This window comes from Micromonospora sp. NPDC000207 (genome assembly GCF_040300925.1).
In the GTDB taxonomy this organism is placed as follows: domain Bacteria; phylum Actinomycetota; class Actinomycetes; order Mycobacteriales; family Micromonosporaceae; genus Micromonospora.
In genome coordinates, this window is record NZ_JBEPEQ010000037.1 from 1 (window position 1) to 49380 (window position 49380).

The 49380-nt window shown below is 69.7% G+C and carries 91 protein-coding genes and 1 pseudogene; 33 read left to right on the forward strand and 59 right to left on the reverse strand.

Annotated features, from left to right (window positions below; translation table 11 throughout):
- The 6 genes from ABT336_RS11750 to ABT336_RS11775 form a co-directional block, all read left to right on the forward strand.
- On the forward strand, positions 1–729 hold a 729-nt coding region (locus ABT336_RS11750; protein WP_350896498.1), incomplete at its 5' end, for a hypothetical protein.
- 344 nt (positions 730–1073) lie between these two features.
- On the forward strand, positions 1074–1823 hold the full coding sequence (locus tag ABT336_RS11755; RefSeq protein ID WP_350896499.1) for a hypothetical protein: 750 nt from the start codon (positions 1074–1076) through the stop codon (positions 1821–1823).
- 85 nt (positions 1824–1908) lie between these two features.
- Positions 1909–7092 carry a helicase-like domain-containing protein gene (locus ABT336_RS11760; RefSeq protein WP_350896500.1) on the forward strand — a complete coding sequence of 1728 codons (5184 nt, stop codon included), beginning with the start codon at positions 1909–1911 and terminating at the stop codon, positions 7090–7092.
- A gap of 120 nt (positions 7093–7212) precedes the next feature.
- Positions 7213–7989: a helicase associated domain-containing protein gene (locus ABT336_RS11765; protein WP_350896501.1), complete on the forward strand. Its 777-nt coding sequence runs from the start codon at positions 7213–7215 to the stop codon at positions 7987–7989.
- Positions 7990–8019: 30 nt separating this feature from the next.
- Positions 8020–8463, forward strand: a complete 444-nt coding sequence (locus ABT336_RS11770) for a helicase associated domain-containing protein (RefSeq protein ID WP_350896502.1) — start codon at positions 8020–8022, stop codon at positions 8461–8463.
- A 65-nt stretch (positions 8464–8528) separates the two neighbouring features.
- Positions 8529–8834, forward strand: coding sequence for a hypothetical protein (locus tag ABT336_RS11775; RefSeq protein WP_350896503.1), 306 nt, complete (start codon positions 8529–8531; stop codon positions 8832–8834).
- 192 nt (positions 8835–9026) lie between these two features.
- On the opposite strand, the gene ABT336_RS11780 is transcribed toward ABT336_RS11775, so the two are convergent.
- From ABT336_RS11780 to ABT336_RS11820, 9 genes are all read right to left on the reverse strand, one after another.
- Positions 9027–9467 carry a hypothetical protein gene (locus tag ABT336_RS11780; RefSeq protein WP_350896504.1) on the reverse strand — a complete coding sequence of 147 codons (441 nt, stop codon included), beginning with the start codon at positions 9465–9467 and terminating at the stop codon, positions 9027–9029.
- A gap of 86 nt (positions 9468–9553) precedes the next feature.
- On the reverse strand, positions 9554–9700 hold the full coding sequence (locus tag ABT336_RS11785) for a hypothetical protein (protein WP_350896505.1): 147 nt from the start codon (positions 9698–9700) through the stop codon (positions 9554–9556).
- 70 nt (positions 9701–9770) lie between these two features.
- On the reverse strand, positions 9771–9968 hold the full coding sequence (locus ABT336_RS11790) for a hypothetical protein (RefSeq protein ID WP_350896506.1): 198 nt from the start codon (positions 9966–9968) through the stop codon (positions 9771–9773).
- Entirely contained in the window at positions 9965–10510 is a 546-nt protein-coding gene (locus ABT336_RS11795; protein WP_350896507.1) for a hypothetical protein, read from the reverse strand. Before ABT336_RS11795 ends, ABT336_RS11790 begins: the two co-directional genes overlap by 4 nt.
- A 37-nt stretch (positions 10511–10547) precedes the next feature.
- The gene (locus tag ABT336_RS11800; RefSeq protein ID WP_350896508.1) at positions 10548–10796 is read right to left on the reverse strand and encodes a hypothetical protein; all 249 of its coding nucleotides are present in this window, start codon (positions 10794–10796) and stop codon (positions 10548–10550) included.
- Between the two features lie 87 nt (positions 10797–10883).
- On the reverse strand, positions 10884–11108 hold the full coding sequence (locus ABT336_RS11805; RefSeq protein ID WP_350896509.1) for a hypothetical protein: 225 nt from the start codon (positions 11106–11108) through the stop codon (positions 10884–10886).
- Positions 11108–11536, reverse strand: coding sequence for a hypothetical protein (locus ABT336_RS11810; RefSeq protein ID WP_350896510.1), 429 nt, complete (start codon positions 11534–11536; stop codon positions 11108–11110). The genes ABT336_RS11805 and ABT336_RS11810 overlap by 1 nt, the downstream gene beginning before the upstream one ends.
- Positions 11537–11583: 47 nt before the next feature.
- Positions 11584–11925 (reverse strand): hypothetical protein, encoded by a 342-nt coding sequence (locus ABT336_RS11815; RefSeq protein WP_350896511.1) that lies wholly within the window; start codon positions 11923–11925, stop codon positions 11584–11586.
- A gap of 186 nt (positions 11926–12111) precedes the next feature.
- Positions 12112–12351 carry a hypothetical protein gene (locus tag ABT336_RS11820; protein WP_350896512.1) on the reverse strand — a complete coding sequence of 80 codons (240 nt, stop codon included), beginning with the start codon at positions 12349–12351 and terminating at the stop codon, positions 12112–12114.
- Positions 12352–12650: 299 nt separating this feature from the next.
- Between ABT336_RS11820 and ABT336_RS11825 the strand changes: the two are divergent.
- Positions 12651–12827, forward strand: a pseudogene (locus tag ABT336_RS11825) (helix-turn-helix domain-containing protein); the annotation flags it as partial.
- Between the two features lie 63 nt (positions 12828–12890).
- Positions 12891–13877, forward strand: coding sequence for an XRE family transcriptional regulator (locus ABT336_RS11830; RefSeq protein WP_350896589.1), 987 nt, complete (start codon positions 12891–12893; stop codon positions 13875–13877).
- Positions 13878–13934: 57 nt separating this feature from the next.
- Here the strand turns inward: ABT336_RS11830 and ABT336_RS11835 are convergent, their stop codons facing one another.
- The 12 genes from ABT336_RS11835 to ABT336_RS11890 all read right to left on the reverse strand — a co-directional run bounded on the left by ABT336_RS11835 (position 13935) and on the right by ABT336_RS11890 (position 23418).
- Positions 13935–14606, reverse strand: coding sequence for an NUDIX domain-containing protein (locus tag ABT336_RS11835; protein WP_350896513.1), 672 nt, complete (start codon positions 14604–14606; stop codon positions 13935–13937).
- Positions 14607–14667: 61 nt separating this feature from the next.
- Positions 14668–15429: a hypothetical protein gene (locus ABT336_RS11840; RefSeq protein ID WP_350896514.1), complete on the reverse strand. Its 762-nt coding sequence runs from the start codon at positions 15427–15429 to the stop codon at positions 14668–14670.
- A gap of 51 nt (positions 15430–15480) precedes the next feature.
- Entirely contained in the window at positions 15481–17910 is a 2430-nt protein-coding gene (locus tag ABT336_RS11845; RefSeq protein ID WP_350896515.1) for a P-loop NTPase family protein, read from the reverse strand.
- 54 nt (positions 17911–17964) lie between these two features.
- The gene (locus tag ABT336_RS11850) at positions 17965–18387 is read right to left on the reverse strand and encodes a hypothetical protein (RefSeq protein WP_350896516.1); all 423 of its coding nucleotides are present in this window, start codon (positions 18385–18387) and stop codon (positions 17965–17967) included.
- Between the two features lie 14 nt (positions 18388–18401).
- Positions 18402–19439, reverse strand: a complete 1038-nt coding sequence (locus ABT336_RS11855; protein ID WP_350896517.1) for a hypothetical protein — start codon at positions 19437–19439, stop codon at positions 18402–18404.
- 3 nt (positions 19440–19442) lie between these two features.
- The gene (locus ABT336_RS11860; protein WP_350896518.1) at positions 19443–19835 is read right to left on the reverse strand and encodes a hypothetical protein; all 393 of its coding nucleotides are present in this window, start codon (positions 19833–19835) and stop codon (positions 19443–19445) included.
- A gap of 30 nt (positions 19836–19865) precedes the next feature.
- Complete coding sequence (locus ABT336_RS11865) at positions 19866–20099, reverse strand: hypothetical protein (RefSeq protein ID WP_350896519.1); 234 nt, start codon at positions 20097–20099, stop codon at positions 19866–19868.
- Between the two features lie 3 nt (positions 20100–20102).
- A complete protein-coding gene (locus tag ABT336_RS11870) occupies positions 20103–20537 on the reverse strand; it encodes a hypothetical protein (RefSeq protein WP_350896520.1) in 435 nt (144 codons plus the stop codon).
- Positions 20534–20752, reverse strand: coding sequence for a hypothetical protein (locus tag ABT336_RS11875; protein ID WP_350896521.1), 219 nt, complete (start codon positions 20750–20752; stop codon positions 20534–20536). The genes ABT336_RS11870 and ABT336_RS11875 overlap by 4 nt, the downstream gene beginning before the upstream one ends.
- A complete protein-coding gene (locus tag ABT336_RS11880) occupies positions 20752–20964 on the reverse strand; it encodes a hypothetical protein (RefSeq protein ID WP_350896522.1) in 213 nt (70 codons plus the stop codon). The genes ABT336_RS11875 and ABT336_RS11880 overlap by 1 nt, the downstream gene beginning before the upstream one ends.
- Before the next feature lie 88 nt (positions 20965–21052).
- Positions 21053–21385, reverse strand: a complete 333-nt coding sequence (locus ABT336_RS11885) for a hypothetical protein (protein WP_350896523.1) — start codon at positions 21383–21385, stop codon at positions 21053–21055.
- 104 nt (positions 21386–21489) lie between these two features.
- On the reverse strand, positions 21490–23418 hold the full coding sequence (locus ABT336_RS11890; RefSeq protein ID WP_350896524.1) for a DUF2637 domain-containing protein: 1929 nt from the start codon (positions 23416–23418) through the stop codon (positions 21490–21492).
- Between the two features lie 213 nt (positions 23419–23631).
- Here ABT336_RS11890 and ABT336_RS11895 point away from each other — a divergent pair, with 213 nt between their 5' ends.
- Together ABT336_RS11895 and ABT336_RS11900 are read left to right on the forward strand one after the other, a co-directional pair.
- A complete protein-coding gene (locus tag ABT336_RS11895; RefSeq protein WP_350896525.1) occupies positions 23632–23883 on the forward strand; it encodes a helix-turn-helix domain-containing protein in 252 nt (83 codons plus the stop codon).
- A gap of 147 nt (positions 23884–24030) precedes the next feature.
- Entirely contained in the window at positions 24031–25428 is a 1398-nt protein-coding gene (locus tag ABT336_RS11900) for a helix-turn-helix transcriptional regulator (RefSeq protein ID WP_350896526.1), read from the forward strand.
- 58 nt (positions 25429–25486) lie between these two features.
- Here ABT336_RS11900 and ABT336_RS11905 read toward each other — a convergent pair whose 3' ends face one another.
- Positions 25487–25762: a hypothetical protein gene (locus ABT336_RS11905; RefSeq protein WP_350896527.1), complete on the reverse strand. Its 276-nt coding sequence runs from the start codon at positions 25760–25762 to the stop codon at positions 25487–25489.
- A gap of 32 nt (positions 25763–25794) precedes the next feature.
- Entirely contained in the window at positions 25795–26082 is a 288-nt protein-coding gene (locus ABT336_RS11910) for a hypothetical protein (protein WP_350896528.1), read from the reverse strand.
- A gap of 100 nt (positions 26083–26182) precedes the next feature.
- Here ABT336_RS11910 and ABT336_RS11915 point away from each other — a divergent pair, with 100 nt between their 5' ends.
- From ABT336_RS11915 to ABT336_RS11940, 6 genes are all read left to right on the forward strand, one after another.
- Positions 26183–26485 carry a hypothetical protein gene (locus ABT336_RS11915; protein ID WP_350896529.1) on the forward strand — a complete coding sequence of 101 codons (303 nt, stop codon included), beginning with the start codon at positions 26183–26185 and terminating at the stop codon, positions 26483–26485.
- Positions 26485–26931, forward strand: coding sequence for an AAA family ATPase (locus ABT336_RS11920; protein ID WP_350896530.1), 447 nt, complete (start codon positions 26485–26487; stop codon positions 26929–26931). The genes ABT336_RS11915 and ABT336_RS11920 overlap by 1 nt, the downstream gene beginning before the upstream one ends.
- A 92-nt stretch (positions 26932–27023) precedes the next feature.
- A complete protein-coding gene (locus tag ABT336_RS11925) occupies positions 27024–27215 on the forward strand; it encodes a hypothetical protein (RefSeq protein WP_502891159.1) in 192 nt (63 codons plus the stop codon).
- 194 nt (positions 27216–27409) lie between these two features.
- Positions 27410–28228 carry a hypothetical protein gene (locus ABT336_RS11930; RefSeq protein WP_350896532.1) on the forward strand — a complete coding sequence of 273 codons (819 nt, stop codon included), beginning with the start codon at positions 27410–27412 and terminating at the stop codon, positions 28226–28228.
- Between the two features lie 50 nt (positions 28229–28278).
- Positions 28279–28674 (forward strand): hypothetical protein, encoded by a 396-nt coding sequence (locus ABT336_RS11935; protein ID WP_350896533.1) that lies wholly within the window; start codon positions 28279–28281, stop codon positions 28672–28674.
- 8 nt (positions 28675–28682) lie between these two features.
- Positions 28683–28928: a hypothetical protein gene (locus ABT336_RS11940; protein WP_350896534.1), complete on the forward strand. Its 246-nt coding sequence runs from the start codon at positions 28683–28685 to the stop codon at positions 28926–28928.
- A 129-nt stretch (positions 28929–29057) separates the two neighbouring features.
- Here ABT336_RS11940 and ABT336_RS11945 read toward each other — a convergent pair whose 3' ends face one another.
- The 35 genes from ABT336_RS11945 to ABT336_RS12115 form a co-directional block, all read right to left on the reverse strand.
- The gene (locus ABT336_RS11945; protein ID WP_350896535.1) at positions 29058–29387 is read right to left on the reverse strand and encodes a hypothetical protein; all 330 of its coding nucleotides are present in this window, start codon (positions 29385–29387) and stop codon (positions 29058–29060) included.
- A gap of 2 nt (positions 29388–29389) precedes the next feature.
- Positions 29390–29644 (reverse strand): hypothetical protein, encoded by a 255-nt coding sequence (locus ABT336_RS11950; protein WP_350896537.1) that lies wholly within the window; start codon positions 29642–29644, stop codon positions 29390–29392.
- Positions 29641–29847 (reverse strand): hypothetical protein, encoded by a 207-nt coding sequence (locus ABT336_RS11955; protein WP_350896538.1) that lies wholly within the window; start codon positions 29845–29847, stop codon positions 29641–29643. The genes ABT336_RS11950 and ABT336_RS11955 overlap by 4 nt, the downstream gene beginning before the upstream one ends.
- On the reverse strand, positions 29844–30107 hold the full coding sequence (locus tag ABT336_RS11960) for a hypothetical protein (RefSeq protein ID WP_350896539.1): 264 nt from the start codon (positions 30105–30107) through the stop codon (positions 29844–29846). The genes ABT336_RS11955 and ABT336_RS11960 overlap by 4 nt, the downstream gene beginning before the upstream one ends.
- Positions 30104–30406 carry a hypothetical protein gene (locus tag ABT336_RS11965; protein WP_350896540.1) on the reverse strand — a complete coding sequence of 101 codons (303 nt, stop codon included), beginning with the start codon at positions 30404–30406 and terminating at the stop codon, positions 30104–30106. The genes ABT336_RS11960 and ABT336_RS11965 overlap by 4 nt, the downstream gene beginning before the upstream one ends.
- A gap of 172 nt (positions 30407–30578) precedes the next feature.
- Positions 30579–30782 carry a hypothetical protein gene (locus tag ABT336_RS11970; protein WP_350896541.1) on the reverse strand — a complete coding sequence of 68 codons (204 nt, stop codon included), beginning with the start codon at positions 30780–30782 and terminating at the stop codon, positions 30579–30581.
- Positions 30783–30784: 2 nt separating this feature from the next.
- The gene (locus ABT336_RS11975) at positions 30785–31474 is read right to left on the reverse strand and encodes a hypothetical protein (protein WP_350896542.1); all 690 of its coding nucleotides are present in this window, start codon (positions 31472–31474) and stop codon (positions 30785–30787) included.
- Between the two features lies 1 nt (position 31475).
- Complete coding sequence (locus ABT336_RS11980) at positions 31476–31715, reverse strand: hypothetical protein (RefSeq protein ID WP_350896543.1); 240 nt, start codon at positions 31713–31715, stop codon at positions 31476–31478.
- A gap of 2 nt (positions 31716–31717) precedes the next feature.
- Positions 31718–31993, reverse strand: a complete 276-nt coding sequence (locus ABT336_RS11985; RefSeq protein WP_350896544.1) for a hypothetical protein — start codon at positions 31991–31993, stop codon at positions 31718–31720.
- Complete coding sequence (locus ABT336_RS11990; protein ID WP_350896545.1) at positions 31986–32339, reverse strand: hypothetical protein; 354 nt, start codon at positions 32337–32339, stop codon at positions 31986–31988. The genes ABT336_RS11985 and ABT336_RS11990 overlap by 8 nt, the downstream gene beginning before the upstream one ends.
- The gene (locus tag ABT336_RS11995; protein ID WP_350896546.1) at positions 32332–32532 is read right to left on the reverse strand and encodes a hypothetical protein; all 201 of its coding nucleotides are present in this window, start codon (positions 32530–32532) and stop codon (positions 32332–32334) included. Before ABT336_RS11995 ends, ABT336_RS11990 begins: the two co-directional genes overlap by 8 nt.
- The gene (locus ABT336_RS12000) at positions 32525–32806 is read right to left on the reverse strand and encodes a hypothetical protein (RefSeq protein WP_350896547.1); all 282 of its coding nucleotides are present in this window, start codon (positions 32804–32806) and stop codon (positions 32525–32527) included. The genes ABT336_RS11995 and ABT336_RS12000 overlap by 8 nt, the downstream gene beginning before the upstream one ends.
- Position 32807: 1 nt before the next feature.
- Entirely contained in the window at positions 32808–33014 is a 207-nt protein-coding gene (locus tag ABT336_RS12005; RefSeq protein WP_350896548.1) for a hypothetical protein, read from the reverse strand.
- Positions 33015–33016: 2 nt separating this feature from the next.
- Positions 33017–33205, reverse strand: a complete 189-nt coding sequence (locus tag ABT336_RS12010; RefSeq protein WP_350896549.1) for a hypothetical protein — start codon at positions 33203–33205, stop codon at positions 33017–33019.
- Positions 33202–33396, reverse strand: a complete 195-nt coding sequence (locus ABT336_RS12015; protein ID WP_350896550.1) for a hypothetical protein — start codon at positions 33394–33396, stop codon at positions 33202–33204. The genes ABT336_RS12010 and ABT336_RS12015 overlap by 4 nt, the downstream gene beginning before the upstream one ends.
- A 12-nt stretch (positions 33397–33408) precedes the next feature.
- Positions 33409–33651, reverse strand: coding sequence for a hypothetical protein (locus ABT336_RS12020; RefSeq protein WP_350896551.1), 243 nt, complete (start codon positions 33649–33651; stop codon positions 33409–33411).
- A 96-nt stretch (positions 33652–33747) separates the two neighbouring features.
- Complete coding sequence (locus ABT336_RS12025; protein ID WP_350896552.1) at positions 33748–33942, reverse strand: hypothetical protein; 195 nt, start codon at positions 33940–33942, stop codon at positions 33748–33750.
- 21 nt (positions 33943–33963) lie between these two features.
- Positions 33964–34209, reverse strand: coding sequence for a hypothetical protein (locus ABT336_RS12030; RefSeq protein ID WP_350896553.1), 246 nt, complete (start codon positions 34207–34209; stop codon positions 33964–33966).
- Positions 34210–34252: 43 nt separating this feature from the next.
- Positions 34253–34504: a hypothetical protein gene (locus ABT336_RS12035; RefSeq protein WP_350896554.1), complete on the reverse strand. Its 252-nt coding sequence runs from the start codon at positions 34502–34504 to the stop codon at positions 34253–34255.
- A gap of 11 nt (positions 34505–34515) precedes the next feature.
- On the reverse strand, positions 34516–34713 hold the full coding sequence (locus ABT336_RS12040; RefSeq protein WP_350896555.1) for a hypothetical protein: 198 nt from the start codon (positions 34711–34713) through the stop codon (positions 34516–34518).
- A 57-nt stretch (positions 34714–34770) separates the two neighbouring features.
- Complete coding sequence (locus tag ABT336_RS12045; RefSeq protein WP_350896556.1) at positions 34771–35040, reverse strand: hypothetical protein; 270 nt, start codon at positions 35038–35040, stop codon at positions 34771–34773.
- Positions 35041–35049: 9 nt separating this feature from the next.
- The gene (locus ABT336_RS12050) at positions 35050–35421 is read right to left on the reverse strand and encodes a hypothetical protein (RefSeq protein ID WP_350896557.1); all 372 of its coding nucleotides are present in this window, start codon (positions 35419–35421) and stop codon (positions 35050–35052) included.
- A gap of 65 nt (positions 35422–35486) precedes the next feature.
- Positions 35487–35690: a hypothetical protein gene (locus ABT336_RS12055; RefSeq protein WP_350896558.1), complete on the reverse strand. Its 204-nt coding sequence runs from the start codon at positions 35688–35690 to the stop codon at positions 35487–35489.
- Positions 35691–36134: 444 nt separating this feature from the next.
- Positions 36135–36470 carry a hypothetical protein gene (locus ABT336_RS12060; RefSeq protein WP_350896559.1) on the reverse strand — a complete coding sequence of 112 codons (336 nt, stop codon included), beginning with the start codon at positions 36468–36470 and terminating at the stop codon, positions 36135–36137.
- Positions 36471–36516: 46 nt separating this feature from the next.
- On the reverse strand, positions 36517–36780 hold the full coding sequence (locus tag ABT336_RS12065; protein ID WP_350896560.1) for a hypothetical protein: 264 nt from the start codon (positions 36778–36780) through the stop codon (positions 36517–36519).
- A complete protein-coding gene (locus tag ABT336_RS12070) occupies positions 36777–36947 on the reverse strand; it encodes a hypothetical protein (RefSeq protein WP_350896561.1) in 171 nt (56 codons plus the stop codon). Before ABT336_RS12070 ends, ABT336_RS12065 begins: the two co-directional genes overlap by 4 nt.
- Positions 36944–37126, reverse strand: coding sequence for a hypothetical protein (locus tag ABT336_RS12075; RefSeq protein WP_350896562.1), 183 nt, complete (start codon positions 37124–37126; stop codon positions 36944–36946). The genes ABT336_RS12070 and ABT336_RS12075 overlap by 4 nt, the downstream gene beginning before the upstream one ends.
- Before the next feature lie 82 nt (positions 37127–37208).
- Positions 37209–37355 carry a hypothetical protein gene (locus ABT336_RS12080; protein WP_350896563.1) on the reverse strand — a complete coding sequence of 49 codons (147 nt, stop codon included), beginning with the start codon at positions 37353–37355 and terminating at the stop codon, positions 37209–37211.
- Positions 37356–37606: 251 nt separating this feature from the next.
- Complete coding sequence (locus ABT336_RS12085) at positions 37607–37816, reverse strand: hypothetical protein (protein WP_350896564.1); 210 nt, start codon at positions 37814–37816, stop codon at positions 37607–37609.
- Entirely contained in the window at positions 37813–37977 is a 165-nt protein-coding gene (locus ABT336_RS12090; protein ID WP_350896565.1) for a hypothetical protein, read from the reverse strand. The genes ABT336_RS12085 and ABT336_RS12090 overlap by 4 nt, the downstream gene beginning before the upstream one ends.
- 145 nt (positions 37978–38122) lie before the next feature.
- Positions 38123–38266 carry a hypothetical protein gene (locus ABT336_RS12095; protein WP_350896566.1) on the reverse strand — a complete coding sequence of 48 codons (144 nt, stop codon included), beginning with the start codon at positions 38264–38266 and terminating at the stop codon, positions 38123–38125.
- Complete coding sequence (locus ABT336_RS12100; RefSeq protein ID WP_350896567.1) at positions 38263–38424, reverse strand: hypothetical protein; 162 nt, start codon at positions 38422–38424, stop codon at positions 38263–38265. Before ABT336_RS12100 ends, ABT336_RS12095 begins: the two co-directional genes overlap by 4 nt.
- The gene (locus ABT336_RS12105) at positions 38421–38732 is read right to left on the reverse strand and encodes a hypothetical protein (protein WP_350896568.1); all 312 of its coding nucleotides are present in this window, start codon (positions 38730–38732) and stop codon (positions 38421–38423) included. Before ABT336_RS12105 ends, ABT336_RS12100 begins: the two co-directional genes overlap by 4 nt.
- Positions 38729–39067: a hypothetical protein gene (locus ABT336_RS12110; protein ID WP_350896569.1), complete on the reverse strand. Its 339-nt coding sequence runs from the start codon at positions 39065–39067 to the stop codon at positions 38729–38731. The genes ABT336_RS12105 and ABT336_RS12110 overlap by 4 nt, the downstream gene beginning before the upstream one ends.
- Positions 39064–39747, reverse strand: a complete 684-nt coding sequence (locus ABT336_RS12115; protein WP_350896570.1) for a hypothetical protein — start codon at positions 39745–39747, stop codon at positions 39064–39066. The genes ABT336_RS12110 and ABT336_RS12115 overlap by 4 nt, the downstream gene beginning before the upstream one ends.
- 241 nt (positions 39748–39988) lie before the next feature.
- On the opposite strand from ABT336_RS12115, the gene ABT336_RS12120 reads away from it, so the two are divergent.
- The 11 genes from ABT336_RS12120 to ABT336_RS12170 all read left to right on the forward strand — a co-directional run bounded on the left by ABT336_RS12120 (position 39989) and on the right by ABT336_RS12170 (position 46196).
- Positions 39989–40198: a hypothetical protein gene (locus ABT336_RS12120; RefSeq protein WP_350896571.1), complete on the forward strand. Its 210-nt coding sequence runs from the start codon at positions 39989–39991 to the stop codon at positions 40196–40198.
- Between the two features lie 161 nt (positions 40199–40359).
- The gene (locus tag ABT336_RS12125; protein WP_350896572.1) at positions 40360–41544 is read left to right on the forward strand and encodes a helix-turn-helix domain-containing protein; all 1185 of its coding nucleotides are present in this window, start codon (positions 40360–40362) and stop codon (positions 41542–41544) included.
- 8 nt (positions 41545–41552) lie between these two features.
- A complete protein-coding gene (locus tag ABT336_RS12130) occupies positions 41553–42167 on the forward strand; it encodes a PDDEXK family nuclease (RefSeq protein ID WP_350896573.1) in 615 nt (204 codons plus the stop codon).
- Positions 42168–42195: 28 nt separating this feature from the next.
- Positions 42196–42675 carry a hypothetical protein gene (locus ABT336_RS12135; RefSeq protein ID WP_350896574.1) on the forward strand — a complete coding sequence of 160 codons (480 nt, stop codon included), beginning with the start codon at positions 42196–42198 and terminating at the stop codon, positions 42673–42675.
- Complete coding sequence (locus ABT336_RS12140) at positions 42672–42845, forward strand: hypothetical protein (protein WP_350896575.1); 174 nt, start codon at positions 42672–42674, stop codon at positions 42843–42845. Before ABT336_RS12135 ends, ABT336_RS12140 begins: the two co-directional genes overlap by 4 nt.
- Positions 42842–43273, forward strand: a complete 432-nt coding sequence (locus ABT336_RS12145; protein WP_350896576.1) for a hypothetical protein — start codon at positions 42842–42844, stop codon at positions 43271–43273. Before ABT336_RS12140 ends, ABT336_RS12145 begins: the two co-directional genes overlap by 4 nt.
- 561 nt (positions 43274–43834) lie before the next feature.
- Positions 43835–44020: a hypothetical protein gene (locus ABT336_RS12150; protein ID WP_350896577.1), complete on the forward strand. Its 186-nt coding sequence runs from the start codon at positions 43835–43837 to the stop codon at positions 44018–44020.
- A 4-nt stretch (positions 44021–44024) separates the two neighbouring features.
- Positions 44025–44570, forward strand: coding sequence for a hypothetical protein (locus tag ABT336_RS12155; protein ID WP_350896578.1), 546 nt, complete (start codon positions 44025–44027; stop codon positions 44568–44570).
- A gap of 228 nt (positions 44571–44798) precedes the next feature.
- Entirely contained in the window at positions 44799–45527 is a 729-nt protein-coding gene (locus ABT336_RS12160) for a hypothetical protein (RefSeq protein ID WP_350896579.1), read from the forward strand.
- 60 nt (positions 45528–45587) lie between these two features.
- A complete protein-coding gene (locus tag ABT336_RS12165) occupies positions 45588–45725 on the forward strand; it encodes a hypothetical protein (RefSeq protein ID WP_350896580.1) in 138 nt (45 codons plus the stop codon).
- A 147-nt stretch (positions 45726–45872) separates the two neighbouring features.
- Positions 45873–46196: a DUF433 domain-containing protein gene (locus tag ABT336_RS12170; protein WP_350896581.1), complete on the forward strand. Its 324-nt coding sequence runs from the start codon at positions 45873–45875 to the stop codon at positions 46194–46196.
- A gap of 491 nt (positions 46197–46687) precedes the next feature.
- Here the strand turns inward: ABT336_RS12170 and ABT336_RS12175 are convergent, their stop codons facing one another.
- Positions 46688–46939, reverse strand: a complete 252-nt coding sequence (locus tag ABT336_RS12175; protein ID WP_350896582.1) for a hypothetical protein — start codon at positions 46937–46939, stop codon at positions 46688–46690.
- Positions 46940–47028: 89 nt separating this feature from the next.
- Here ABT336_RS12175 and ABT336_RS12180 point away from each other — a divergent pair, with 89 nt between their 5' ends.
- From ABT336_RS12180 to ABT336_RS12205, 6 genes are all read left to right on the forward strand, one after another.
- Positions 47029–47268, forward strand: coding sequence for a hypothetical protein (locus ABT336_RS12180; RefSeq protein WP_350896583.1), 240 nt, complete (start codon positions 47029–47031; stop codon positions 47266–47268).
- Between the two features lie 18 nt (positions 47269–47286).
- A complete protein-coding gene (locus tag ABT336_RS12185; protein WP_350896584.1) occupies positions 47287–47709 on the forward strand; it encodes a hypothetical protein in 423 nt (140 codons plus the stop codon).
- Between the two features lie 152 nt (positions 47710–47861).
- Positions 47862–48155 carry a hypothetical protein gene (locus ABT336_RS12190; protein ID WP_350896585.1) on the forward strand — a complete coding sequence of 98 codons (294 nt, stop codon included), beginning with the start codon at positions 47862–47864 and terminating at the stop codon, positions 48153–48155.
- Entirely contained in the window at positions 48152–48907 is a 756-nt protein-coding gene (locus ABT336_RS12195) for a hypothetical protein (RefSeq protein ID WP_350896586.1), read from the forward strand. Before ABT336_RS12190 ends, ABT336_RS12195 begins: the two co-directional genes overlap by 4 nt.
- Positions 48908–48938: 31 nt before the next feature.
- Entirely contained in the window at positions 48939–49190 is a 252-nt protein-coding gene (locus ABT336_RS12200; RefSeq protein WP_350896587.1) for a hypothetical protein, read from the forward strand.
- The coding region (locus ABT336_RS12205) for a hypothetical protein (RefSeq protein ID WP_350896588.1) at positions 49187–49380 on the forward strand (194 nt) is incomplete at its 3' end. The genes ABT336_RS12200 and ABT336_RS12205, both read left to right, overlap by 4 nt.

Below are 49380 nucleotides of genomic sequence, written 5' to 3' on the forward strand. Positions count from 1 at the left end.
CGGAAACTCCCGGCTGTCCGCGACCGGCGGGAGTTTCCGCACGCGGCGATTCTGCGGGAGCTTGCCGGGCGGGACCTGGCCGGGCGGGTGAAGGTGACCCGGCGGGACGGTGGGTGGTGTTGGCGGGTGCCGTTGGCCGGTGGTGGTGAGGCTGCGGGCCGGGCGGTGTGGGTGGACGGTGTTGCGGCGTGGGTGGTGTCGGAGGTGGTGCTGTCGCAGCCGGTGGTGCCGGACACGCTTGCGCCGGTGGTTGCGGGGTGGGAGGCGGATCGTATGCCGGTGCCGGTGTCTCCGGCCCCTGCTCGTGTGGTGTCGTCGCCGGTGGTGCCTGCGCGGGTGGCGGCTGCGTTGGCGCGGGTGTCGGCCCGTCCGGTGCCGGTGGTGGAGCCGCAGCCGGTGGTGGTGGCACCGGTCGCGCCGGTGGTGGAGGCGGTTGCCCCGGTGGTGGTGTCGGCTGTGGGTGAACATGGCCGGTACGCGTACGCGCCGGGTACGCGGGTGCGGGCGGTGCTGCGGGATGTGCGACGGGACTTGGCGGCGGCTGTGCGGGTTTCCGGCCCGCTGGCGGGTGTTTCCGTGGTGGTGGAGGCGGACCGGCCGACGGTGGCTCGGCCGACGGGTTACGTGGTGGTGCGGGTGGAGGTGCCGGCCGGGGCGGATGTGTCGGCGGTGTGGGCGGCGATTGACAGGGTTGTTGCCCGGCATGTGCCCGCCTTCTCTGCGGCCTAGTTTGCGTCATTTATTACGGCGGGGTTGACTGTCGGTCGGCCCCGCCCGGGGGAGATTGGGGACGCCACAGCATGAGTGCACGAATGGTTAAGTCTCGGCGCACCTCCACCGGCCGCGCCGTCGGTAGCTGCGGGGGATGTGGTTCGGGTATCGCCACCGACGGCGTCACGGCGGACACGGCGAGTGTGTGCCCGCATTGCGGGGAGCGTGTGCGGTTGCGTCTCGTGTTCGGGGAGCATTCTGAAACGCCGTGCGACGGGCGGTGTATGGGCGCAAGCGGGCCGAACTGCTCGTGTCTGTGCGGGGGTGCGAACCATGGCCGGTGGAACCTGCGCATTGAGTTGGTGCCGGTGTGGGAGCAAGAGAGTGTCATTGCCGCGCAGGAACGGCGGCGGGCGGAGCACGCGGCCCGGCAGGCTGCGGCGGTCGCTAAGCGGGTGGCGGCGCGTGACGAGCTGATCGCGGCGTTTCCGGACCTAGCGGTGTTGCTCACGGACCGGTACGCGGATGCGGGCGGGTTCATGTGGGACATGCGGGACGCGTTGCGGCGTGGGGTGATGACGCCCCGGCAGGCGGAGGCGGCGGCGCGGGGTGTGCAGCGGGATCGGGAACAGGACGCGCGGGAGGCTGCGCGTGAGGCGGAGGCGTTGGCGGCGCTCGCGGCGGGGGTGGAGGTGCCGGCAGGGAAGCTCACGTTTTCGGGGACCGTGTTGACGGTCCGCTATCAGGACGGCCTGTATCCGGGGCGGGGCGGTCACAAGATGCTGCTACAGCATGCCGACGGTTGGAAGGCGTGGGGTTCGGTTCCCCGGTCGATGGATCCGGAGGACACGACGTCGGTGGGTTGGGATCGGTGGCGTAAGGGGCTGCGGGGGCGGGTGGTGACGGTGACGGCGACTGTGCAGCCGTCGCAGGATGATCCGTTGTTCGGGTATTTCACTCGGCCGCGTGTGGTGTCGGTGGGTGAGGTTCCGCCGGTGGAGGTGGAGCCCGCGCCGGTGACGGTTGCGTCGGTTTCGGTGGAGGTTGCGCCGGTGGTGGTGTTGCCGCCGCCGTCGCGGCCGGTGTGGCCGGGGCAGCTGGCGTTTTTCTGACAGGTGGTTGGCGGGGTTGCCGTGCACGATTCCGCCGCCTACCTTGAATCATTAGTTGACGCAAAGTTTCGGAGGATCAGAGAGCATGAGCGCACACACCGACCCCTACGCCACCCGCGAGAACGGCGGACCGCTCACCCGGGCACGCGCCGCCGTCGACGCCGTGCGGACCCTCCACACGCTGCGCGCCGCCGGACCCACCCCCGACGACGCCCAGCGCGCCACGCTCGCCGCCTGGCAGGGTTGGGGGCCGCTCGCACCGGTGTTCGCCGAGGAACGGCGCGGCGGGTGGGCAACGGTCGCCGACGACCTGGCCGAACTGCTCACCCCCGCCGAGCTGGAGGCCGGCGAATCGGCCACGTACAACGCGTTCTACACGCCCCCGGCTGTCGCACGCGGCATGTGGGATGTGCTGCGAGCGTTCGGGTTCGACGGCGGACGGGTGTTGGAGCCGGGCTGCGGGGCCGGGGTGTTCATGCAGTACGCGCCGACCGACCTGCGGGAGCCGGTGCGGATGGTGGGTGTGGAGCGTGACCCGACCACGGCCGGGATCGCGGCGGCACTGCACCCGGGGGCGGAGATCATCGCCGCGCCGTTTGAAGAGTCGGCGGTGCCGGAGGGCAGCGTCAACGCGGTGATCGGCAACGTGCCGTTCGGGAATGTGCCCGTTCATGACGTGTGCGCGCCGGCCGGGGTGCGGGGCAGCCTCCATGACTACTTTGTGTGGCGGGCGGTGCGGGCGCTACGTCCGGGCGGGGTGGCGGTGCTGATCACCTCCCGGTATTCGCTGGACTCCACCGGCGGTAAGGCGCGGGCGCTCATCGCGGGCATGGCCGCGTTCGTGGGTGCGGTGCGGCTGCCCAATGAGGTGTTTGCGGGTGAGGGAACGTCGCCGTTGACCGATGTGCTGATCCTGCGCAAGCGCGGCGCGGGGGACCCGTCCGGATATCTGGGGTGGCGTGACTCGCAGCCCGCCGACGGTTTCCCCGGACAGTCGGTCAACGCCTGTTTCGGTGACGGGCGCGGCCTGATCCTGGGCACGCTGGGCGCCGACCGGGCTGCCCAGTACGGGCGGACGTTGCGGGTTGACCGTGACGGCGGCGCGGACCCGGTCGCGGTGGCCGCCGACATGGTGAAGGCCGGTGCCGGGTTCGCCGACCTCGCCCGGTCGGAGGGTTTGGCCTATGCGGTGGTCGACACCGTCCCGTCCGCCCCGGCGGTGCCGCTGGCCGACAGTGAGGGACGCAAGGAGGGTTCGTTTCACCTGGTCGACGGGCAGGCGTGGCAGGTTCAGCACGGGAAGCTCACGCCGGTGACGCGTGCGGTGAGGGGTGAGGCGCGACCGGTGGGCGGTGACACGCTGCGGGAACTGTCGGCGCTGATCGGGTTGCGTGACCTGGCGTTGGAGTTGGCGGCGGCGGAGTCCGACCCTGCGACCACGGACGGGGCGTTGGAGCCGTTGCGCGGGCGGCTACGTGCGGCCTATGAGGAGTACGTGCCCCGGCACGGTTTCCTCAACCGGTGCACGGTCGGCACCCGGTTCAAGGCGGTGAAGGCGGGCAGCGACCTCGCTGCTGAGGTGGAGGCGGGCAGCGTGACCGCCGTCGCGCATCCGAAGACGGGGGCGCGGGTGGTGGAGGTGCCGACCCGTACCCGGCCGACGATGGGCGGGTTCCGCCGTGACCCTGACTACGTTGCGGTGCTGGCGCTAGAGGATTGGGACGACGCTGCGGGGGTCGGGCGTCCGGCGGCGATCCTGTCCCGGCGGGTGAACCGTCCGGCCGTGCCCCGTGACCGGGCGGACACTCCGGGGGACGCGCTCGCGTTGTGCCTCGACCAGGTTGGATACGTGGATGTGCCGACGGTGGCCGGGCTGTTGGGGGTGGAGCCGGCCGAGGTGCCGGGTCTGTTGGGTGACCTCGTGTACCGGGATCCGGCGTCCGGGGTGTGGGTGCCCGCTGACGAGTACCTGTCTGGGGATGTTCGGGCGAAGTTGTCGGCTGCCCGTGTGGCGGCCGGGCGCAATGCGGAGTTGGCGCGGAACGTGACCGCGTTGGAGGGTGTGCAGCCGACCGATTTGGAGCCGGGCGAGATTCGGGCCCGGTTGGGTGCGCCGTGGATTCCTGCCGACGACGTCGCCGACTTCCTGGCCGAACTTCTCGGCCGGCGGCCGAGGGTGGTGCACCTGCCGGTTACGGCGGCGTGGGAGGTGGAGGCTGACGTTTTCGCGCGCAGCATGCCGGCGGCGACGGCGGAGTGGGGCACGGACCGGCAGCACGCCTACCGTCTGGCCGAACTGGCGTTGAACGGGAAAATCCCGGTGGTGTACGACCGGGTGAGCACGCCCGACGGGGATCGGTCGGTGCGTAACGAGGCGGCGACGATGGAGGCGGAGCAGAAGCAAGCCGCACTGTCGGCGCGGTTCGCCGAATGGGTGTGGGAGGATCCGGCCCGCGCGGACCGGCTGGCAGCCGACTACAACCAGCGTTTCAACGCGGTGAGGCTGCGGGAGTTCGACGGCGCGCATCTGACGTTCCCCGGGTTGGGTGACACGTTCACCCCGTACGCGCATCAGCGGAGCATGGTGTACCGGTCGCTGTGCACCCCGGCCGCCCTGTGCGCGCATTCGGTGGGGGCGGGTAAGACGGGGACGATGTTCATGTTGGCGACGTCGCTGCGCCGGTTGGGGTTGGCCCGTAAGCCGCTGCTAGTGGTGCCGAACCACTTGTTGGAGGAGACGGCACGTCAGGGCCGGCAGTGGTTCCCGGGGGCGCGAATCCTCATGGCCGGTAAGGATGAGCTGGGCGATTCGTACGGGCGGAAGTTGTTTGCGGCGCGGGCGGCGTTCGGGTCGTGGGATGCGGTGGTGATCACCCACTCGGCGTTCACGTCGATTCCGGTGCACCCGCACACGCAGGCCAGCTACTTGGCTAAGCGGGTGGAGGCGTTCCGGCAGGCCATCCGGTGGGCTGACAAGGCGGGGCAGGGCGAGGCGCGCAGCGTCAAGCAGTTGGCGAAGATGGCCGACACGATGCGGGCGAAGTCTCGTGAGCTGTTGTCGCATCGGGTTGACGACGGGTTGACGTTTGAGCAGTTGGGTTGCGACTACCTACTCATTGACGAGTTCCACTATTTCAAGAATCTTGCGGTGCCGGTCCGTACGGATGGGTTCACTCTGTCCCCGTCGAAGCGCGCCACGGATCTTGACATGAAACTTGCGTGGCTGCGGGAGCGTTCCGACCGGGTGTGTACCGGCTTCACCGGCACGCCGGTCAGCAACACGATGCTTGAGCTGTACGTCATGCAGCACTACCTCAACCCGGGCCGTCTGGCCGAGCTGGGCATGGACACCCCGGACGCGTGGGCGGCGAACTTCGTCGAGATGGTGTCGGCGGTGGAGGTGGCACCGGACGGGGTTTCGTTCCGGACGAAGCGCCGGCCGGCGAAGTTCACGAACGTTCCTGAGTTGCGGGCGTTGTTCGCTGAGGTCGCGGACGTGCAGACCGCCGAAACGTTGGGGTTGCGACGCCCGGCGGCGGCCTTGCACAACGTGATGTCACCGGCGACGGCGGCACAGCGGGCCTATGTGGCGGACCTGTCGGACCGGGCCGACCGGTGCAAGGGCGGTAGCAGCAAGCCGGGCAAAGACAACATGCTGAAAATCTGCTCCGACGGGCGTAAAGCCGCGTTGGATCCGGCGCTTGTGGGCATTGACGAGGGTGCGGGGATGCCGGAGAGCGCCGGCCGGCAGGTCGCGGATGCGTTCGACCGGTTCGACGACACCGGCGACGTGGTGGAGTTGGGTCGGGAGTTGGCGGAGATCGACGCGCACGGCAAGATCCCGGCGGTGGTGGCGCAGGTGGCGGCCATCTATCACGACACGCGGGACATCACCTACCCGGGCGATGAGGGGCGCGGGGTGACGGGGACGCTGCAAGTGGTGTTCTGCGACCTGGGTACGCCTAGGCCGGGTGACGCGCAGGTGTACGGCAAGATCCGGGCCGGTTTGATCGCGGCGGGGGTGCCTGCCGGGCGGGTGCGGTTCATCCACGACGCGGACACGGATGCGGCTAAGGCGGAGCTGTTTGCGCAGTGCCGGGCCGGTCGGGTGTCGGTGCTGATGGGGTCTACCGACAAGCTCGGTGTGGGCACCAACGTTCAAGACCGGGTGGTGGCTATGCATCACGTTGACGCGCCGTGGCGGCCGGCGGACCTTGAGCAGCGTGACGGGCGCGGCCTGCGCCCGGGGAACTTGAACGCCGAGGTGGCCATCTACCGGTACGTCACCGAAGGTTCGTTCGACTCGTACATGTGGCAGGCGTTGGAGCGTAAGCGCCGATTCATTGACCAGGTGTTGACCGGGTCCGGCACGGCGCGTGAGGTGGAGGACATCGGGGACGGGTCGCTTGACTACGGCCAGATCAAGGCCCTTGCGACCGGCAACCCGCTGCTACTGGACAAGGCGGGGGTTGACGCGACGGTTGCCCGCCTGCGGTCGCTGTCGACGGCGCACACGCGCACGCAGCGGCGCTTGACCGGTGAAGCGGAGGAGGCGGAGCGTCGGGCGGCGTCGTTGACGGTGGAGGCGGATGCGCTCGCTGCGGTGGCGGAGGCTGCCGGTAGCTGGTCGGGGCCGGCGTTGGTCGACCACCTGGGGGAGCCGGTAGAGGACGGCGGGCAGGCCGTGCACCTGGCCGGCATGGCGGCGGATGCCCTTCACCGGGGGGTGACGTGGCGGCGGTGCACTGTGCGGGGGGTGCGGGTCACGTTCGACACGTACACGGCGTTGGGCGGCCGTGAGGAGCGGCACCCTGAGGCGGTGCTGCGGGCAGGCGGGCAGGCGCCGGTGGTGGTGCGTCTTGTCCGGGGGTGGCTGGATGAGCGGCACGCGGGCCGCATCGTGGAAGAGGTCGGGATGGTGATCGACGGGGCGGCGGCGACGTCGCAAGCCCGTCGGGCGGCGGCTGCGGATCAGCGGGAGCGGTCCGGGGAGGCGCGGGCGTTGACGGGTGCCCGGTTCCCGCACGCGGACGAGTTGGCGGCGGCGACGGCCCGGCAGGATCAGATTGGGGCGGCGTTGCGGGACGCTGCCCGGGGGGATGCGCAGCGGCCGGAGGAGGACCGGCCGGGCGTGGTGGTGGTGGAGGCTGCGCCGGCCGTGTTGTGTCTGGCACCGCTGGCGCGGCTGCGGTTGTGGGGTGAGGCGGCGCCGGTGGCGCGTCGGCGGGAGTTCGCCGGCCAGTTGGCGCTGTTCGACCTGGTTGCCTGATCGGGTTGTGGTGGGGTGTCGGCTGGTTTCGGCGGGCCAACACCCCCCATACCTTGCGTAAATTATTGCGTCTACCTCTTGCTGCTACTAGCCTGGTTTCATCAGAGGGAAGGATCGACGATGCACCCACGGGATTCCGAGGTTCTGGCCGAATCACTGCGGACCGGGGCCGCCCGTGCGGCCGACGCGACAGAGGTCGGCGGCCTGCTGTCGGACCTCAGCCGCGAACAGGTGCGACGGGTCGCCGAGGTGCTGGCCGACGGAATCGCCGACGATATGGCCGCCCGCTTCCCCGGGTTCGACCGTTCGGCGTGGATGGCCACGTTGCGGCTGTCTGCAGACGCGTCCGCACTCCCGGACTACGCACCAACGGCAGCCCGCGCCGACTTTGCGCCGCTGGCGTTCGACGACGTCCAGGTGGGCGACTGGATCCGATACGCCAAGAGTGCACACCACCCGATCATCGGGCGGGTGCGGAGCCGCACGAACAGTGTCGTCGTCACCGAAGACGAGCGTGCCGCCTACCCGTCCACGGGGCGGCGGCGGAAGAGCAGCGAGCTGCCCCGCCACTTGTGGGATCAGCTGGGCGTGACCTTGGAGCCCGTTGAGGCGGGTGGGGAGCGCCGGGAGGAGACCGGGCGGCCTGAGGGTGGGCGGGCGGTGTCTCGCAGGCAGGCGCCGGTGGTGGCGATGGAAGCCGCCCGGTTGTACCTGGCGCGGCACGGGGATCTGCGGGCACCGACCGCGCACATCGAAGACGGCTACCGACTCGGGAAGTTCCTCTCAGATCAGCGATACGAGTACCGGCGCGCGATCCTGAATGCCGATCGGCTGCGCGACTTGGATGCGCTCGACGTGAGCTGGCGTCACGGGTGCGAATGGGGCGAACGCCGATGAGCCTGCGCAGCGAAAGCTTGGGTCAAGGAAGTGCATAGCAGAGACTGGGATGCCGGGTATGCCGCAGCGGCCGAATTCTGTCGCGACTTCGGACATCTGAACGTGCCCGAGGGGGGCGAGTACGCCGGCGTGAATCTGTCGTGGTGGCTTCGAAACCGCCGCAGAGACTACCGCCTGGGCAGGATTGCGCCGGAGAAGGTGACGGCACTCGACCGTCTGGGTATCGAATGGGAACCGCAGGACGCAGCATGGCGGCAAGGGCTCGCGGCGGCTCGCACCTACGTCCGGCGGCACGGGCACCTGCGAGTTCCGGTCGCACATGTTGAAGATTCAGTGCGTCTCGGTGCGTGGCTTGCACAGCAGCGCTACCAGAAGCGGCGGGGTACCCTGCCCGCCGGTCGTGGGCGTGAGCTTGACGAACTGGACACAGACTGGTGCGCCGAGCGACCCAGGGGGCGCCGGCCAGGTCCGTAGGCCAGCAGTTGCACACAAACCGATCCGCAACTTAAGTGTGTTTCATCTACGAGCAGGAGCCCACCATGCCCGCGCCCGCCGACACTGTCCGCCCCGACCCGCGTAAGCCGTTCGTGGACGTCGCCGAACTGTGCCAGCGGTACGGGGTGAAGGCACGCACGGTCTACACGTGGGTGCAGCGGTCCCGGCCGGGCGGCATCTACGAACACCGGCCGTTCCCTGCCGCGTACAACGCCGACGAAGTGGGGCGTGGGGTGGCTCCGTACTGGCTACCCCGGCAGCTTGCAGCCCTGGACAGGTGGAGGGCGGGCATGGTCGGTCAGGGTGCGGGTGGCGGGCGCCCCCGCAAGGGCTCGGGGGGTGCAGGGTGACCCGTCTACTGGTTGCCGTGGTGTTCGCGGGTCTCGCGGGTGTGTGCGGGGGCAACACTGTGTGGTCGTGGGGGTTTGGGGTGGTGTTCGGGGTGACTGCGGTGGTGGCGTCGACTCCGACCGCGCGCCGCCGCTGACCTGGTGTGAAGCGGCCCTACCTGTTGTCGGGGTGGGGCCGCTTCCGTGTGCGTACTAGCGGGCGTGGAGGCGGACGGGTTGGGCGAGTTCGGCGGCGGGGAACTGTTCGGTGACGTTGCCGGCGGTGACGGTGTAGAACTGGCCGCCGGCTGGCACGCCTTCGATGCGGAAGGTGAATGTGCACAGCTGGGCGCGTTCACGGTCGGCGGGGTTCATGGTGACGCTGCCGAGTTCGAGTTTGCCCATGGCGACGGTGGTGCCGGTGTTGTCGGTGATGGTGACGCGTGCGTCTTGGCGCAGGTCGGCGTGCTGTTCGGCCCCCCAGCATCCTTGGCCTTTGTCCCAGCGGAAGTGTGGGAGGGGGACGAGTATGTCTCCTCGGATGAGTAGGGGTGGGGGTGTGGTGGCGGCGGGCTCGGGGGTGGTGACGGGTTGACTGCCGCAGGCGGTGAGGGTGGCTGCGGTGAGGGCGGCGGCTAGGCGGGTGGGTTTCACGGGGGGCAGGGTAGCGGCGGGTGGGCTGGTGTTGGGTCGGCTGGTCGGGTTTCTGACGGGTTGCGGTTCGCCCTTCCTGCGGAGGGTCAGACGAAACGGTGCGGGTTGAGTTCTCGGTCGGCGCGCTGCCGGTAGTCGCACGGCCAGCAGGCGGCGCAGTCTCGGCACCGTCGCGGTTCGGCGTCGGAGCGGGTGTGCCTGGCGGCCAGGTTGCGCCAGTGATCGCGGTCCACGCCTCCCTGTACCCGCACACGACACCGCCCCCACCTCACGCTGAGGTGGGGGCGGCTTGCTGCTGCTGGGCTAGGAAACTTGGCGGCTCCACTGATCGTTGAGGAATTCCTCGATGCCACCCCACCGGTCGCAGATGTCGAACGCCAACTCCCGGTAGGTGATCGGCTCGCTGCCGTCGTCGTACTCAGTCTCCGGATCGCTCTCGGCGACCGCGTCCCAGTCGTGACGTTCGCCGAGGAGGTCGACGTACACGGGAGGCCAGTTCACCGCTGCCCCCCGATCGTGATCACGCCGCCGTTGGCGAGGATCTTCCGCGCCTCGTCGGGTACCTCGCAGCCGGCCGTGGCCAGCCCGGCAACGAGCTGGTCTGCCAAGGCCAGCCGGGCGGCCTTGCGGCTGTCGGTGCGGCCGGAGCAGTCGATCTGGTGGAGACCGAGGGTGTCGTTGATGCTGATGGTCAGCCCGTAGGCGGTGCGGTGGACCCCGGTGGTGTCGAGGGCGGCGCGGATCCGCTCGGCGGTGTGCATGCGGTCGGCGAGACGCTGCCGGGATCCTTCGCTGACCCTGTGGAGGGGCCGCTGCTCGTGTGCCGGGCTGGTGATTCCGAGGCGGGCGGGCCACTCGTCGCCGGGGATGTTGCGGGTTTCGATCCACCAGGTCGCGTCGGTGACTTGGTGAAGGATCCGGGTGGTGTCGGCCCGGTGGGTGGGGTCGACGGCGGCGAGCTCGGCGATCGTCTCGTCACGTATCGCGGTGGCCCACCTGACTTCCTTGTCGCTGCCCGTCAGTGCATGCGTGGTCATGGTCATGGTGTTCTCCTGGTCGGCTGTGATGGTGTCTGGGGGTTCAGTTCGCCGGGGGGCCGTCCAGCATCGCGTCGATGGCCGCCTCGGCGTCCCGTTCGTCGCCCCACTTGATCGGCTGCGCGTCGATGCGGGCCTTCACCGCCTCGGGGGTGTACCCCTTCGACTCCAGTTCGGCGGCGTCCCTCGGGTTGATGCCCGCGAGCTGCCATGCCCGCCCGTTCTTTCCGCTGCTTCCGCCCGCAGCCAGGAACCGCTCCCGGTACGCCACGGCCGCCTCAAGTTTGCCCATGGGTCTTCCTCTCGTGTGGTGGTTCTACGATGGGGTGGCCGCCCCGAGGTTCTTCGATCATCTCGGGGCGGTCGCTCTCTCCGTCTGCTAGCTCTTGTGCTTGCCCGGGTGCCAGGTTCGGCCGTCGTGCCACGCCCGTACCTGCTGGAGTGACCAGACCGGGCCGGTGGACAGCACCCGAAGCGGGGCAGGGAAATCCGGATACCGGTTGGCCCAGTTGTTGATGGCGCTGTTGCGGACTCCGAGGGCTGCGGCTAGGTCACCGCAGGCGGCGATGTCGTCCAGGGGCCAACAGTTGGGGGAGGCTGCCATTATTCCTTTCCCGGGTGGTCGATCCAGGCGTCCACCGACTTGCGGGTCACACCGAACTGCCGTGCCATCTCCGCTTTCGCCCCGTGCCCCTGCGCGCCGACCCGCTGCCGGGCGTGCGTCATGGTGCGTTGCCGCACCTGCTCGGCGTATCGGGCCGCCGCGTGGCGCTCGACGGCGAGGGCCTTTCCCTGCGCCGGCCAGTCGGCGATCAGGTCGATGACCAGCAGCCCGGACACCCCGGCGCGGTGGCTGATTAGGGTGTGGATGTGGTCGCCCCGGGTCACCGCGTCGGTCACCGCCAGGCGGGCCAGTTCAGCGAGGCGGGTCACCTCGCCCGGGTCGGTGTCCGGTCCGACGGCGTACCGGGCCCGGACCGCCTCTACCGCCCGGTCGAGCAACGCAGCCCGCTGCACTTCGGTCAACTGCATGATGCTGCTCCTCGCTTGCTGCGGTGGGGGCGTGTGGGCCGATCCGGTCAGGACTCGTCCCAAATCTGGACCCGCCCGCCGCCGAAGGCGGTGTCCGTGTAGACGGTGTGGCCGTCACCGGTCTCGATCACCTCACCGAGGGGGTGGCTGCGGCCGGTCCGACCGGAGCGGCGCTTGGCCGCGTTGGACCAGCCGGTCTGGCGCGCCGGGGCGGCCGGGGAGGGGGCCGGGGTGGCGGGCTGGGGCGGCAGGTTGTTACGGGCCTCGGCGAACCTGCGGATCATCGTCTCGTCGCGTTCCCGCATGACGACTTGCCCGTTGACGGTGTCGACGACGGTCCACACTCCGGGGCGGGGGCCGGGCTGCACAATGTAGCGGGGCTTCTCCATGGTCTTTACCTCCTACCAGTGAACGCTACCTGACTATACATCTTCATCCCGCAAATGGGTAGTCGGTATGCACATGGTGAGCACGGGAGTTCACCCACCACAAAGACACCGGGCACAGGACGACGCCCCACCTCGATGCGAGGCAGGGGCGTCGTCGTGCGTCAGAGCGCCTTCATGCCAACCGTGTCACCGGTTCCGCTGCACTGCCACCACCGCCACCTGCCCCTCGAAACACCACGCTCCGCCGCATTCTCCGGCCGCGCACGTGTGCCCCTGCATCCACACCCGACCGCCCACGACCTGCCGGTAGACGGCCACCACGGTCACGGTGAGGCCAGTCGTCGTTTGGGTTCGGGGCTGCTGCCACCACTCTCCCGCCGCTAGGCGCAGCACGGTTCCGGCGGGCACGTCCACGTCGTGGGTCACCGCTGCCACCTGTCCGGGCGGTCCCACCGGTCGGGGCGGGGCATGTTCGGGGTCACCCGGTCGGCGGGCGCGGACGGCGGCGTGGTCCGCTCGTTGCTCGGTCTCTGCACCACGCACCTCCAACGGCGTCGGGTCGCGGCAGGGTGGCAGGGGAGCTGCTGGGGATGGCTCAACCGGCCCCCCTGCCGCGAGGCAAACCCTTCCGGGCTGCCCCCCAAGGATCCCTTGTGACCTGCGAGAATGTCAGGTGTGGCATGTGGCTCCACAAAGGACGCCACACGGATGCTGGGGAGCACACCATGAGCGAATTCGGGCAGGAGTTGCGAGCGCGGCGGCGGCAGGCGGCATTGAGCTTGCGGAAGCTGGGCGGGCTGGTGCACTACGACTGGAGCCTGCTGGGGCGCATCGAGCGTGGCGAGGTGCGCGGGTCGGAGGATGTGGCCCGATCGTGTGACCACGTGCTGCACGCCGGGGGCACACTGATAGAGGCTTATCGACGTGACCGGGCCGTCAGGGATGGCCAGTCAGGAGACGCGATCATGCGGAGACGGAACATGCTGGCCGCGATGGGTGCGCTGGCGGCGGCACCGGCGGTGGCCGAACTAACGGGGTGGGAGGCGCTGCGGCACGGCCTCACGTCGGCAGCGGACGGGGATGTGGTGGGCGAGTGGCGCGACATCGTGGCGGGCTACGGGCGCGACTACTACGGGCAGCCGCACTCGACGATGCTGTCCCGGCTGCGCGGTGACTTGGACGTGCTCGCCCACCAGTTGGCGGCGGTCGAGGACGAACGTCGCGGGGGGCTACTCGCTGCGGCGGCGCAGTTGTCGACCCTTGCCGCGTTGGCGTGGGTGGCGGCCGGGGACCAGTCGACGGCGGCGAGGTGGTGGTCGACGGCGCGGCGAACCGCCACCGAGTCGGGGGACGCGACGGCCCGGACGTGGGTGACCGGGTGGGATGTGATCACCGGCTGCTACGACGGCCGGGAACCGGGCGCCCTGGTCGAGTTGGCGGACAGCGCAGGTCCGGCACGGTCGGGTGCTGCGAGCGCGGGCTTGCTGTGTGGTCGGGCTCAGGCGCTGGCCCTCGCGGGCAGGCATGCGGAGGCGGTGGCGACGGTCCGGCAGATGGAGGCGGTGACCGAGGCGATGCCGGCGTCCGAGGCGGAGGTGACGTCGCTGTGGGGGTGGCCGGAGCATCGGCTGTGGCACACCGCCTCGTGGGTGCACACGTACGCGGGGGATTCGCGGCGAGCTGGCGAGTCGCAGGACCGGGCGGTCAGCCTCTACCCGGAAGCCCAGCGGCGGCTGCGGGCGCAGGTGGAGCTGCACCGGGCGGCCGGGCTGGTGCGGGACGGGCACGTGTCGGAGGGGGTGCGGCACGCGGTCGCCCAGGTGGACGGGCTGCCAGCGGCGGAGCGGGTGACGTCGCTGCGGGTGGTCGCCGGCCGGGTGATCGAGGCGGTGCCGTTGGCGGAGCGACGCCGGCCGCAGGTGGCCGAACTGCGGGAGCTTACCGCAGCCTGACCAGCACGCAAGACGGCGGCCCGGGGCTTCTCGCCCCGGGCCGTTGTCGTTGCAGGGTCAGCCGTGCAGCCTGCCGTGGGCGGCGTCCAGCAGCGGCCGGTGCGCCCCGTACAGCGCGTTGCCCGCAGCACGCAGCACACCATCGAGCTGGTTGACGTCGTCGAACGGCCACCAAGCGGCGTCCTCGGCGTCGCTTCCGGCGGTCGCGGCCATCACCCCGCCAAGTCGGTACAGGGCGGCGGTGCTGCTGATCCATGCCCAGTCGGTGTTGCGGGGATCGTGCACGTAGGTGCGGGCCAGGAAGGTGGGGGCGAGCGCGGACAGGTCCACCCCGGTTTCCTCCCGCAACTCCCGGACGAGGGCGGTCGGGGCTGTCTCACCGGGGTCGACCATGCCGCCGGGGATCGCCCACTGCCCGCAGTCGTCACGGCGGATCAGCAGCACCTGCGGGCCGTCGGGGGTGTCGGCTACCACGATCGGGTCGGCGGCCGGGTTCTCCCCCCACCTGCCGAGGTCCCTGCCGATACGGCCGGTGACCTCGACGGGGTTGACGGGGAGCCCGTCGCGCACCGCGTGCGGGATGAGGGCCTGCCACTGCCGGGCGGGCCAGTCGGTGACGAGACGGGGGTGGGGGTGCAGGTCGTGTATCCACCCGCCCGGTGTGGCGCGTGTGAGGGCTGGGGGCTGGAGGTGGGTGGGGGTGATGTCAACGGGCTGGTAGGTGGACACGGGGGGTCTCCTCGGTGGTTGGCGGTGACGGGTGTTGTGGGTGGGGCGGCGGCGCGGGGGGTTACCGGCGGGCTCTGCCCCGAGCGGGCCGGCGGGTACGCCGCCGTCTGGGTCGGGTTCCCTTATGCACCCGCCAAGCGATCACCGCCCACGCGCACGAACCCAGCCCGGCGGCCTCCCCCACGGCGCCCAAACCGGTCCAGGTGCCGCTGGTGCGCAGCCACCACGCCCCGACCGACAGGGCCAGCCACAGGGCCGTCCAGGCGGCAATCCGGGCCCTGTGTTTCACCCACCAGCGGGCGACGTTGCGCTGCCGGTCGGCCCACCAGCGGGCGACCGGGCCGGGCGCGGCTGCGGGTGTGCGCGGGGTGCCGTCCTTGGCTGGCGGCATCCAGCCGGGCTCCCGACGCTGCCGGTGCTCCACCGCACGCCACACCTCGATCCGGTCCGGGTTGCCGGTGTTGTGCTCGTAGTTGTAGACAGGCCGCTGCGGCTTCTGCCCAGCCACCAGAACAGCACCGTGGCGGATCCACCACTCCTCCCGGGCGGCCAGAACGGCAGGCGTCCAGTACCCCTCCTCGATCGGCCAGGACCCGCCGCAGATGAGGTCGGAGAACGGCTGGCTGTCGCGGTGCTGCTGCTGCCGCTGCCACACCGTCTGCACGCTCTTGCCGATGTATCCGACGATCGGCGGCTGGCCGGGGATGACGGCGCCGGTGGCCCGGTCGACGGGCAAGGTGGGGATGCCGTAGACGACGCTGCGGCGCCGCTCGTCTCCGCCGGTGCGCTGCCGGGGGATCCGCCCCGTCGGCTGGTTACTCACCCTGCTCCTCCGACTCCCTGATCAGTTGCTGCATGCTCTCCTCCAAGCTGGTCACCCCTGGCTGTGTGCGGCGGCGGTCGGGACCTCGTACAGGCCGTACTTGACGCGGCGGAGCTTCCCGTCGGCGACGAGGTCGGTGAGGGCCTTATCGCGGGTGCCGGGCGCCATCTCTTCGACCATGCGGGCGAGCTGGGCGATGACCTGGTCCTTGGTGACCCGGCCGTTGCTGTCGGCGGCGGCAGCGGCGGCTTCCAGCACCACGTCCCGGGACACCCGGCCCGCAGGCTGCCCCGGAGGCTGTGGTGGGGTTGCGGGCGGCACACCGGGCGGGGTGGCGGGCCGCTGGTTGACGGAGGCCATTTCGATCAGTTCGATGGCCTTCCCGCCGGCGAGCAGGTCAGCGTCGGACCGACCAGCCGCGAGTAGGGCGGCGGCGCGTTCCTTCCGGTCACCCCACAACACCCCCGACTCTCGCTGCGCGTCCCGGCCGAACACGCCCGGGGTGAGAGTCGACCGGCCTTCGGCGTCGGTCAGCCACACCGCCATGTCGTCGCCGGTGTAGTCAGCCCGGCCGTACACGTCGCGTCCGTTGATGCCCTGCACGAACATCAGGCCGGCAGTGGTCGCCCCGGCGGCGCAGGTGTGCGCGCCCCACTTGTCGGGCAGGGCGGTCGGGTCGACCGGGCAGTCCCCGTCCACGGCCGAGCGGCCCGCCACATCGGTCATAGCCCGGAAGATCAGGGTCTGTCCGGCCTTCAACTGCTCCTTGATGTAGGTGCTACCGCCCAGGTTGTAGGCGGCGGGGATCTGGGTGATCAGCCGCATCTTGATGCCGCACTTGCGGCCCATCCCCACCAGCTTCTCGACGAGTTCGAGGATGATCGGGTCGTCGATGAACGACTGCACCTCGTCGAGGGTGATGACGAGTAGCGGCATCGCCTTGGTGGGCCGCCACGTCTTGATGTCGGCGGCGGACAGCTCGTCGTTGCGGCGCAACATCTCCTTGAGCGCCGCCAGCAGCATCAGCTTGATCTCGGACGTGTCCCGAGCGAACCAATCGACCGCGCCCTTGAGCGCGCCGTACGACTGTCCGCCCTGCGGGTCACCCACCCAGTCGAGGACCAAGCCATCGGAGTGCAGGGACGCCAGCAGGAGTTGCGCCACCACCTCCGACTTGCCGGAGCCGGTGCAGCCGGAGATCAGGTCGTGGGCGGCGCCCTGCTTCGTCCACCACTGGTAGTGGATGTCGAGGCCGTCGTTGAACCGGCCGATGCGGGACCGGCCGTTCTTCCAGTCGTTGGCGACCTGCGGGCCGGGCCACAGCTTCGTCTCGGCGAGCGGGTTGTCGGGCTGCACCCGCAGCCAGCCGATGGACAGGTCGGTGTCGTCGGCGGCGAACGACACGTCGGCGTAGGTGCACTTGTAGGCGGCGGCAATCCGGCCGAGCAGGTTGGTGCGCTGCTCCCGCATGTTGATGGACCCGTCGACCTTGGCGACGACCTTCGCCGACCAGTTGGGTAGGCGGGTGCGGATGTTCGCGCCGACCTCGCAGGCGGGGAGCTGCTGGTAGTCGACGAGTTCGGTGCCGGCGAGGGGCCCGCCGACGCAGCCGATGAGAGTGATCCAGGTGGTGAGGGCCCGCAGCCGCACCGGGTCGAGTTCCTCAACGGCGGGGGCCGGGAGTTCGGTGGTGTCGACTTCGACGGGGGTGGGGGGTGTCTGCCGGCGGGCGTCGGCGCTGTCCCACCAGCGGACCATGCCGACCGCCCAGCGGATCATGCCGGCGGCGGCGATGATCCGGCCGGGCCAGGTGGTGATGTCGGTGGCGGTCAGGGCGGTCGCCCACAGGCCGGTTTCGGTGGCGACGGCGGCGGCCCGCCGGGCGTGGCGGTTGATGGCGCGGATCCGCTTGCCGGTGCGCTGCCCCTGCTCGATGCGGTTGCGCTTGACCGCCCGGCGGGTGAGGGTCCGCTTCGTCACGTAGTAGGCGCCGGCGGCGCCGGCGACCACGGCGGGTGCGGTGTCGAGGGGGCCGAGGTTGCCGAGGGCTGCCACGCCGTCGACCGTGGCGGCGGCGGCGGGCAGCACCCAGGGGGCGGCGGAGTGCCCGTGCAGCCGGTACAGCTCGCGGAGGACGGCGCGGGTCTTCGACCCGTTGGTGACCTCGGTGAGGCGGTCGCCGTGTTCCCGGCAGAACGGGGCCTTGTCGCCGGGCAGCAGCCACGTGTGCTCGCCGCACCGTTCGGTGCCGCCGCCGTTGGCGTTGCGGGTGTTCGGGCACTGGTGCCGCTTGTGGGCGGTGCGGTGGTTGTCGGCGTCGACCGGCACCTCGTAGGGCATGCGCTTGCGGCGGTCGCCGTCGGCGGGGTCGATGTGCCAGTTCTGCATGCGGGCCGCCCCCACCGGGACCGGCGTGGGGGTGGGCTTGAAGGTCGGCGTGCTGGTGGGCAGCGGCGCCGGCCGGTTCGTCGTCGTTGCCATGGTCGTCTCCGTTCAGTCAGCGTGATGGTGCGGGGGAGTGGCTGGTGGGGCCGGTCAGGGGGCTGTCCCCTCGTCCCACGCGTAGGTGTCCGGGCCGTCCTCGCCCGCCCGATACTCGGCGATCACCTCGGGGTAGCGGTCGCCGGTGAGCGCCCGCAACATCTGGTCGATCACCCACGTCTTGTGGTGGTCGCCGTCGGTCTGGCCGTACTCCAGGGCCAATTCGGTGGCCAGCGCCACCCGGTCTGCGTCGTTGTCGGGGACCTTCACCGGGGCCACAAGCCAGGTGTTGTCGTCGCGGCGGGATTCGGCCTTGACGACCCTGTTGATGTGGTCGGTGTTGGCCCAGGTCCAGTCGTCGGGGTTCGGGTAGCCGGCGGCGGTGTAGGCCGACTCCAGGGTGGTGTGGTTGTCGCCGACCTTGTTGAAGCCGGGCGTGGCGGCGGCCTGGAGCCACAGTTCGTAGTGGGTGCGCATGTCGTCTCCTCGGGTTAGCTGTTGATGCGGTCGAAGGCGCGGGCGACGTTGCCGAGCAGGGGCACGACCTCGCTGGTGCAGGATCGGGCGTTCGCCACGGCGGCGGCGGCGGCCTCGGCGGCGGCAGCCGTGTTCCCGATGACCTGGGACCGGCCGGACATCTGCACGGTGCCGAGGGTCTGCTCCCCGAGGTGCGCGATCCGGTCCCGGAGGCGGGTGAGGGTGGCCACGTACTCGTCGGTGGCCTGGTTGAGGGCGGCCTGGATGGCGCGGGCCTCGGCGGCGCCGGAGACGACGCCGGTGACGGCCTGGGGGGCGAGTGCCTGGGACATGGTTCCTCCTGCGGTGATCTGCGCGACGGGTGTTGCGGGCTGGTGGGGGCGGATGGGTTCGCCGACGGTCACGTTCACCCGGATCGGGTTGCGGTGGTTGTCGGGCTGCGGGGGGCTGCCGTGGGTGTAGGTGGTGTCGTCGTCGTGGACCACCGGCGGCGGCTCGTCGTCGTAGTCGTCGGGGATGGTGTGGTCGGTCGATTTCCGGGGGCGGGGAGCGTCGGCGGCGGGCTTGGTGGTGTCCGCCGGGGGGTTGTTCTCGGCGGGTGGGGTGCTGCTGCCTGAGTTGGGGTCGCTGGTTGGCGGTTCGGTGGCGGTGGTGGGCTTCGCCTGCCCGGAAGTGTCGGCGGGCTTGGTGCGCATCCCCTCCGCCCGGCGGGTCACCTCGTCGTCGCAGCGGGACTGCCACCGCTCCCGCATCGACAGGGCCTCCCCGGCGGCCTCCTTGTCGAGGCGTTCGGCGCGGCGGCGGGTGGCCTTGATGTCCTCGTCGAGCCAGAAGTCCCGCCACCGGTTGCCCACGTACTGGCGCATCGGACCACCCGACGCGGGGTCGACGCCGTTGTCGATGAGGCGCTGCCGGCGGGCTGCCGCCGCCGGGGACTCCTCGCCCCGGCGGGCGGCACGCCACTCCTCCCCCAGCTCACCCACCCACTGCGGGGACCGCTGCAAGATGGCCCAGAGAGCGAAGATCGTGACGCCGATCGAGACGGGATCCACAGGTCACATCCCCAGGAAGCCGCGCAGCCCGCTGATGATCCCGTCGAACGGGATCAGGACGGCGTCGTACAGGCCGCCCAGCCCGCCGTTGGTGATCCGCATCAGGGTGGGGGTGAGGCAGATGAGGATGAACGCCGGCCAGTCGGGGCGCCGGTCGGCCACGTCCACGACGATGAACAGCAGGGCGACGAGGGACGCGACGGCGGCCCCGCCGGCGGACAGGCCGACGGCGTTGCCGAACTCGCTGGACATGCCGACCCCGCCGAGAAGGGCGGCACCCCACGCTATCCAGGAGAACCACTTGGAGACGCGCTGGTGCTTGAGCCGCTTGGAGATGAGGAACTGGGCGGCGATGGCGATGATGACGAGGCCGAAGCCGATACCGACGTTGAACATGGCAGGTCACCCCTTCCTGGGTGGCAGCGGTTATCTGATCTTGTTGACGGAGGTGACCTGGACGACGAGCGTCGCCGGGTCGTGGCGGACGCCAGCGGCGAGCGACGCCAGGATCTGCTGTTTGATCTCGTCGGCCTGGCGGGCGTTGAGGGAGGCGGTGTCAACACCGACTTCCAGGCAGCCGGAGCCTTGACCGCCGCTGTGCCGGAATCGGTAGCCGATCTCGAACTGGTGGGGTGAGCTGGTGTAGGCGTTCTTTCCCATTGGTCACCCCTTCCCGAGGGCGAGGGTGGTGGTGAGTACCGCCAGAACGAGGTAGAACGCCCACCGACGGGTGGGGCGGGCTGCGAGCCACCGCAGCGGCCCGGTCAGGAACGTGGGGGCGACCGCGATCAGGGCGAAGATGGCCAGCCGGTCGGTCCAGTTGGACACGTGCCAGGCCGCGCGCAGCCAGCCCAGGTTCGCGGGGATGCGGCGGGTGTCGACGGCGGACAGCCGCCACAGGGCCTTGTAGGACAGCGGGCGGGCGGTCAGCGCCCACCACGAGCAGCATCCGGCACGGATATCCGCCCACACCTTGCCGATACTGAACGTGACCGGTATCCTCGCGCCCGCGCGCGCGGGCGCGGGCGGGCTGTTGAGCGTCGGCATCCGGCCATTCTTGGGGGATCGAATTTCACGCTCGGTGACGATGGTGGTCATCGGCTTGCCTCCCTTCTCACCTCGGTCAGGTCGTTGATGCGCTGCTCGATCAGTTCGGTGGTGGAGTGCATCTGGTCGGGTCCGGCGTGGAACGCCTCGGCGACGAGCCAGTGGCACAGCGCCCACAGCCGCTCCTTCGGGGTGCGGGCCTTCTCGACCCGCTCCCCGTGCCAGTTACGGCGGTTGACCTCGGGTTTTGCACGCCTACCGGCCATCAGGTGTTCCTGTCTGCGGGGGGCACCCATCGGAACAGGACGGGTCCGCGCCCCTTACCGTCGCCGTCGATGGCCCGCAGTTCGAGGTGGAATTGGTGGATTTCGCGCCGGTTCGCGCCGGCCCGGAGGGCGGCCCCCAGGACATGCCGGTCGAGGGTGTCGTTGGTGCCGTCGGCGTCGTCCAGGTCGAGCCCGTCGAGGAATGCGGCCATCTCGCGTACCTCCCTTCCGTCTCTGTGGACGCGGATCTCATAGATTTTCGATGCCATGTTGATCTCGAATTTCTCGTGTTGTTGCAGGTCAGGGGATGGGCGGCGGGTCTCCGTAGTACGGCTCGCCGGGGTCGGTACGCACCCACTTGCGGCCCTCTCGGATCGTCTCGACGAGCAGCCACACGAGCAGTCCGACGAGCACGGCGGTGGCGACCAGCAGCGCGTTGGACGCGGTGGGCAGCACGTCGAAGACCAGGCCGGACACGCCGGCGGTGGCGGTGCACGCGGCGGTGAGGGCGGCGGCCTCGGTGGCGACGTGCCGCCAGTTGTAGTGCTTCTTGACCTTCACGGGGCTCTGGATCTCGGTGGGGGCGGGCGTCGCGGCCCGGGTGATGGCGGTGGTGCGGGTGTCAGTGGTCATCGGGGTTCCCCTCTTCTTCCGGTTCGGGTCGTTCGATCAACTTCGGTCCGTCGTTCCAGGCGGAGCGGAGAAGCCACAGGACCTTCTCCGCGTCGCTCCGCAGCTCAGCCGGCAGCGACAGTCGCGGGGGTTCGAGCAATCTCCGTGTCCTCTCCGTTGGGGGTGGTCTCCGCTCCGGTGGTGTCTCCGCTCCGCTCCACCACGTTCTCCGTGGTGGAGTTCTCCGGCCCGGCGGAGCGGCTCTCCGTGGCCTTGGCGCGGTGGTGCTCCGCGACAGCGGAGATCAGGCGAGGGATCCGACCGAAACCCGCTCCGGTGATCGCCTGCACCTCCAACTGCTTCCACTCGTAGCCGGGCTCCGGGTGGGCGCGGAGAAGCGCCTGAACTGCCTCTCCGTCGCTCATGCGGGGCTGGTTGGACCCTCCGCTGCGGTTCTCCGCAGCCTTGCTCCGCTGCCCGGCGGTGGGCTTCCTCCGCTCTCCGCTCCGCTCCCCGTTGCGGAACTCGGAGAGGTTCACCGTGCCCATCTCCGCCCGAACACGCGCCTCGTTCTCCGCCAACTCCGCCCGGAACCGTGCGGCGTTCTCCGCCAGTTCGGCGGCGTGCTTCTCCGTCGCCTCGGTGAGGGCGGAGCGGAGAGACACCGCTTCGTTCTCCGCCTGCTCGGCGGAGCGGAGAGCGTAGAGGCGTTCGGTCTGGGCGGCGGAGAGACGCTGAGCGGAGACCGCTGCTTCCTGCTTAGCATCGATCCACTGCTGCTCCAGTTGGTCGATGCGTGCGAGGGCCTGCTCCTTCTCCGCCTGGGCGGTGGTGACCCGCCGGTCGGCCATGGACTCGGTGCGGTGGATGGTGTTGGTGGTCTCCGTGCGGAGACGGGTCATCTCCGCTTCCAGTTCGAGGCGCAGCTTCTCCGCCCGGCGTTGGGTCTCCGCCGTCTCCGCTTCGGCGATGGCCTGGTCGGCGGTGGCGGCTTCGGCCCGCTGCCGTTCGGTCTCCGCCCGGTTCTCCGCAGCCTCAGCGCGCGTCTTCTCCGCCTCGTAGTCGGCGGCCACCTGGTCGAGGCGGGCGGCGATCTCCGCCATCTCCGTCCGCTCGGCGGAGAGGGTCGCCACCAGCTCCCGGACGGGCGGTACGGCGGCCAGCCACGGGTGGACGGTGGAGCGAGCCCGGTTGAGGTCGGCGGTGCGGCGGTGGATCCGCTTGGCCCGGCGCACCGTCTCCAGGTGCGCGACGGCGTGCCGCACGGACCCGTACCAGACGACCTGCTCATCGGTGGGCTTGGCGGGCAGCGGCCGGGGCGGGTGGTTCTGCCAGGCCAGCCACGCGCACACCGTGTTGGGGGTGTAGGTGACCCACCGCAGCCCGAACACCGGGTTGATACGGACGGCCTTCTTCTCGGTGTGGGAGCGGAACAGGTCGAGGAGTTCGTGGAGGATCGCCATCGCGCCGAGGGCAAGGAGGCCGAGGTAGATGGCGGCGAGCATGGTCTTGGTGGTGCCGTCGTACTCGTGGGAGAAGCCGATCGCGGCGGAGGCGATGGTGGCGGTCCACACGACCCGGTAGGCGCGGGTGGCGGAGCGGCCGGCGCGGACGGCGGCGAACATGAGAACGGCGAAGGCGATGGCGACGCCGTCGAGGGTGAAGGGGACCAGCCAGTCCCAGCCGTTGCGCCATCCGAGGGTGTCGCGGGCCCAGCCGATCAGGTTCTTGCCGGAGCCGATGAGGACGCCGGCCCACAGGAGCATGGCGAAGCCGACGGCGACGTGGAAGAGGTTGCCGAGCTTCTTGGTGGTCTCGCCGGTTCCGGGCTTGGCGGCGGTGTGGGTCTTGCGGAGCCGCCAGCGGAGGACGAGCAGGGCGGCGAAGAGAAGTCCGGCGGTGGCGAGCCACATGGTGGGCCACACCCACGCGGGGAAGGTGTCTCCGAGCCAGGTGTTGAGCTGCGTGGTCCATCCCTGCTCCGGCTTGGGCAGCGGCGGGCCGACCCGGATGGGCTCTCCCGGGTCGGGGATCTGGGCGAACGTCTCAATCACCGGCGGCACCTCCTCAAGGCATTGATGGTCGCCGTGTGGCGAACCTCAGACAGCATGGCATAGCTTTTTGAGTTTTCCAAGCTTCTTGAGTTTTACTGTGAGGAGTGTTCTGCTCAAGGGATGACGACTGCGGCACGCCCTGCTCCGATCCGCGCCGTGGCCTGCCAGACTTGGGCAACTTTTAGAAGTTGCAGGGTTTTTAGAGGGGGGCCGGTGGACGCGAAGGGCGACGAGACATGGCTACGGTTCGGCGATGCCGTGAAGATGCTCAAGCCGCTCGGGATCACCGACCAGACCATCCGCAACTGGGCTGACGGCGGCCGACTCAAGTCGTTTCGGCTCGGCCCTGACGGGAAGTCCGGGCATCGAAAGATCGCGCTGTCCTCGGTGTTGCGAGAGCTTGAGCAGGCTGGGGTCACACCGCCCGTGGTGGCTGGCGTGAAGTTGCCGCCGAAACCCGCGTGAGTCGCTGCACTTAGTCATGCCCCCAGCGTGTGCGCGGCAGCCTGCCACCGGAACACCACCAGCACCCCATCAGCCTCGGGTTGATCGTCGGCTGCCCATACGCTGGGGTGCGGATGGTGCTGCATCGACCATGTGGGAGCGGACACGATGACTGTCACCGGCGTGAACCGTCTGCGCGAGCTGCGTGAGGCGGGGTCGCTGACGCAGCGGGATGTTGCCGACCGGCTTGGGGCGGCGGTGACTGAGGCGCATGTGGGCCGGTGGGAGCGGGGCGACGTAGTTCCGTCTCCGAGGTACAGGCGGCTGTTGGCGGGAGTGTTTGGGGTGTCGGTGCCCGAGTTGGGTGTCGCCGCTACTCCCCCGGCGCCGCGTTCTCGTGTCAGGTCGAGTGCAGAGGACTTCATGGCGGACGTTGTGCAGGATCCCCGGGTGGTCGAGTCGCAGGAGCGGTGGCGGGCTACCCGGCGGGCGTTGAACGCGAACCGGCACGCCCTGGCGCAGGTGGCGGCCGGGTTGTATCCGGGGCGGGCCCTGGCGGGCACGGGGTTGATCGCCGGTGACGGGTGGATCCCGGAGCGGCCGGTTGACCTGGCGGCGGTGGCGCTGACCGAGCGCCCGAACGCCGAGCATCCGGTGTTGGACGGCAGTGAGCGTGAGGCGGCCCGACTGCTGCCCGATCAGGGCCTGTCGCGTCCGTACCCCCGGTACACGACGGCGGTGCGGGATCTGGCCCGGCCGAGGTTGTTCGAGGACCGGCACGCATGGCGGCTCCTCGGCGTGGACTGGTCGCGTCCGGGGCTGGAGTTCGGGGACATGACGTACTTCGGTGCGGCCGACGTGTTCGAGGCGCTGGCGCACGAGCTGGCCTACGTCGGGCTGGACGCCGACGGGCGCCCGACGGGCACGCCATCACTTCGGGACTTGCCGTACCGACGCCTGGTCGGAGATCCGTTTGACCTGTCGCGCCGGCCGGTGATGCCTGCCGTGTCGACGTTGACGATTCGGCGGGACGGCGGGCGGGCGGAGTTCTTGATGCACCGGCGTGACCCGAGGGCGGTGACCGCCGCTGGGGGAATGTTGCAGGTGATTCCGTCGGGCATCTTCCAGCCGTCGAGCCTGTTGCCGGCGGCGCGGGCGGCCGACTTCGACTTGTGGCGGAACATCCAAAGGGAGTTGGCCGAGGAACTGCTGGGGATGCCGGAGGCCGACGGGCACGGGCGCCCAGTCGACTACACGGCTGGCCCGTACGGGCTGCTCGACCGGGCCCGCGCCGACGGCTCGGTGCGGGTGTGGTGTCTCGGTGTCGCCTTGGACGCGCTGACGCTGGTTGGGGAGGTACTGACGGTGCTGGTGCTGGATGCCGACGTGTTCGATCGGCTGGCGCACGACTTCGTGGAGCACAACGACGAAGGCCAGGTCGTGGCGGAGCGGTTCGAGTTCACCGCAGGCGGGGTGCGGTCGCTGCTCGACTCGGGGCGGGTTGCTCCCGCTGGTGCCGGCTGCCTCGAACTCGCGTGGCGGTGGCGGGACGTGCTGCTCGGCTGACTGCCTGCACGACGAAGCCCCGGCCGGTCATCCGGTCCGGGGCTTTCGCGTGCGCGGGTCAGTTCGCGACGTTGAGCGCCGCCGTGCCGTACCAGCCGGCGGCCGGCGACTTCATGGCCTCGTCACCGGCGTGCCACTGGACCCACACGTCGGCGTCCATGTCCTCGTTGAAGATGATGCACTGCCCGACCTGACCCCACCGGATGCGGGCCTTCGGCGGCTTGGGGGTGACCGTGCCGCGCCAGTCGGCCAACTCCGGGTTACGGTGCCGCACGACGGTGCCGGGCTGGAACATGCGGATCGTGTCGCTGGTCGGGCGCTTCGTGGTGTGCATGGTGTTCCCCTCGTTCGGTTTGTGTGTCTGGGTCAGATGGTGATGTTGGCGCGGTGGAGGCGGTAAGCGGCGAGCATGTACCGCAGTGCCTCGGTCGAGTTGGTGAACCCGTGGGCGGTGGCGTGGGTGCGGGCGTCTTGGATGGTGGTGGTGGCGGGCTGCTGGGTGGGGGCGAGCAGCCACAGCAGGCTGGCGGTGTCGAGTTTGCTGCGGTCGAAGGCGCTGTTGCCGCTTGCGGTGCGGATGGCGGCGAGGCTGATGGAGATTCGGGCGTCGATGGAGGGCGTGGCGGTCGGCTTGCTGATCGTCGCGGCGGTCATGGTGTCCTCCGTGTGGTGGTGTGGCTGCCCAACAACCACACCGTATCACAGCAAGGCTGTTCCGCAACACACATAGCCTATTCGGTGATACGATCCCTGCATGACCAGAGACACTTGGAGCTTCCGCCTCGGCACCCTCGGCACCGAAGCCGAACACCTCGCCGCCCAGCTCGCCGCAGTCACCGGCAAGAAGGTCACCACCACCGACTACGTGCGCGAAGCCGTGACCCGCCACAACACGTGGGCGCGGCGGGTGGTGTCGGCGACCGAGATCCCTGGCGGGGACATCATCATCACCGGCGACGAGGTGATCGTGGGCGAACGAACCCTCGGCCCTGGCGTCTACCGGATCGCAGGCACAACCGACCTCATCCACGTCGGCGACACCACGGACGACACCTGATGGTCATCCCGTGCGTCACCCGTGGCCTGCCCGCGTGCGGCAAAACCACGTTCGCGCTGGCGTGGGTGAACGAAGACCCCGAACACCGGGTGCGTGCCGCCCGCGACGACCTGCGGAACATGTTCCACGGTCGGCGGCTGGACACGGAGACGCAGGCCGCGCAGGCGGACATCGCACTGCACGCGCAGGTCCCAGCGCTGCTCCGCGCCGGGGTGAGTGTCGTCGTTGACGGCACCGCCCTGGCCGACAGCGAGGTGGACGGGTGGCGGCTTCTGGCCGACGACTGCGGTGCCGAGCTGGAGGTCCACGACCTGCGGGGTGTGCCGGTGGACGTGTGTGTCGCTCGGGATGCTGCCCGTGGCGCGGCTGGGGGCAGGCTGGTGGGTGGGGACATCATCCGGCGGATGGCGGCGGCCAGTGGGAGGGTGATCAACCCGGACGGCTGACCGCAGCGCGCGGGAGCCCCTGTCTGCTGCGGCTGGCGGGGGCTTTCTCCTGCCCGACGCTGCTGGGCCCGGGTAACGTCCTCGCGGTGAGGGTGTTGCTGCGTGGTGGCCCCGGGGACGGCCAGGTGGTCGACGGGGCCGGCGAGACCGTGGTGTGGCGAAGCTGCTTGTACGAGCGGACTGGCGAGCTGGATTCGCGGCGGGGCGAGCAGGTGCGCGTGTACCGGCACCGCCTGGACTGCTGCGAGGGGTTCGGGCGTGGCGCGGAAGACCGCTGCGAGTGACCCCCTCGCCGGGCATCGGCGCTGGTGAGCATGATCCGGACAACCGGTAGGATGGGGGCACAAAAGCAAATCGGGGCCGGCAGGAGTTGGCGCTCCTGGTACCCGGCCCCTTGATCGCCTATAGGGAGGCGACCCATGCTCAGGGTAGGAGTCTACCTTTCGCGTACACCTGTGCGCATGGCCGGTGGTACCCAGTGAGCGCCCCGGACACCGAAAGCTCCCACGTCCGTCTCCCCACCGAGATCCAGGATCTCGTGTACGAGGAGAAGCTGACGATCCACGCTGGTTGGCTGTACGGCCTGCTGCTGCGGCACCTCAACTACAAGCGCGGCGACGCCCACGTGTGGCCTTCCCGCAGCAACCTCGCCAAGCGGATGCGGTTCAAGAACGCCCGCGCCGTGGACCGGTACCTCGACGAGCTGGCCGAGGCTGGGCTCATTGAGAAGGAGCGGCGGCGGAAGGGCGAGGTGAACGACACCAACCGGTACACGCTGCTGCTGGTGTCGTGGCCGAAGGAACACTCCGGGGGTAGTGAGCCACAGCACACTACCCCTAGTGGGCTGGAGAACACCACCCTGGTGCGCCACAGCACACCCGAACTAGATGGAAGACAACTAGATGAAGGGGAACTAGAGGAAAGATCAGATCAGAGCGGCTCCCCCTCCGGTCGCTCCGCTCCCTCCGGGGCCGGCGAACGTGAAATCGAGCACGACGATCCGTGGAGTGCGCCAGCGGCACGCCAACCCAGCACCGGTGAACGACTCACCCGCAAGCGGGAAGACGACCGGGCACTGTTCGCCAGCCTCATCGAGGCTCACAGGCTGCGCTCCGACGGCAGCACCTTCCGCGAGGGCGTGTTCGACACGCACCTGTTCTACGACGGGTTCCGCAAGGTGAAGATCGGCGAGAAGAAGATCGGGTTCCCTGGGGCGTACATCGAGAGCATGTGCGCCGAAGGCTACGGGCGGGGTGTCGAGGACTGGTTGCTTTCGGTCGGCCTGGAACCTGTGTAGAAGTCATCCCTGGCACGTTCCCCCGACCTGAGGAGACACCCCCTATGGCGATGACCGCTGATCAGATCACGTCCGACGACGACGGCTGGGGTTACCGCACCGGCGCCCGCTTCGTCACCCCTGCCGAGTGGGAGAAGCACCGAGACGAGCACCTGGAGAGACGCCACTACTACCTCCAGCCGCTCACCGAAGCCCTAGCCGCCGTCGCCAACACGGACGGGGTGGTCGTCGACTACCGGCCGCACGAGTTCTACGCCGGGCCGCTGTCGGATGCGATGCGGGATGAGGACGACGAGCCGGGCTGGGCCCTGGTGTATGACCGGTTCACGGCGATGGTCCTGTCGGTGTTGGTGTTCGAGCTGGTGGAGGCCGGGCTGCTGGCGACGAGGGGGAACGGGGACAGCGTGGACTACCGGCTGACCCTGCCGGGCGGTGATGGGGCGTGAGCGGGGCTGTGGAGCCGCCGGACGGACATCCGGTGCATCGGGTTGAGGTCGACGACGCACGTGGGCCGACAATCGAGTTGCAGGCGCGCACCCCGGATCTGGCCGAGTCGCCGGCGGTGGACCTGACGTTCAGTGTCGACCTGGCCAGCGACGGTGAGGTGTCGGTGTCGTGCCGGTACGGCCTGTCGGTGGATGAGGTGGATGAACTGATCGCGGCGTTGCAGCGTGCCCGCGCGGAGGCTGCCGGCGGGTGACCATGTTTCCGCAGGTGGATGGGCCATACCAGAATCGCGGATAGCCCTTCCATCGGCGGTACCCGAACGGCTTTGTAAGACGAAGGGGCCGCCCACCCTCGACAGGTAGGCGGCCCCGAAGTCTCCCGCTCAGGTGGTCCGCCTGTACCCCTTCAACAGCACTTGGCTGGCGTGGTACGTGGCGTGGTAGAACGCGATGTTGCTCAGCGGTCGGGTTGGGCCACCGGACGCCCGCTCGACGGTGGTGCGGCGGAAGTCGGCGGTCTTGCCGCTGTCGGCGAGTCCGCGTAGGGCGGCGAGGCCACGGCGGGTACGCAGCTCGTACAGGCCGTCCACGATGCCTTTCGCGGCGGCGCTGGCGGCCTGGTTGTCGAGGTCCGGCATGTGGGTGCGGATGGCCACGCGGGCGGCTGCGGTGGCGGCTGCCCGGATGCGCGCCTGGTCTTCGAGGGTGGGCACGGTTACTTGCGGGCCTGGTCGGAGGTAATCGTGTACACCGGTTCCGCGCCCACACCGGGCCGGTCCCAGACGGCCAGCCGCCACGGCTGGTGGTCGGGGGTGTGCACGCCCAGCACCTGCCGGGCGAAGCCCTCGGGGGTGCAGTGGCTGCGGTCGGTGCCTCGCGGGTCGGCGGCGTGGTGGGCCCACAGGCCGTCGCGGCTTCGCTGGAACTCCCAGTGGTAGTGGGTGGTGGTGTCGCCGGTTGCGCTGGTCATGCCCGCTTCACCTCACCCTTCCGGCTGGCCTGCCGGCCGTGGGAGCCGCACATCTGGATCTGCTCGCCGGGCCGGGCCCCGAGGACGTAGCTGGTGGCGAGGTACGGGGCGGTGTTGCCGTCGCAGTCGCCTCGGTCGTCGTAGCGGGTGTCGTGGCAGTAGTGGGGGTGGGCGGTGAGGTCGGGGCAGGCGGTCGTGATCACGGCTTCTCCTTGGGGGCTCGTACGCGGACGGTGCGGGTGCGGGTCTCTTCGAGGTGGGGCCGGTAGGTGGTGATCGTGTTCTGCTTGGCCCGGCCGACCGTGTCGGCGATCACCTGCCAGGTGGTCAGCTCGCGCAGTGCGGCGACGAGGGCGACCTCTTCGCGGAACACCTCCTCGCGTTGCCTGTCGAGGGCCTTGCGGCGCTGCGTGGCGGCAGAGAGTTGGGCGAGCAGGTCAGCCTTGTCGAGCGTGTCGGTCACGGCTGGTCGTCTTCCCCGTTGCGGATGTCGTTGAGTTCGGCGGCGATGGTGGTGGCGTTGGCGTCCAGGTATTCGGTGAGGGTCTGGTTGGCGGCCCCGGCGGCGTCTCGCAGGTCCGTCTTGGTGAGGAGTAGCCGGGTGACGTTGGAGCCGTCGGCGAGGATGTTGTTGGCTTCTACGAGGGCGATGCCGTCGGTGGTGTCGACGAGGGCTCGGGTGTTGGTGCGGGCTCCGAGGTAGCGGATGTGGTCGGCGATGACCTTGTTGGTGGTGCGGGTGACCTTCGGCATGGCGGTCACTTTCCCTTCGCTACGCGGGGGGCGTTGGTCTGTCGGGTCATGGGGGCCTCACTTCGAGATTGGTATGCCCATCATACCCCGGCATGGATGCCATGCCAAGCTTTATCGATCCCCGACACGACGAAGCCCGCCACCACCACGGCGACGGGCTCCCCCACCAGGCAATACGCGGTCAGCCGGCCGGCGGCGCCTGGTTGGTGTGTGCGGCGACCTGCGCCCGCAGATCGGCGACCTCCGCCTCCAGCAGGTCGGCGTCGACACCGTGCTTGACGGCCTGGTCCAGGTGGTACTGCTGGCTGCGGCGCAGCGACCTGGCGCAATCTTCCTTGTGGTCGGCGTCGCGGAGCAGCCAGCGGGCCTTGATGTCGTCGAGCATGTTCAGCGTCTCTCGCTCTCGTCCGCGATGACGGCCATCAGCTCGGCCGCCCGGCCGGTCCACACCTGCACGTCAGCCTCGGGCGCCTTCCCGTGGTCCCACTGCCACAGCCGATCCTCCAGGTGCGCCGGGCCCATCGCCATGCCGTACAGCCAGCGTGCGGCCCGCTCGTCGCCATCTCGGGGCCCGCCGTCGAACGCGATCACCTTCTCGTCGCAGACGGCGTCATCGTTGAACGCACGGATGACCAGCTTGTCGTCTCGGGCCGGTCCGTCGCCGGACAGCCCGCCGGTGATGTCGACGCGGGTCATGCGGCGGGGCTTCAACCACCGGTCGGTGGCGTCCTTCGCGGCGTGATACCGCTTCCACACCTCGGACTCGACGGCGTTGCGGTCGGAGGCGTAGGCGGCGATGCCGAATCCGGACATGAGGCCGGGCCTGAGGGTCACGCCCAGGTGGTGGTGGTCGTCGCGGATGCTCTCGTGAATGCCGCCGCTGCGGGCGTCGGGGTCGAGGGTCAGCCCGGCGGTCACCTCGGGCGGCCGGTCGAGGTACGTGTACCGCTGGGTGAGGGTGATGCGCCGCCCGTGGGAGAGCAGGTTGCGGATGCGGGCGGCGATGTGGGGCATGGTGTCGAGGGCGGCCATGCAGGTCACGTTCCGCATGGCGAGGATCCGGTCGGGGCTGGGCATGTCAGTGCCCCCTCGGGTAGGGCTTGCCGTACAGGCGCAGGTCGAGGTCGCCGGCCCGCGCCTTCTCGACGACCACACGCACCATGCCGTCGCCGTGCAAGCTGTGGAGCCGGTCCATGACCCGCGACGCCCCGTCCGGATCACCCCTATCGTCGAGGTCACGCACCTCGGCGAGACCGGCCAGGATCTCCTCGGTGTGGGTGGGGCAGGGGCTGAGGGTTGAGATGTCGCATCCGCACATGGTCAGTGGTCCTCTCGGTCCAAGGGCAGGAGAAAGCCTGCGTCTTCGAGTTCGGCGCGGCTGACGGGCGGCTGCCAGTCTTGGCGGTCCCAGCGGAGCCGCCCGTACACCCGCAGGCAGTCCCGGCAGGTAACGGCGGACCGGAGCCGTCCGGGAAGCCGGCGGTTGGGCTGCCGGTCGCACAGGGTGTGCCGACCGGGCCAGGCGGCGTGGACGGTGCCGGTGCCGGTGGTGGCGAGCACGAGACTGTGGGGCAGGTCGGCGGCTGGGTCACCCATCGGCGGGATGCCGTCCGGTGATGCTGTCGAGCAGCATGTCGGCTTTGGCAAGCCAGGCGGTGCGGTCGACGCCCCGCCGGTCCCACATGCGGGCGTCGCCTGCGTCGGCGATCCACAGGTACCGGGCGAGCCGGTCCCGGGCGTCCGGGGCGATGGCAGTGCCAGCAGCGGCTAGTGCGGCGTGGACGAGGTCCCCGGCGTAGGCGGCGAGCCGGCGTTCCATCTCCCCCATCGGCATCGTCTTCTCGCCTCGGGGGCGGGGGTGGACTTGCTCCACGATGTGCTCGACGGCGCGCTGGATCTGGCGGGGGGTAATGGGCAGGGTCACGTCGGTCGGGTCAGCCATGGTTCACCTTCCACACGATCGAGGCGATGAGAATCAGCGCCGACAGGACCACGGTCGCGGTCAGTCGCCGGTTGGTGGCGGCCAGCCAGTCGACGAGAGCGACCATCCAAGACAGGGGCGGGTACCGGTAGGGCCAGGACAGGACGCGCAGCACGGCGAGGGTCCGCGCGTACGGCAGGCGACGGTCAGCCACGGCCGCCTCCCAACCCTCGCTGCGCCACCCGCCGCACGTCCGCCACGAACGCCTGCACGCGGCCCGGGTCGCGGGGGGTGTCGAACTGGCCGGCCATCCACAGCACCTCCTCCAAGGATTTCCGGGCGATGGCGAGCTGCGCGTCTTCGGTGGTGTCGTGGGCACGGAGAGCTGCCCGGACAGCCCCCAGCATGCCGGTGGTGTCAGGGGAGCCGGTGGTCCACACGTTGAGCGCGGCACGCTCAGGCATCGTCAGGTCTTCGTCACGTGCCATGTCACTTCTCCTTCGCGTCGCAGGTGGGCACGCGGGTGATGAGCGCGCCTTCGGTGAGCAGCCGGTCGATGGTGCCGTCAGACAGGTGCTCACCGAGGTCGCTGGTCCAGCATTCGGGGCGTCCGGGACGGTCCTTGACCCAGGTGCGGTTGCGGCCGGTGACCTCAGCCCCGGCGGGTAGATCCTTCGCGGTCGTCGTCTGAGGCATGGTCACTCCACTGCCTCGTGGACACGTTCCACGTCGGTGGCCTCACGGATGATCGGCCCGCGTCCCAGCTTGTTCTCCTGCCGGTCGATCTGGTCCACGGCTGCGATACCGGTGGCGGCACGGACAATGCCGATGACGCGTGGTTCGGTGGGCAGCGCGTAGGTGACACGCCACAGCGGCTCCATGGTCACGGCTCGTCCACCACCTGGGCACCCTCGTCGAGCAGCTGCGCGATTCGCTCGTCCCCGTACTCGTCGCCCAACTCAGTGGTCCACGGGAACGGGTCGCGCCGGGATTCGTGGGTCTTCCTGTAGCGGGTGCCGTCGAGGTCTTCGATGACGGTGCCGACAGGCATGAATGCGGTCCGGTAGGGCTTCGGCATGGTCACTGCTCCTCAGGCGGCGGGTCGGCGGTTGAGTCGGGTGAGGGCTTCCTGCGGGCTGACGAACCGCCCGGCCCACAGGGATGCCTGGCCGGGCGGAAAACCGGCGTCGATCCACACGGCGGCCTCGTGGGGCAGGAATCCCCGGTTGGCCCAGGCGGCGGCCTTGTCGGCGGCGAGGCCGAGTGCGGCGTAGCCGGGGCCGTGGTCGCGGAGTTGGGTGGCCTTCTGCCGGTAGGCGGCTTCGTTGAACATCGGGGCTCCTCGGGTTGGTCGGGTTGGTCGGGTTGTGGTGCCTCCGGCCGCAGTCGATGCGGCGCCCTCACGGCGTGGATACGGAGGCTGGGCGGGTCAGGGGTTGTGAACCTCGAACCGGGTGGTCATGGTGGGGGTGATCCAGTCGCCGTCGTCGAACTCGATCCGCATGAACGGCGCGTACCCGGCGACCTTGGCGATGACCTTGACCTGCCTGTCGGTGGTACTGGTGATCTGCTGCCCGGGAACCAGGTCGGCGGCCATCGGCTGCTGGTTAATGGTGTTCGACATTGCGGGTCTCCTGTCTGCGATTCAGCCGAGCTTGCGATAGTCAGCGATGTGCTTCTTGATCCGCCTGATGGCGGGAGACACCATGCTGTTGCCCAACCCGAGCCGGGTGCCGTCGGACAGCGTGGTCCCTTCCAGCCGGTCCAGGAACTCGGTCCAGTCGATGCGTGACTTGTTCGCCCACCACCCGTTGTTGATGTCCTGGGCGGCTTCGAGGATCTCGTCGGTGACCTGGTCGGCTGCGGTGACGGTGGTCCACTGGTCGTTCATGGTGCTCCTTGCTGGGGTTCCTGTTGGGGGCTGCTTCTGATGATCAGGCGTTGAGGTCCAGCCAGATCGCCTCGGCCAGGTTGCCCGCGCCCATCGCCTGATCCGGGTTCACTCTGCGGATGATGTCGGCGACCGCTTCGCCGCAGCCGGGGCAACCGCAGTTGTCGCCGTTGATGTAGGCGGCGATGGCCGCGCCAAGGACGTCGGTTTCGGTGCCGTTACGGTGCTGGCGGATGACAGCGGCGATGCCGTGGATGACGGCGTAGTCGGCGCCGGTGAGGTCGTGCTGGGTCATATCGATATTCCTCAGCGCTCGGCGTTCTGGCGGCGGATCATCTCGGCGAACTGCTCCGCCGACACCTGCTCGCAGCCGGGCATGTGCGCCTGCCCCTGCTCAACGTGGCAGCAGTCGGAGACGCCGGGGCCGTGGTGGATGGGCAGGCCGTGCCGGTCGTGGTCTGCGGGTGGGGTGGTGGCGGGGCGGAAGAGGCGGAGGATGCTCACCGGGTGCTCCTTGAGGTGGCGGGGCTGGATGGGGGTTGTGGCCGACCGGCCGTGAGTTCAGTAGGCGTTCGTCAGGTCGCCGATGTCGCAGTACTCAGCCCAGTGCTTGACGCCCGGCCCGGCGTGCCGGCTGGCTGCCGCCTTTTCGGCCTCTTCCAGGGTGGTGTGCTGGGAGACGATGTCGGTGCTGGTTCCCTGGGTTCGCGCCTGGTCGATGAGGTTCCGCACGTAGGCGGTGTCGACGCAGCGGCGGGTGAGTAGCTGCTCGTAGTGGTCGGTGGCGGCCTGGGCGTTGATGTGGCGGATGACGACGTAGGGGCGATTCACGGTGACTCCTCAGGCGTAGTGGTCGGGGTGGGCGGTGCGGTGACCCTCGGCGATGAGTGCGGCCCGGAACTGGCGGTGCTCGTGGGTGGGCTCGGAGGCTGGCTGCGGCACGTCGCCGAGGTCGCGTTCGACTGCGATGGCGGCGAGGGCGTCCCAGATGGCCTGTTCTCCGTCGATGTTGACGGCGAGGGCGATCTCTTGGCCGGGGGTGGTTTCGGCGTCGCAGGCGTCACCGCAGCGGGTGGCGTCGCAGCCAAACGCGTGGTGGATGACGGCGTGTTGGACGCCGCTGCGGCCGGGGATGGCCCGGTATTCGAGCAGCCCGGCGGGGGTGCCGTACAGCCAGCCGATGTGGCCGTTGGTGTGGTGGATGGTCTGCACGGCTACCCCCTCCGGGCTGGCGGGTGTGGTCGATGGCGCGTCACGTCTGCTGGCTGCCTGGACCGTCAGGATGCGGGGCAGCGAAGCGCGACGATCTCGAACGCGCCACCAGCGAAGCATGCGATTACCCGGTACGTGCCAGCGTTGTTCGCTCGCTGGAGGCAGCGCAGTGCTGCCGTTTCGGTCGTGTAGCCGCGAACGCGCTTCCAGCCCGAGTCGGTTCGGTTCTGGACGGTGTAGCTGAGCGGCTTCGCGGCGGTGGCCTGCATGTCAACTCCTCCAAATCTCTGTCCGGGTTATATGGACTAGTCTAGGCGCGCGAACCCGCCAGGTCAACATTGCGGACTGAGTTTTCTAAGAAGGGTTCCGACCAGCAGACTTACGCGGCCGACCACCCACACCCGAACGATCCTGATTCCGCGCGAACCACGCCTCGATTTCCCCACGCCGCGCCGTCGACCACCACGGCCGAGACCCCGACCGGGACTCCCCCCGCCCACCGATACGCCCATCCGGCTCCGGGAACCGATCCCGCTCGTATGGGCCACCCGGCTTCGACCGCTGCAACGCCTTCGACACAGAGGTCGGCTTCACACCGCCGATCGCCGCCACGTCAGCCATCCACAGCGCGTCCAGGTCCGCCATCGCACATCCCGAAACTCGGTCTACGTTGTCTGACACAGCGTAAGCCGTCCGGTTGGCACTCATCCCCCTCACCCGCCCGCACGCTTCGACTCGATCAACCGACGAAACCGATCCCACCGTTCCAAGCGGGGTGACGCCAGCTCGGCCCGGTCGACCAAAGCAAGGGCCTCATCCCAGCGGCCCTCCCGAAACGGCACCTCAGCCTCCGCCAGCAGCACCTCAGCACGCCTGTCACGGGCGTCCTGCTTCTCGGCCCGCTGCCCGTCGGTGAGCCGGCCGGCGGCCAGGATCTCCGGGTGCGCGTCCAGGTGGGCAGCCACGGCCTGCCACACCTGCGCCATCTTGTGTCGCCCCCGGTACACGTCGTGCAGCTCGCCCGCGCCCGGGGCTGGGACGAGTAGCACCCAGCACGGTCCGGTTTCGCGGGCGAGCGGCACGACGGTTGTCCTCTCAGGCGGCGTCGGAGCCGACGACGACATCCGACCACGGGCGGGTGACAGGCTCGCCGTCACGCCACAGCCGGTACGTGGACGAGCCGACGGCGAGGACGTACCAGCCAGCCCCGGCGCCCTCCACGGTCACGGTGACGGGCCGGTTGGCGGCGAGCGCAGCAGACACACGGCGGGACATGTCGCGGTGTGCGTCGCTCGCCCGGCTGGGGTTGCGGCGGCGGTGAACGGTCGGCGGAACGGCGGTCAACATCGGCGGGGTCATCGGTTCTCCTCGGTACGGGCGGGCGGGTTCGGCCGGCGGTACGGGACGGCGGTGCCGTGGCAGTCGGGCAGACCGCACACGTCATCGCGGGTGCCGACGGCACCGGGCGGCCCCTGGTCGTGGCAGCCGCACGCCAGCAGCACCGTCCGCGTCGCCGTGGCGTTCACCGCTTCACCGTCTTGGCGAGCCTGCGGCCGACGCCGTTGGCCTGCGCGTCACGCGCCTGCTGGGCAATCGGATACCGGGCTCCCGGGTGGTTGACGGGCTTGGACTGGCTGGCGACGGCGGCGAGGATCGCGGCGGTCTCCGGGTCGGGGGTGGGGTTGGGGGTACTACGCTTGCCCATGGCCTTCTCCTTCGTGGTTGGGGGTGTTGGCCGGGGCGGGGCGCGGCGGCTTGTCTAGGGCGATGCCGCGCCCCGCCGACGTCTAGATCCGGGTGGTGCTGATGACCACCCCGGCGGGCGGAATGTGCCGGGGCTCGTCCTTGTCGCACGTGACGTAGGTGGTGCTTCCGCCGGACCGGTGCTCGGTGACACGGACGGTGGCGGCGGCGTTGCAGACGCGGCACTTCATGGGCGGTCCTCCTTCTGCTGCCGGCCAGTGGGTCTGGTCGGTCACCGCGTGCCGCCGGGGTGATGGGTCCGGCGGCCACGGTGACCGGTCAGGCGGTGGCGCTTCTGGTGATGCTGGCGCCGTTGATGGTCACGGTGACTGTGACCTCGACGTTGTTGACGTCCATCGTGGTGTCCTCCGACGGGTTGGGGGTTGGCCGCTGCGGCGACCCCGCCGTGCCCGACCCGGTGCTGCGGTCGGGCGCGACAGGCTCACATCGCAGAAGTCAGCTCAGCGAGACGTTTCTCGCCCGCCCCGGTCAGCCGGTAGCCGCACTGGGTGGTGCTGTCGGCCGTGATCAGTCCGTCCCGGTGGGCCTGCTCGATCGGGCCAGCGGCCTCGGCGGCGTACTCGCCAGGCGGCACGTCGTGCTGTCCGGCAAGGAGCACGGCCAGGTCGGCGATGTCGCGGGCCGGGTTCATCGGTCGTACCCGAGCGACGCGGCGATGGCGGACCGGCGGGTGTTGGACCGGCCCGGCCGGACGCGGATGGTGCGGGACTCCCCGTCCACGCCGCGCACCGAGCGGGTGGTGCGGATCTCGGCGGCGGAGTGACCGATGGTGATCGAGGTGTTCGAGAACATGACGTCTCCTTGACGAGCCGTTGAGAGTGGGTTTCGAGTAGCCGACCCAGGGCAGCGTTGACCTGCGGAAATACGGCGTCGGCTTGCTTGATGGGTGTTTGATGTGGGTGGCCCCTCCCCCTCGAAGGGGCCACCCGGGATGCGGTCAGCGGGGGCGGGAGTTGCCCTGCTTGCTGCTGCTGGACGTGAGACCGTCGCGGATCCGGTCGGCCTCAGCGAGGTTCCGGTCGTCGGCGGCCCGCTGATTGCGGTCCCGCTGGGCGGCGAGACTGCGCACCTCGGCCGTCACCGCACACCAGCCCGAGTTGCGGGCTGCTGCGGCTCGTACCGGCTGTTCATCGGCAGGTTCGCCGGGTAGCTGCCGTTGCGCTGCGCGGTGGAGATGGCGTTCGGAGTGGCGGCCTGCCCGACGGCGCAGGCCAGGTTGCGGCGGGCGCGCGGGTTCACCGGGTCACCTCAACCCCGCCGTACCGGCCGTCCCGGTACTCGACCGCCCGCCGGGACTGGAACGCGGCACACGCCGCCTGCTCCAACACCCGCCGGCCCTTCCCGGTCACCTCGACCAGCCGGAACCCGTCGCCACCGCCGACCGGGGCGGCGTCGCCCCGAGCCAGAGCGAGCTGCACCCGCAGGCGCACCTCACCGGCAGCATCGGCCGGGACCGTCGAGGGCAGGACCACCGTCCCGTCGCCGTCCACCGTCACCGCCTCTGTGTCGATCAGCTCCAGGACGGAGCCGGTGTAGAGGAGCGTCACGACGCACCGCCGACCAGCTCGTACCAGCCGGGCAGGACCACATCGCCCACCCACCGGCCGTCCAGGCGGCGGCAGTCCGCGACCTGCCCGACTGCCGACTCGACCACCAGGACGAGGCACGGGTCGGTGAGGCAGCGCCACTGCTGGCCAGCGGCCGGGGCCGGGGCCACGGTCACCTCGTCCGGGTCGCAGTCCAGCAGCCCCCCGGGCAGAGTGTCGACGGCGACAACAGCATCACCGCCCACGACCACCACCTCGGCGACAGTTCCGGCGGTGAGCCGACCGTCACGGTTGACGGCAACCACGTCACCGACGGTCGGCAGGGCGGCGTTCATCGTGCCACCGCCTTCACCGCGTTGAGGCCGTTCTTGTTGAGGGTCAGCGACACGACCCGCTTGCGGGTGCCCTCGAAGGTGAGGACACCGAAACCCTTCCGGGCCAGCGCCCGCAGCGTCGCGGCGGTGACACCGTCGCCGACGTGCACGACCCCGTCCCGGTGGCTGTTGATGGCCCGCTGCTGCGGTGCCGACAGCTTGGTGAGGTGCGCGCCCGCCATGGTGGGACGGACCTGCCGGTGGGTGCCAGCGGGGATCGTGTCGGCCAGGTTCCGGCGCACCATGTCGGCCAGCACCACGACCGCCTCGGTGTCGGCCGGGGACTCCAGCCGGTCGAGCAGACGGTTGATGTGCTCCACCCGGTTGCGGGACGGCAGGTCGCGGCGGGCCTGCACCCGGAACAGCTCGGCGCGGAGCGCGTCGTCCAGGGCGGCGACGATGCCGGCCGGCTGAACGCCCTGCTGTCCGCCGTCGCGGATGACCCGGTGGATCAGGTTCGCGGTGTCGACGTCGGCGACGGTGAACGACAGTTCGTCGTACCGGTGGTCGCCGGTGGCGGCGAACGTGTTGATGGTGTACCCGCCATCGACGGGCAGGGACAGGACCACCTGGTAGTGGCCGTAGGGAGGGCGAGCATCCTGCTCACCGGACGTGCTGATGACGCTGTTGGTACCGTTCATGGATCGACTCCTGGTTAGGTCAGGCGGTCGGTTAGGTGCCGGAGTGTTGACGCACTCCGTAGTGCCGGGCCCTCGGCTGGTGTTGACGCACCCGCCGAGGGCTTTCTGCTTGGTGCTGATGCCACTGTAGCTACGTCGAGAGCTACAGCGCAAGACCCGACACGCACCCTGACCAAGATTGTTGTAGCTACAGTCCATGTATGCGTATGATGATCTGTGTAGCTACAGTGAGGGGGTGAAAATGACCAAGACGACGACCGACAACAGCACGCCTACCAGGCCGATCCGCGTCCAGCTCGACCTGTGGGACGAGTTCGGCGACGTGGCCAAGCAGCTCGGCTCCAACCGCACCGCTCTGATCCTGGAGTTCATGCGCTGGATGGCACGCCGACCCGGCGCCAAGCTGCCCAAGCGACCCACGAGCGTGCCGCCGGCCGCTAGTTCTTCCTGATCCAAAGAGGCGGCCCCAACCCGGTGTCCTACCACCGAGCCGGGGCCTACGACCGATCGAGCCTGCGCCCATCCGCTAAGACAGAACGGACCTGACCAGCCGATGCCGAAGATACGCGCCCTCTCGACCCGTACAGACGTACGGGTTGGCGGTGATCGTCGGTGACTTCAACCACGGAGCCACAGAGCCCGAGCGATCCCGGCTGGGTCAGCCGGGTCTGCATCGCCTGGGTGATCGACGACGCACCCTGCCCGACTGAACTCTTCCCCGTGCTCGCCACCATCGCCCGACGCTGCAACAACGACGGCACCGGCTCGTACCAGTCGAAGGCGACGATGGCGAAGAGGACCGGCAAGTCCCGCGACCAGGTAGACGCTGACGTGAAGAGACTCCTGGAGCTGGGGTTGATCCGGCTGGGCGATCAGTCTCTGCTCGACGACACGAAGATCCCCGAGTGGCAGCGCCCCAAGGTGTACGACGTCGCCTTGGAGATGCGCGGAGACAAGCCGATGAAGGCAGGGCGGAACAAGAACGGCAAGAACAAGCGAACCGACCCCCCGGGTATGGATACCCCCGGGGGTACCGATACACCCCCCGGTACCGATACCCCCACCCCAGGGGGTACGGATACCTCCTCCCCGGGGGGTACCGATACCCCCCAAATAAGCCTTTCTAAAAATCCTTTGAACAACCCTTCTTCTCTCTCTGCTCGTACGTCCGTTCCACCTCCGCGCGACCCCGCCGCCGGAGAGAGAGACGAGTCGACTTCGTCCGAAGACCCAAACCTCACCCCGCAGCAGCAGCTCGTCATCAAGAACGGCTGCCCCCCACACCTCGCGCTCCACGTCGTCGACTTCATCGAAGCCACCAACACCATCAACAGCCTCGGCTGGTGGTACACCGCAGACAGCAACGGCAGCCTCCGCACCCAGGTAGCCGCCGCCCTGGTCGAACTCGCCAAGCCGATCGGCGGCGACCCCGACAGCACCACCGGCCCGCACTGCCCCACCTGCCAAGACACGGGCAAACTCACCGTCCGCCTCATGTACGAAGGCGACAGCGAGAAGACCATCGACTGCGACGACTGCACCAACAACGGCCGAGGCAAATGCCGCCACCACCCCGGCCAGCCCGCCCACAACTGCGGAGCCTGCCGAGGTGACCGCATCGCCGCCACCAACCAGCAGGGCCGCCGCCGCGAACGACCCAACGCGAACGCCAGCAACGCATCCGACTGGCTGACGGTCGGCAGACACGAGCCGTACCGCAACTACGCCGACCACGAGTACCTGGCGTGGGAAGGCAACCATCACCTACTCGAACCCGCACCGGAGGCAGCCCCATGACTAGCCCCATGCCCATCGAGACCCGCTACGCCGGCTGCCGGTTCAGGTCCCGCCTCGAAGCACGCTGGGCGGTCTGGTTTGACCACCTCGGCATCAACTGGCAGTACGAGACAGAGACCTACCTGGTCGGTCCGAAAGGAAGCCAGCGCGGCTACCTGCCCGACTTCTACCTGCCGCGCCGGGCACTGTGGGTCGAAGTCAAGGGGCACGTCGCTGCTGCCAACTACCCGTTGCTGGTCGCTGCCGCGCACCCCGAGCATGGTCTGCCCATCTCGCTCGGCACCACGCCTGACGATTTCGCCTACTTCAAGCAGCGCCTCCTGGTTCTTGGGCCGGTGCCGCGTACTGCCGGATTTCACCTCTCGCTGCTGCTAATCGGCGGGGTGCTGTCTGAACAGCTTGTCACCCCGATCTGCAAGTCACCCCAGGGTCGGAATGACGAACATGATCACCTCATGTCGCCGGTCCTCGGCCCACGGCGAGTGGAGCCGAACTCTGACGGCGAGTACGTGCCGCCTCCCTGCATGCTCGACGAACGGGGTTATGGCTTCCCGTGCCCTGATATCTCCGCCGCCTACACCGCCGCCCGTTCGGCCCGCTTCGAGCACGGCGAGCAAGGCTGACCACCCGCCCAACCCCGGAGGTAGCCCCATGACCAAGCGCAGCGACGACCACGACATGCTCACCCCCGCGCCCACCGGCGACATGCCCGACACCGGCCTGTTCGCCAACACGCCCGCCCCGAAGTCGCGCCGCACCCGACCCGCCAGCACCAACGGGGACCCGATCCTGTTCGCCGAGGCGCGTCCCGCGAAACGCACCCCGGCCACCCCGCGCAAGCCGCAGCCCCGCTGGCGGGACGAAGACATGCCCCTGCGGCCCGGTGACGTGATCGCCGTCGGGCTCGACAACGGCCGCTGCCCCGTCGGCCGGATCACCGGCGTCAACGACTTCTACATCCGTCTCGCCCTCTACTCGTGGATCACCCGCCGGTTCACCGCCGGGGAGGCGGTGCTGCGGCACGGTCAGGTGCGGGAGTTCTCCCCGCTGGCCGTCCAGGACGACGATGACGTGTACGACATGGAGCCGCTGCGGCAGTTCCAGGTGGCCTGGGAGAAGGGCGAGCAGTGACCGCCGTCGAGCAGCCACCGGTCGACTTCCTCGGCCCCGCCGCGCACGCCATCGTCGCCGACGACGCAGCCGCCCGTACGCACTTCGAAACCCACACCGTCGATGAGTGGGCGGCCACGCTCGCCGACCTGCGCATTCAGCTCACGGAAGCCCGGAAGGAGACGCCGTGACCACCCCGCCCGCCGACGACCACGAACTGTGGCTCGACCAACTCCAGCACGCCCTCGACGACCTCGAACGGGACGTGCAGATCGCTGGCTGTCTCACCCACGGCACCGCCGAAGCCGCCGTCACCCCCGCCATCGGCGGCGAGCCGATCCGCTTCCTGCTCGACCGGTCATCCCTCGGCACACCCGACGCGCGCGCCCTCGCCGCTGGCACGCCCGATGAGGTGGCCCGGCGGATCGTCGCCCGCGCCGACGACATCGCCGACCAGGCATGGGAGGCGCACGCCGCCGCCCTGCCCTGCAACCTGTACTGGTGCCCCACCTCCGGCCGGCAGGAATGCCACACCCGGGAGCATCGCAGCTTCGACGTCTGCTGCGACCGGCCCGACCTCCACCAGTCGGTCACCGAACCCGTCGCACCCGCCGAGTAGAATCAGCGGCAGATCGGGTTGCACGACACACGCGAACCGGGGCCGACTCCCAACCCAGAGGCCCCGGCGTGGTTCCGCCTCTGATCGGCGCACTGCCGGGAACACCCTCCCGGGCCTGCCCCGACCGGTAAGCGGCCGAAGCTCGGTGCGGTTGGGGTGTCCGATCGGCAGGCCACGACGTCCGTGCGGGCGTGGCTGAACGGTGAGCGCGGCTCTGCGTGGATGCGGCCCTGGCCCCCGAGGGAAGTTCGGGATCGGCCAGGGCCGCCGCACGTAGCCGACCCGGACCGCGTCCCTGGACACCACCGAGATCCGGAGTAAGGTCACCGAGGACACCCCATCGGGGGGTGCCAGCAGCAACACCCCTATCGGAGGGAGAACCCGGCCATGCCGTTGAGCAGGTTGGCGCAGCAGTTCGCCGACGAAATCCGGCAACACGACTGGTCAGACGCCCCATACCGGGCCGACCGGGCAGGACATCGGCGGGAAGACGACATCCGTCACCGACGCAACGTCCCCCAGTTAGACCAGGCGGAAACTGACACCATCCGCATCAACGTCATGTGGGTCACCGCCCAGGTGCTCGCCTACAACGACCCCAACCTCGACGTGTACGAGTACGCCGAGGCGTGCGGCGTCAACACCCGCACCGCCAGCGGGCGTCCCCGCTCCGGACACATCACCGCCGGCCTCCGGGGCATACCCGGCGTCGGCTACGCCCAGCCCGGCGCCCGAGACGAGGAGTGACCTGATGGGAAAACCGATGCCCAACAAGCAGATCCTCCCGGTGATGGAAAGGCTGCTGCGGCTGGCCGAACACCCCGACTACACCAACGTGGCCTGCTACGGGGCTGACAGCATGCCGGGCGGGCAGTCCCCGGCCGGGGTGAAAGCCCTCGCCCTGTCCGGCTCCACGTCGCTGCTGTGGTGCGCCGTCGTCCCTGCTGACGCACGTCCGGTGTCGGGGGAACTGGCGGAGGAGGCGATGGTGTGCATGCCGGGACGGACCCTGCGGCTGGCGCACCGGCTACTCGACGCCGCCCGCCCGGACGAGTTCGTGTCGTGGGAGTTGTGTGCCGCCTCGGGGGTGGGCTGGCCGCGACACGGAGAATCCCCCTCCGCAATCCGTGTCACTGGTAGTGACGGTTCGGTAGCCTATCTGCGGGCTACCGCAGCGTCCGGGCCTCGCGGTGCCGCTGGCGAACCGAAAGAGGACCCGTGCCCGGACTATCAGATCCCCCAGGGGGTGCTGGAGTGGCACCACAGTCGAAATGCAGCAGTTGCGGTGCCCGCGTAGGTCCGCCGCCGGGCCACCCGTGTCCGTTGCATCAGCCGGCAGGGAGCCGGGCAACATGTGAGGGCAGCGGGAAGCCGACTGTCGAGATGTGAAACGGCACCCCCGGCGCGGCGCATGTCGCCCCGGGGGTGCCTTTCTTGGTAGACCGGTCTGGTGCACACCCCGTGGACCGAGTTGCCCGACACTGTCCGCCGGGCTGTTGCTGCGCACACCGGCACCATCCGGCAGGTGACGCCTGCCGATGCCGGGGCGACATGCCGGCTGGCCGCCACGCTGCACACCCCCACCGGCCGCGTGTTCTGCAAGGGGCTCCCGGTCAATGACCGGCTGGCGTGGACGCTGCGCAACGAAATCCGCGTCAACCCGCACCTGCCCGGCATCGCCCCCGCACTGCTGTGGCACGTCGAGCAGGGCGGCTGGCTGCTCGCCGGCTTCGAGCACATCCCCGGCTGGCACGCCGACCTGCGGCCCGGCTCACCCGACCTGCCCCACCTGGCCGCCACCCTCACCGCGCTCGCCACCGCACCAGCGCCCGCCTTCCTGGTCCGACCGTTCACGGCCCGCTGGGCTGGGCTGATCGACCCCGAGCACGTCGCCGGGGAAACACTCGCTCACACCGACATGTCCCGCCGCAACTGGCTGATCAGCGGACACGGGGCTCGGCTCGTCGACTGGGCCACACCTGCTGTCGGGCCGCCGTGGCTCGACACCGCGATGACGGTCGTCCGGCTGGTTCGGTACGGGCACAGCCCCTCTGACGCCGAGACGTGGGCGCAGCAGATCCCCGCCTGGGCCACCGCCGCCGACGAGGCGCTGACCTCGTTCACCGATGCCCTCACCCGCATGTGGCAGCGCCAGCAGAACCAGGCTCCAGCAGCCCACCGGGCAGCGCTCATCGATGCCGCCCGCACGTGGCACCTACACCGCACCCGACGTCCCGCGCTCACAGCAGGCTGACCGGGCACTCCACCCAACAAGGGGAAGCACAGCCCGCCTGGACCGGACTAACCTGCCCGGATGATCGACCCCGCCGATCTTGCCGCAGCACTCCGGCACCGCATCGCGGCGTCACTCCACGACTACCTCAACCCCGAAGATGGCGACCCCAGCAACTACCCCGCCGCCTATGACATCGACGCAGAATTTCGGCTCTGATCCGCGCCGGACAGCACCCCGGCGTCGTCACGGTGGAGACATACGACGAGTGGGGCGGCTCCACCAAACCCGCCGGGGTTCGGGTCCTCCTGGTCGACGACTCCCAGCTGTACGGTTCGATCCTCTGACGCTGGCACACTCGACTTCATGACGCGCCCTGCCATCACGATCGACCCGGCCGTGGCATGGGGCGGCCCAGCAGTGCGCGGCATCGGCACCGTGCACATCGCCGGAGCCGTGTCCGCCGGTGACACCGTGATGGCGGTTGCCGCCGACTACGGGCTCACCCGACACGAGGTGCTGCTGGCCTGCTGGTGGGAAGGCACCCAAGGCGAACACCGGCAGGCGTGGCAGGAGTGGGCTGAGCAGGCGCACCAAACCCTAGGCGGCTGGACGGCCGCAGAAGTGGACGCGATCCCCGACCCGCCCACACGCACCAGCACACGAGAGAGCCCCGGCACCTCCACCTGAGGGCCGGGGCTCCACCGCGCCTGGGTCAGGATGCCCGCCACCGCCGGTACGGGTCGTCGCGATCCTCCGAACACACCATCCGGGTGCCCCGACTCGTCACCCCACGAGCACCCTCCGGGGCGCAGAACGTGCCCGGCTTGACAACCCGAAGGCTGATGCTGCGAGACGGCTTCGGCGTCGGCTTGACGGTACGCGGCGGCCTGGTGAACGTCGGCGCTGCACTCGCCGTCGCGGGAAAGGTGACCACAGGCCGGACGGGTAGGGAGGCTGCCAGCGTCGGGGGCATGCTGACGTTCGCCGACGCTGATGGCGACGGTGTGGTCTTCGGATCTAGGGCTTCCGCCGCCGCCCCGTAGATCATCACGGCTATGAAGGACAAGGCGATCGTGCCGATGGCTATGAGTGTGGGGTTGGGTTGGGAGACCTTGCGCACCGGCTGAGTGTGGTGGCCGTCGGCGGGTTCGTCACCGGCCGATCGGGTGGGGTGGCTGTCAGCTAGACGACTTCGGGGCGCGCTTCGGCGGGCGGCCCGGCTTCTTCGGTACTGGCTTGAACTCTTTGAGGCGTTCGAGCATCGGACCGGGGTTCCTGGTGAGCAGAACCAGGCAGGCCACCAGGAAGTCGTTCATCGTCCAGCCGTTGCTGGCGAGCACCTGCTTGGCTTCGTCGCGCAGTTCGGTGGTGGGGCGCGCGAGTACACCCGGGTTCTCGTGCCGGTCGGGGTTCTTCAGCTCGCGGGCCATGCGGTCAGTCTGCCATGTGGTTAGCCACACGGGCGAATCCCCGCTAGAATGTGGTTAACCACTTACCGTCAACCGATGGAGGGCAACCCATGGACCAGCACGCATCCCTGACCATCGACGCCTTCCGCACCACGCTCACCCTCGTCGACGGCGGGCGCACCAACCGGCACAACATCCTCGGCGACGACGACGGCGACTGGAACAACAACCCCACCGTCTACTTCCGGAACGCCGCCGACCGGAAGCTGGCCGCCCTCGGCCACACCCGCACCGGCGAATGGACGTACAACGCCAGCCGAGACACGCACATCGCAACCATCACCAACTGACCGAACGGAGCACTGCCCATGGCCTGGACCGTCATTACCCACCTCAACTACGGCGGGTACGACCACATCGGTGCCGTCTCCGGCCGTGTCGGTGCCTACGGACACAACATCCACGCCGCCCACGTCAGCGCACGCAGCGCCGACGACGCCATCAACCAGGTCCGTGAAGCGTTCCACCTTATCGGCCCCGACCGTGTCACCGCCGACGACGCCGTTCCGCCGAAGGCCGACCGGTGGACCGTCGTCGGCCTCGCCGACAACGGGACATGCGCCACCCACACCGTGCTAGCCGTCATCGAAGGCGGGCACGAGGTGCACGGACGCCGCGATTCGATGCTGTCCCACCGGTGGACACGGATCGTGGACGCCCCCACCGCCGAGGCTGCGGAACGCGCCGGGGAGGAGGCTGCCGCCGCCGACTACGCCGACACCTGGAACTGACCGGCGTACCGCCGCCCCGGAACCCGCGTCCGGGGCGAGCGGTAGCCGACCAGACCAACTCGAAGGAGCCCTGCCATGCCCGATTTCCTGATCACCTCGCTGATCCTGCTCGCTGTGTTCGGCGCGGCCGTCATGATCCACAGCTTCACCCGATGACCGTGACCGCCTCGATCGAGGTCACCGCCTACTGGGGCGACATCGACACCCTCCACACCCTCCACATGATCGGCCCCTACCCGGACGAGGCCGCCCGAGACGCCGACCTCACACGGCTTCGCGCCCTGCCCGGCAACCAGGGCGACGCCAAGTTCCACCCAACCCGCAAGAACCCGGACCTCGCCGAACAGCGCTGCACCCCCGACAAGGTCGCCGGCATCAAGCACTTCAACCAAATCGTGGGCGCCCTGTACGGGTACGAGGTCGGCGACGACGGGGGCGACCAGTGACCGCAGCCCGGCCGCCCGTGTGGCTTCTCGACGTGGACGGGGTGATCAACGCCAGCAAGCCCGGCTGGTCCGCCCCACCCCGCACCGCATACGCCTACGCCCAAGGGCAGCAGTGGAAGATGCGCTGGGCACCCGCCCTCATCACCCGCATCCGCGACCTCCACAACAACGGCATCGTCGAAGTCCGATGGTGCACCACCTGGTGCGCATACGCCGACCAGCTGGAACGCCTGTGGGCGCTACCGCCGCTCGGCCGTGCGTTCACCGACGACGTCAACGGCCACGCCGCATCGGTCGCCAAACTCGCGGCAGTCCGGCAAGTCCTCACCGAAGGCCGCCGGCTCATCTGGACCGACGACACCGAGGTCCCGCTGGGCGGCCCGCTGTACGACGAACTGATGGCCGATGTGCGGGTGCTGCTGTGCCGGCCGAAGGCGAGCCGGGGTTTGCAGCCGATCGAGGTGGACGACATCGAAGCGTTCGCCACCAAGGAGCAGCCCGTGACCGACCCGTCAGCCCTCTACCACACCCTCGTCCGCCTCGCAGCCATCAACGCCACCACCGTCACCCTCGTTATCCCGGCCAGCAACTTCGAGCAGGTCACGCTCGCCCGCGACAACATCAACATCCCGCTCTGGCTGCTCGACGAGAAGCCCGGCTACCGGTTCTTCGCCCAGGTCAACATCTACGCCGAGCGCCCAGAGCACATCATGCTGTGGAACTGCGAGCGAGACTCGGTGGCGGCGGCATGACCGACCTAGCCCCCGAACGAGAGGACCAGCCGTGAAGCGGCGAGTCGTCTTCGCCGCATGGCTGTTCAAGCGCAGCCGCGTCGCCCGCACCGCTTTCGTGTTCGCCGTCTGGCCACCCGCCTACATTGCCGACCGGGTGCGCGGCCACGAACCGCCGTCGTGGCGGCGAGGCATGGAGTGGGCGCGCACCGGCCAGCCCAACAACGAGCCGACCATTCCGGTCAGCGACACCCCCGCCGTCGTCCGCCGACGGCCGACCGCCCCAAGCAAGGAGGAACCATGACCGACCCGACCACCATCGTCCTGTGCGGAAGCGTCACCCGCGCCATGGCCGCCATGCGCGCCGTCGAGCGTGCACTGGTGCTGGCCGGGCACACCGTCTACGTGCCCTGCCCACCCCCACCGGGGGAACCGCCCCTCACCGGCCAGCAGCTCGCCAACCTGGCCGCCGGCCACCGCCGCGCCATCCGGGG

What these genes read in the sequence shown, in the direction of transcription:
- ABT336_RS11760 (WP_350896500.1), top strand. Translation starts at nt 1,909, where the DNA reads ATGAGCGCACACACCGACCCCTACGCCACCCGCGAGAACGGCGGACCG.
- ABT336_RS11765 (WP_350896501.1), top strand. Translation starts at nt 7,213, where the DNA reads ATGCACCCACGGGATTCCGAGGTTCTGGCCGAATCACTGCGGACCGGG.
- ABT336_RS11775 (WP_350896503.1), top strand. Translation starts at nt 8,529, where the DNA reads ATGCCCGCGCCCGCCGACACTGTCCGCCCCGACCCGCGTAAGCCGTTC.
- ABT336_RS11795 (WP_350896507.1), bottom strand. Translation starts at nt 10,510, where the DNA reads ATGACCATGACCACGCATGCACTGACGGGCAGCGACAAGGAAGTCAGG.
- ABT336_RS11800 (WP_350896508.1), bottom strand. Translation starts at nt 10,796, where the DNA reads ATGGGCAAACTTGAGGCGGCCGTGGCGTACCGGGAGCGGTTCCTGGCT.
- ABT336_RS11805 (WP_350896509.1), bottom strand. Translation starts at nt 11,108, where the DNA reads ATGGCAGCCTCCCCCAACTGTTGGCCCCTGGACGACATCGCCGCCTGC.
- ABT336_RS11810 (WP_350896510.1), bottom strand. Translation starts at nt 11,536, where the DNA reads ATGCAGTTGACCGAAGTGCAGCGGGCTGCGTTGCTCGACCGGGCGGTA.
- ABT336_RS11815 (WP_350896511.1), bottom strand. Translation starts at nt 11,925, where the DNA reads ATGGAGAAGCCCCGCTACATTGTGCAGCCCGGCCCCCGCCCCGGAGTG.
- ABT336_RS11830 (WP_350896589.1), top strand. Translation starts at nt 12,891, where the DNA reads ATGCGGAGACGGAACATGCTGGCCGCGATGGGTGCGCTGGCGGCGGCA.
- ABT336_RS11845 (WP_350896515.1), bottom strand. Translation starts at nt 17,910, where the DNA reads ATGGCAACGACGACGAACCGGCCGGCGCCGCTGCCCACCAGCACGCCG.
- ABT336_RS11850 (WP_350896516.1), bottom strand. Translation starts at nt 18,387, where the DNA reads ATGCGCACCCACTACGAACTGTGGCTCCAGGCCGCCGCCACGCCCGGC.
- ABT336_RS11860 (WP_350896518.1), bottom strand. Translation starts at nt 19,835, where the DNA reads ATGTTCAACGTCGGTATCGGCTTCGGCCTCGTCATCATCGCCATCGCC.
- ABT336_RS11865 (WP_350896519.1), bottom strand. Translation starts at nt 20,099, where the DNA reads ATGGGAAAGAACGCCTACACCAGCTCACCCCACCAGTTCGAGATCGGC.
- ABT336_RS11870 (WP_350896520.1), bottom strand. Translation starts at nt 20,537, where the DNA reads ATGACCACCATCGTCACCGAGCGTGAAATTCGATCCCCCAAGAATGGC.
- ABT336_RS11875 (WP_350896521.1), bottom strand. Translation starts at nt 20,752, where the DNA reads ATGGCCGGTAGGCGTGCAAAACCCGAGGTCAACCGCCGTAACTGGCAC.
- ABT336_RS11880 (WP_350896522.1), bottom strand. Translation starts at nt 20,964, where the DNA reads ATGGCCGCATTCCTCGACGGGCTCGACCTGGACGACGCCGACGGCACC.
- ABT336_RS11885 (WP_350896523.1), bottom strand. Translation starts at nt 21,385, where the DNA reads ATGACCACTGACACCCGCACCACCGCCATCACCCGGGCCGCGACGCCC.
- ABT336_RS11900 (WP_350896526.1), top strand. Translation starts at nt 24,031, where the DNA reads ATGACTGTCACCGGCGTGAACCGTCTGCGCGAGCTGCGTGAGGCGGGG.
- ABT336_RS11905 (WP_350896527.1), bottom strand. Translation starts at nt 25,762, where the DNA reads ATGCACACCACGAAGCGCCCGACCAGCGACACGATCCGCATGTTCCAG.
- ABT336_RS11910 (WP_350896528.1), bottom strand. Translation starts at nt 26,082, where the DNA reads ATGACCGCCGCGACGATCAGCAAGCCGACCGCCACGCCCTCCATCGAC.
- ABT336_RS11915 (WP_350896529.1), top strand. Translation starts at nt 26,183, where the DNA reads ATGACCAGAGACACTTGGAGCTTCCGCCTCGGCACCCTCGGCACCGAA.
- ABT336_RS11920 (WP_350896530.1), top strand. Translation starts at nt 26,485, where the DNA reads ATGGTCATCCCGTGCGTCACCCGTGGCCTGCCCGCGTGCGGCAAAACC.
- ABT336_RS11935 (WP_350896533.1), top strand. Translation starts at nt 28,279, where the DNA reads ATGACCGCTGATCAGATCACGTCCGACGACGACGGCTGGGGTTACCGC.
- ABT336_RS11950 (WP_350896537.1), bottom strand. Translation starts at nt 29,644, where the DNA reads ATGACCAGCGCAACCGGCGACACCACCACCCACTACCACTGGGAGTTC.
- ABT336_RS11970 (WP_350896541.1), bottom strand. Translation starts at nt 30,782, where the DNA reads ATGCTCGACGACATCAAGGCCCGCTGGCTGCTCCGCGACGCCGACCAC.
- ABT336_RS11975 (WP_350896542.1), bottom strand. Translation starts at nt 31,474, where the DNA reads ATGCCCAGCCCCGACCGGATCCTCGCCATGCGGAACGTGACCTGCATG.
- ABT336_RS11980 (WP_350896543.1), bottom strand. Translation starts at nt 31,715, where the DNA reads ATGTGCGGATGCGACATCTCAACCCTCAGCCCCTGCCCCACCCACACC.
- ABT336_RS11985 (WP_350896544.1), bottom strand. Translation starts at nt 31,993, where the DNA reads ATGGGTGACCCAGCCGCCGACCTGCCCCACAGTCTCGTGCTCGCCACC.
- ABT336_RS11990 (WP_350896545.1), bottom strand. Translation starts at nt 32,339, where the DNA reads ATGGCTGACCCGACCGACGTGACCCTGCCCATTACCCCCCGCCAGATC.
- ABT336_RS12000 (WP_350896547.1), bottom strand. Translation starts at nt 32,806, where the DNA reads ATGGCACGTGACGAAGACCTGACGATGCCTGAGCGTGCCGCGCTCAAC.
- ABT336_RS12005 (WP_350896548.1), bottom strand. Translation starts at nt 33,014, where the DNA reads ATGCCTCAGACGACGACCGCGAAGGATCTACCCGCCGGGGCTGAGGTC.
- ABT336_RS12015 (WP_350896550.1), bottom strand. Translation starts at nt 33,396, where the DNA reads ATGCCGAAGCCCTACCGGACCGCATTCATGCCTGTCGGCACCGTCATC.
- ABT336_RS12020 (WP_350896551.1), bottom strand. Translation starts at nt 33,651, where the DNA reads ATGTTCAACGAAGCCGCCTACCGGCAGAAGGCCACCCAACTCCGCGAC.
- ABT336_RS12025 (WP_350896552.1), bottom strand. Translation starts at nt 33,942, where the DNA reads ATGTCGAACACCATTAACCAGCAGCCGATGGCCGCCGACCTGGTTCCC.
- ABT336_RS12030 (WP_350896553.1), bottom strand. Translation starts at nt 34,209, where the DNA reads ATGAACGACCAGTGGACCACCGTCACCGCAGCCGACCAGGTCACCGAC.
- ABT336_RS12035 (WP_350896554.1), bottom strand. Translation starts at nt 34,504, where the DNA reads ATGACCCAGCACGACCTCACCGGCGCCGACTACGCCGTCATCCACGGC.
- ABT336_RS12055 (WP_350896558.1), bottom strand. Translation starts at nt 35,690, where the DNA reads ATGCAGGCCACCGCCGCGAAGCCGCTCAGCTACACCGTCCAGAACCGA.
- ABT336_RS12065 (WP_350896560.1), bottom strand. Translation starts at nt 36,780, where the DNA reads ATGACCCCGCCGATGTTGACCGCCGTTCCGCCGACCGTTCACCGCCGC.
- ABT336_RS12075 (WP_350896562.1), bottom strand. Translation starts at nt 37,126, where the DNA reads ATGGGCAAGCGTAGTACCCCCAACCCCACCCCCGACCCGGAGACCGCC.
- ABT336_RS12080 (WP_350896563.1), bottom strand. Translation starts at nt 37,355, where the DNA reads ATGAAGTGCCGCGTCTGCAACGCCGCCGCCACCGTCCGTGTCACCGAG.
- ABT336_RS12085 (WP_350896564.1), bottom strand. Translation starts at nt 37,816, where the DNA reads ATGAACCCGGCCCGCGACATCGCCGACCTGGCCGTGCTCCTTGCCGGA.
- ABT336_RS12090 (WP_350896565.1), bottom strand. Translation starts at nt 37,977, where the DNA reads ATGTTCTCGAACACCTCGATCACCATCGGTCACTCCGCCGCCGAGATC.
- ABT336_RS12110 (WP_350896569.1), bottom strand. Translation starts at nt 39,067, where the DNA reads ATGAACGCCGCCCTGCCGACCGTCGGTGACGTGGTTGCCGTCAACCGT.
- ABT336_RS12115 (WP_350896570.1), bottom strand. Translation starts at nt 39,747, where the DNA reads ATGAACGGTACCAACAGCGTCATCAGCACGTCCGGTGAGCAGGATGCT.
- ABT336_RS12120 (WP_350896571.1), top strand. Translation starts at nt 39,989, where the DNA reads ATGACCAAGACGACGACCGACAACAGCACGCCTACCAGGCCGATCCGC.
- ABT336_RS12130 (WP_350896573.1), top strand. Translation starts at nt 41,553, where the DNA reads ATGCCCATCGAGACCCGCTACGCCGGCTGCCGGTTCAGGTCCCGCCTC.
- ABT336_RS12135 (WP_350896574.1), top strand. Translation starts at nt 42,196, where the DNA reads ATGACCAAGCGCAGCGACGACCACGACATGCTCACCCCCGCGCCCACC.
- ABT336_RS12150 (WP_350896577.1), top strand. Translation starts at nt 43,835, where the DNA reads ATGTGGGTCACCGCCCAGGTGCTCGCCTACAACGACCCCAACCTCGAC.
- ABT336_RS12155 (WP_350896578.1), top strand. Translation starts at nt 44,025, where the DNA reads ATGGGAAAACCGATGCCCAACAAGCAGATCCTCCCGGTGATGGAAAGG.
- ABT336_RS12165 (WP_350896580.1), top strand. Translation starts at nt 45,588, where the DNA reads ATGATCGACCCCGCCGATCTTGCCGCAGCACTCCGGCACCGCATCGCG.
- ABT336_RS12170 (WP_350896581.1), top strand. Translation starts at nt 45,873, where the DNA reads ATGACGCGCCCTGCCATCACGATCGACCCGGCCGTGGCATGGGGCGGC.
- ABT336_RS12175 (WP_350896582.1), bottom strand. Translation starts at nt 46,939, where the DNA reads ATGGCCCGCGAGCTGAAGAACCCCGACCGGCACGAGAACCCGGGTGTA.
- ABT336_RS12180 (WP_350896583.1), top strand. Translation starts at nt 47,029, where the DNA reads ATGGACCAGCACGCATCCCTGACCATCGACGCCTTCCGCACCACGCTC.
- ABT336_RS12185 (WP_350896584.1), top strand. Translation starts at nt 47,287, where the DNA reads ATGGCCTGGACCGTCATTACCCACCTCAACTACGGCGGGTACGACCAC.
- ABT336_RS12190 (WP_350896585.1), top strand. Translation starts at nt 47,862, where the DNA reads ATGACCGTGACCGCCTCGATCGAGGTCACCGCCTACTGGGGCGACATC.